The 50,532-nt window shown below is 63.1% G+C and carries 47 protein-coding genes; 28 read left to right on the forward strand and 19 right to left on the reverse strand.

Going from position 1 to position 50,532, the window contains the following annotated elements:
• Positions 1–411: 411 nt before the first annotated feature.
• Entirely contained in the window at positions 412–3,438 is a 3,027-nt protein-coding gene (uvrA, locus tag KBY83_RS10530; protein ID WP_255019505.1) for an excinuclease ABC subunit UvrA, read from the reverse strand.
• Between the two features lie 73 nt (positions 3,439–3,511).
• The gene (gene recN, locus KBY83_RS10535; RefSeq protein WP_255019532.1) at positions 3,512–5,200 is read right to left on the reverse strand and encodes a DNA repair protein RecN; all 1,689 of its coding nucleotides are present in this window, start codon (positions 5,198–5,200) and stop codon (positions 3,512–3,514) included.
• Between the two features lie 108 nt (positions 5,201–5,308).
• Between recN and KBY83_RS10540 the strand changes: the two genes are divergently transcribed.
• From KBY83_RS10540 to purF, 7 genes are all read left to right on the forward strand, one after another.
• Entirely contained in the window at positions 5,309–7,183 is a 1,875-nt protein-coding gene (locus tag KBY83_RS10540; RefSeq protein WP_255019506.1) for an AarF/ABC1/UbiB kinase family protein, read from the forward strand.
• 31 nt (positions 7,184–7,214) lie between these two features.
• Positions 7,215–7,820 (forward strand): alpha/beta hydrolase, encoded by a 606-nt coding sequence (locus KBY83_RS10545; RefSeq protein WP_255019507.1) that lies wholly within the window; start codon positions 7,215–7,217, stop codon positions 7,818–7,820.
• Between the two features lie 85 nt (positions 7,821–7,905).
• The gene (gene thrC / locus KBY83_RS10550; RefSeq protein ID WP_106632543.1) at positions 7,906–8,964 is read left to right on the forward strand and encodes a threonine synthase; all 1,059 of its coding nucleotides are present in this window, start codon (positions 7,906–7,908) and stop codon (positions 8,962–8,964) included.
• 425 nt (positions 8,965–9,389) lie between these two features.
• Positions 9,390–10,535 carry a DNA polymerase III subunit beta gene (dnaN, locus tag KBY83_RS10555; RefSeq protein WP_255019508.1) on the forward strand — a complete coding sequence of 382 codons (1,146 nt, stop codon included), beginning with the start codon at positions 9,390–9,392 and terminating at the stop codon, positions 10,533–10,535.
• A 2-nt stretch (positions 10,536–10,537) separates the two neighbouring features.
• Positions 10,538–11,248 (forward strand): RNA methyltransferase, encoded by a 711-nt coding sequence (locus tag KBY83_RS10560; protein ID WP_254960591.1) that lies wholly within the window; start codon positions 10,538–10,540, stop codon positions 11,246–11,248.
• Between the two features lie 72 nt (positions 11,249–11,320).
• Positions 11,321–13,675, forward strand: a complete 2,355-nt coding sequence (gene purL, locus KBY83_RS10565; RefSeq protein WP_255019509.1) for a phosphoribosylformylglycinamidine synthase subunit PurL — start codon at positions 11,321–11,323, stop codon at positions 13,673–13,675.
• Between the two features lie 36 nt (positions 13,676–13,711).
• On the forward strand, positions 13,712–15,172 hold the full coding sequence (gene purF, locus KBY83_RS10570) for an amidophosphoribosyltransferase (protein ID WP_255019533.1): 1,461 nt from the start codon (positions 13,712–13,714) through the stop codon (positions 15,170–15,172).
• 38 nt (positions 15,173–15,210) lie between these two features.
• On the opposite strand, the gene KBY83_RS10575 is transcribed toward purF, so the two are convergent.
• From KBY83_RS10575 to queG, 3 genes are all read right to left on the reverse strand, one after another.
• Positions 15,211–17,739: a DNA topoisomerase (ATP-hydrolyzing) subunit A gene (locus tag KBY83_RS10575; RefSeq protein WP_255019510.1), complete on the reverse strand. Its 2,529-nt coding sequence runs from the start codon at positions 17,737–17,739 to the stop codon at positions 15,211–15,213.
• Between the two features lie 65 nt (positions 17,740–17,804).
• Entirely contained in the window at positions 17,805–18,713 is a 909-nt protein-coding gene (locus tag KBY83_RS10580) for a tetratricopeptide repeat protein (RefSeq protein ID WP_255019511.1), read from the reverse strand.
• A gap of 24 nt (positions 18,714–18,737) precedes the next feature.
• Positions 18,738–19,685 (reverse strand): tRNA epoxyqueuosine(34) reductase QueG, encoded by a 948-nt coding sequence (gene queG, locus KBY83_RS10585; RefSeq protein ID WP_255019512.1) that lies wholly within the window; start codon positions 19,683–19,685, stop codon positions 18,738–18,740.
• Positions 19,686–19,732: 47 nt separating this feature from the next.
• Between queG and KBY83_RS10590 the strand changes: the two genes are divergently transcribed.
• From KBY83_RS10590 to KBY83_RS10620, 7 genes are all read left to right on the forward strand, one after another.
• A complete protein-coding gene (locus KBY83_RS10590) occupies positions 19,733–20,383 on the forward strand; it encodes an HpsJ family protein (protein WP_254941699.1) in 651 nt (216 codons plus the stop codon).
• 56 nt (positions 20,384–20,439) lie between these two features.
• Complete coding sequence (locus KBY83_RS10595) at positions 20,440–21,165, forward strand: DUF502 domain-containing protein (RefSeq protein WP_106632521.1); 726 nt, start codon at positions 20,440–20,442, stop codon at positions 21,163–21,165.
• A gap of 15 nt (positions 21,166–21,180) precedes the next feature.
• Complete coding sequence (nusB, locus tag KBY83_RS10600; protein WP_106632520.1) at positions 21,181–21,819, forward strand: transcription antitermination factor NusB; 639 nt, start codon at positions 21,181–21,183, stop codon at positions 21,817–21,819.
• Positions 21,820–21,826: 7 nt separating this feature from the next.
• The gene (ftsY, locus tag KBY83_RS10605; protein ID WP_255019513.1) at positions 21,827–23,308 is read left to right on the forward strand and encodes a signal recognition particle-docking protein FtsY; all 1,482 of its coding nucleotides are present in this window, start codon (positions 21,827–21,829) and stop codon (positions 23,306–23,308) included.
• An 84-nt stretch (positions 23,309–23,392) separates the two neighbouring features.
• Positions 23,393–24,784, forward strand: coding sequence for a SpoIIE family protein phosphatase (locus KBY83_RS10610; protein ID WP_255019514.1), 1,392 nt, complete (start codon positions 23,393–23,395; stop codon positions 24,782–24,784).
• A gap of 32 nt (positions 24,785–24,816) precedes the next feature.
• Complete coding sequence (gene argH, locus KBY83_RS10615) at positions 24,817–26,211, forward strand: argininosuccinate lyase (protein ID WP_106632517.1); 1,395 nt, start codon at positions 24,817–24,819, stop codon at positions 26,209–26,211.
• Between the two features lie 90 nt (positions 26,212–26,301).
• The gene (locus KBY83_RS10620) at positions 26,302–26,895 is read left to right on the forward strand and encodes an RNA-binding protein (protein WP_255019515.1); all 594 of its coding nucleotides are present in this window, start codon (positions 26,302–26,304) and stop codon (positions 26,893–26,895) included.
• On the opposite strand, the gene dusA is transcribed toward KBY83_RS10620, so the two are convergent.
• Positions 26,892–27,938: a tRNA dihydrouridine(20/20a) synthase DusA gene (gene dusA, locus KBY83_RS10625; protein WP_241518291.1), complete on the reverse strand. Its 1,047-nt coding sequence runs from the start codon at positions 27,936–27,938 to the stop codon at positions 26,892–26,894. The two genes, KBY83_RS10620 and dusA, sit on opposite strands and share 4 nt — an antisense overlap.
• On the opposite strand from dusA, the gene KBY83_RS10630 reads away from it, so the two are divergent.
• On the forward strand, positions 27,924–29,192 hold the full coding sequence (locus tag KBY83_RS10630; protein ID WP_255019516.1) for an NAD(P)/FAD-dependent oxidoreductase: 1,269 nt from the start codon (positions 27,924–27,926) through the stop codon (positions 29,190–29,192). The genes dusA and KBY83_RS10630 overlap by 15 nt on opposite strands.
• Here the strand turns inward: KBY83_RS10630 and KBY83_RS10635 are convergent.
• From KBY83_RS10635 to KBY83_RS10645, 3 genes are read right to left on the reverse strand one after another with little or no spacing between them, the layout of a single operon-like run.
• Positions 29,180–30,439, reverse strand: coding sequence for a type II secretion system F family protein (locus KBY83_RS10635; protein ID WP_106632514.1), 1,260 nt, complete (start codon positions 30,437–30,439; stop codon positions 29,180–29,182). The two genes, KBY83_RS10630 and KBY83_RS10635, sit on opposite strands and share 13 nt — an antisense overlap.
• Positions 30,440–30,463: 24 nt before the next feature.
• A complete protein-coding gene (locus KBY83_RS10640) occupies positions 30,464–31,543 on the reverse strand; it encodes a type IV pilus twitching motility protein PilT (RefSeq protein WP_255019517.1) in 1,080 nt (359 codons plus the stop codon).
• A gap of 7 nt (positions 31,544–31,550) precedes the next feature.
• The gene (locus KBY83_RS10645; RefSeq protein ID WP_255019518.1) at positions 31,551–33,380 is read right to left on the reverse strand and encodes a GspE/PulE family protein; all 1,830 of its coding nucleotides are present in this window, start codon (positions 33,378–33,380) and stop codon (positions 31,551–31,553) included.
• 88 nt (positions 33,381–33,468) lie between these two features.
• Here KBY83_RS10645 and grpE point away from each other — a divergent pair, with 88 nt between their 5' ends.
• Genes grpE through rsgA form a run of 4 tightly spaced genes read left to right on the forward strand, consistent with a single transcriptional unit; the run spans position 33,469 to position 36,602 of the window.
• On the forward strand, positions 33,469–34,143 hold the full coding sequence (gene grpE, locus KBY83_RS10650) for a nucleotide exchange factor GrpE (protein ID WP_254941689.1): 675 nt from the start codon (positions 33,469–33,471) through the stop codon (positions 34,141–34,143).
• Positions 34,143–35,258, forward strand: a complete 1,116-nt coding sequence (gene dnaJ, locus KBY83_RS10655) for a molecular chaperone DnaJ (RefSeq protein ID WP_255019519.1) — start codon at positions 34,143–34,145, stop codon at positions 35,256–35,258. The genes grpE and dnaJ overlap by 1 nt, the downstream gene beginning before the upstream one ends.
• A complete protein-coding gene (locus KBY83_RS10660; RefSeq protein ID WP_254998673.1) occupies positions 35,255–35,515 on the forward strand; it encodes a sulfurtransferase TusA family protein in 261 nt (86 codons plus the stop codon). Before dnaJ ends, KBY83_RS10660 begins: the two co-directional genes overlap by 4 nt.
• Complete coding sequence (gene rsgA / locus KBY83_RS10665; RefSeq protein ID WP_255019520.1) at positions 35,505–36,602, forward strand: ribosome small subunit-dependent GTPase A; 1,098 nt, start codon at positions 35,505–35,507, stop codon at positions 36,600–36,602. Before KBY83_RS10660 ends, rsgA begins: the two co-directional genes overlap by 11 nt.
• Here the strand turns inward: rsgA and KBY83_RS10670 are convergent.
• Genes KBY83_RS10670 through murC form a run of 3 tightly spaced genes read right to left on the reverse strand, consistent with a single transcriptional unit; the run spans position 36,577 to position 39,331 of the window.
• Positions 36,577–36,918, reverse strand: coding sequence for a YbaB/EbfC family nucleoid-associated protein (locus tag KBY83_RS10670; protein WP_254960571.1), 342 nt, complete (start codon positions 36,916–36,918; stop codon positions 36,577–36,579). The two genes, rsgA and KBY83_RS10670, sit on opposite strands and share 26 nt — an antisense overlap.
• A 35-nt stretch (positions 36,919–36,953) precedes the next feature.
• Positions 36,954–37,865, reverse strand: a complete 912-nt coding sequence (murB, locus tag KBY83_RS10675; RefSeq protein ID WP_255019521.1) for a UDP-N-acetylmuramate dehydrogenase — start codon at positions 37,863–37,865, stop codon at positions 36,954–36,956.
• Between the two features lie 5 nt (positions 37,866–37,870).
• Positions 37,871–39,331 (reverse strand): UDP-N-acetylmuramate--L-alanine ligase, encoded by a 1,461-nt coding sequence (gene murC, locus KBY83_RS10680; protein ID WP_255019534.1) that lies wholly within the window; start codon positions 39,329–39,331, stop codon positions 37,871–37,873.
• Between the two features lie 191 nt (positions 39,332–39,522).
• Here murC and gap point away from each other — a divergent pair, with 191 nt between their 5' ends.
• Complete coding sequence (gene gap / locus KBY83_RS10685; RefSeq protein WP_254935297.1) at positions 39,523–40,545, forward strand: type I glyceraldehyde-3-phosphate dehydrogenase; 1,023 nt, start codon at positions 39,523–39,525, stop codon at positions 40,543–40,545.
• Positions 40,546–40,610: 65 nt separating this feature from the next.
• On the opposite strand, the gene KBY83_RS10690 is transcribed toward gap, so the two are convergent.
• A complete protein-coding gene (locus KBY83_RS10690; protein WP_255019522.1) occupies positions 40,611–41,714 on the reverse strand; it encodes a peptidylprolyl isomerase in 1,104 nt (367 codons plus the stop codon).
• 114 nt (positions 41,715–41,828) lie between these two features.
• Here KBY83_RS10690 and efp point away from each other — a divergent pair, with 114 nt between their 5' ends.
• Positions 41,829–42,389 carry an elongation factor P gene (efp, locus tag KBY83_RS10695; protein ID WP_254960568.1) on the forward strand — a complete coding sequence of 187 codons (561 nt, stop codon included), beginning with the start codon at positions 41,829–41,831 and terminating at the stop codon, positions 42,387–42,389.
• A 5-nt stretch (positions 42,390–42,394) separates the two neighbouring features.
• Positions 42,395–42,874 carry an acetyl-CoA carboxylase biotin carboxyl carrier protein gene (gene accB, locus KBY83_RS10700; protein WP_255019523.1) on the forward strand — a complete coding sequence of 160 codons (480 nt, stop codon included), beginning with the start codon at positions 42,395–42,397 and terminating at the stop codon, positions 42,872–42,874.
• A gap of 4 nt (positions 42,875–42,878) precedes the next feature.
• Here accB and pdxA read toward each other — a convergent pair whose 3' ends face one another.
• Both pdxA and KBY83_RS10710 read right to left on the reverse strand, forming a co-directional pair.
• Positions 42,879–43,904: a 4-hydroxythreonine-4-phosphate dehydrogenase PdxA gene (pdxA, locus tag KBY83_RS10705; protein WP_255019535.1), complete on the reverse strand. Its 1,026-nt coding sequence runs from the start codon at positions 43,902–43,904 to the stop codon at positions 42,879–42,881.
• 108 nt (positions 43,905–44,012) lie between these two features.
• On the reverse strand, positions 44,013–44,939 hold the full coding sequence (locus KBY83_RS10710; RefSeq protein ID WP_255019524.1) for an SDR family oxidoreductase: 927 nt from the start codon (positions 44,937–44,939) through the stop codon (positions 44,013–44,015).
• 138 nt (positions 44,940–45,077) lie between these two features.
• Here KBY83_RS10710 and KBY83_RS10715 point away from each other — a divergent pair, with 138 nt between their 5' ends.
• Positions 45,078–45,290, forward strand: a complete 213-nt coding sequence (locus KBY83_RS10715) for a hypothetical protein (protein ID WP_106632499.1) — start codon at positions 45,078–45,080, stop codon at positions 45,288–45,290.
• Here the strand turns inward: KBY83_RS10715 and KBY83_RS10720 are convergent.
• A complete protein-coding gene (locus tag KBY83_RS10720; protein WP_106632498.1) occupies positions 45,236–45,658 on the reverse strand; it encodes an HNH endonuclease in 423 nt (140 codons plus the stop codon). The two genes, KBY83_RS10715 and KBY83_RS10720, sit on opposite strands and share 55 nt — an antisense overlap.
• Before the next feature lie 74 nt (positions 45,659–45,732).
• Between KBY83_RS10720 and KBY83_RS10725 the strand changes: the two genes are divergently transcribed.
• Entirely contained in the window at positions 45,733–47,322 is a 1,590-nt protein-coding gene (locus KBY83_RS10725; RefSeq protein ID WP_255019525.1) for a DEAD/DEAH box helicase, read from the forward strand.
• 6 nt (positions 47,323–47,328) lie between these two features.
• Here the strand turns inward: KBY83_RS10725 and KBY83_RS10730 are convergent, their stop codons facing one another.
• Both KBY83_RS10730 and KBY83_RS10735 read right to left on the reverse strand, forming a co-directional pair.
• On the reverse strand, positions 47,329–47,709 hold the full coding sequence (locus KBY83_RS10730; RefSeq protein ID WP_255019526.1) for a hypothetical protein: 381 nt from the start codon (positions 47,707–47,709) through the stop codon (positions 47,329–47,331).
• Positions 47,710–47,767: 58 nt separating this feature from the next.
• Positions 47,768–48,205, reverse strand: a complete 438-nt coding sequence (locus KBY83_RS10735) for a DUF6554 family protein (protein WP_255019527.1) — start codon at positions 48,203–48,205, stop codon at positions 47,768–47,770.
• A gap of 138 nt (positions 48,206–48,343) precedes the next feature.
• Here KBY83_RS10735 and KBY83_RS10740 point away from each other — a divergent pair, with 138 nt between their 5' ends.
• From KBY83_RS10740 to KBY83_RS10755, 4 genes are all read left to right on the forward strand, one after another.
• Positions 48,344–48,613, forward strand: a complete 270-nt coding sequence (locus KBY83_RS10740; protein WP_255019528.1) for a hypothetical protein — start codon at positions 48,344–48,346, stop codon at positions 48,611–48,613.
• A 503-nt stretch (positions 48,614–49,116) separates the two neighbouring features.
• Positions 49,117–49,311: a hypothetical protein gene (locus KBY83_RS10745; RefSeq protein ID WP_254935286.1), complete on the forward strand. Its 195-nt coding sequence runs from the start codon at positions 49,117–49,119 to the stop codon at positions 49,309–49,311.
• A 411-nt stretch (positions 49,312–49,722) separates the two neighbouring features.
• Complete coding sequence (locus tag KBY83_RS10750; protein WP_255019529.1) at positions 49,723–49,935, forward strand: type II toxin-antitoxin system HicB family antitoxin; 213 nt, start codon at positions 49,723–49,725, stop codon at positions 49,933–49,935.
• A gap of 3 nt (positions 49,936–49,938) precedes the next feature.
• A complete protein-coding gene (locus KBY83_RS10755) occupies positions 49,939–50,163 on the forward strand; it encodes a type II toxin-antitoxin system HicA family toxin (protein ID WP_255019530.1) in 225 nt (74 codons plus the stop codon).
• On the opposite strand, the gene KBY83_RS10760 is transcribed toward KBY83_RS10755, so the two are convergent.
• Positions 50,150–50,323 carry a hypothetical protein gene (locus KBY83_RS10760; protein ID WP_255019531.1) on the reverse strand — a complete coding sequence of 58 codons (174 nt, stop codon included), beginning with the start codon at positions 50,321–50,323 and terminating at the stop codon, positions 50,150–50,152. The genes KBY83_RS10755 and KBY83_RS10760 overlap by 14 nt on opposite strands.
• Positions 50,324–50,532 lie beyond the last annotated feature (209 nt).

The raw sequence follows: 50,532 nt of genomic DNA on the forward strand, positions 1-50,532 counted from the left end.
CTGCTTCCGCTTCAACCGGCGTTTCTCAATGGTTGCGATGACGGAACGGATCGCCAATGCAGTCTGCTGCTGCACGCCTTGCACGGAGCGCGATCTCAGGCTTGCGGAGGCTTATGGGTAATCACGAGACCCCAAGCAACCTGCCAGTAGTCCCCAACACAGGACTGCGACAGGACTCCTACCCCCAGAACCCCAAGTCCTCCAAGCAACCTGCTGCATTCTGCTGCGATTCACCGAATCTTAAGCCTCTAAAGCCCATAAGACCCCAGCAGAACTACAACAACCCCCTCCAACTGCCTCCAACTGCCTCCTTCTCCCCTTCCAACAGCAAGCCACCACCCAAGCCACTCCCAGTCCTTCCCCTTCCCCTACCCCTCCAACACAACCCTCACACCACCCTCAAACCGCCACTCAACCTGCCACCACCTCTGGCGGATGCTGCTCCAGTACCTGCTTGAGGTATCTGCCCGTATGACTGGTGGGATGCTCTGCCACCGTTTCAGGGGTACCCACCACCACGATCTCGCCGCCCTTGTCGCCACCTTCTGGACCCAAATCAATAATCCAGTCGGCACAGCGGATCACATCGAGGTTGTGTTCGATCACCAGGATCGAGTTGCCCTTGTCGACAAGGCGCTGCATCACATCCATCAACTTGTGCACATCAAAGAAGCTGAGGCCGGTGGTGGGTTCGTCGATCAGATAGAGGGTTTTGCCGGTGGCCCGTTTAGAGAGCTCGGTGGCCAGCTTCACGCGCTGGGCCTCACCGCCTGAGAGGGTGGGCGCCGGCTGGCCCAGTTTCACGTAGCCCAGGCCCACATCCACCAAGGTGCGCAATCGGTCGGCAGCCTGCGGGATAGCTGAAAACACATCGGCGGCCTGCTCCACCGTCATCTCCAGCACATCAGCAATCGTGTGACCCTTGTAGGTCACCTGCAACGTTTCGCGGTTGTAGCGGGCACCCTTACATACATCGCACTGCACATATACGTCCGGCAGGAAGTTCATCTCGATCACGTTGACGCCCTGACCACTGCAGGCCTCACAGCGGCCACCCTTCACATTGAAACTGAACTGACCCACCTGATAGCCGCGAGCCTTGGCCTCCACCGTGGCCGCAAACACCTGACGGATCGGATCAAAAGCGCCCGTATAGGTGGCGGGGTTGGAGCGGGGCGTACGACCAATCGGTGATTGGTCGATCACGATCACCTTGTCGATCGCCTTGATACCACGCAGCTCACCTAAGCCAGGTGGAAATGGCACCTTCAGGCCCAGCTGGTGCTCCAGGGCCGGATGCAGCAGCTCATTCACCAGGGTGCTCTTGCCACTGCCACTCACCCCGGTGACGCACACCAGCCGCCCCAGTGGAATCTCCACATCGAAGCCGGCCAGGTTGTTGCGCTCGCAGTCCACCATCGTGAGCCGGCGGCTACCGGTACTGCGCCGCTCAGCTGGAGTTGGAATCGAGCGGCGGCCACTGAGGTAGGCCCCGGTAAGGGAATCCTCTGCGGCCAGTAGATCCTCAAAGCTGCCCTCCGCCACAATGTGGCCGCCGTGCACCCCCGCCCCCGGGCCAATATCCACCACGTAGTCGGCAGCACGAATCGTGTCTTCGTCGTGCTCCACCACGATCAAGGTGTTGCCTAGATCCCGCAACTTCAGCAGGGTATTAAGCAGCCGGTCGTTATCACGCTGGTGCAAACCGATGCTGGGCTCATCCAGCACGTAGAGCACTCCGGTGAGGCCCGCGCCGATCTGGGTCGCCAACCGAATCCGCTGGGCTTCGCCACCGCTGAGGGTCATGGCGGGCCGATCCAGGCTCAGATAGTCGAGCCCCACATCCAGCAGAAACTTCAGGCGCAGCCTGATCTCCCGCAACACCAGATCACCGATCTGGATCTGGCGTGGACTGAGCAAAGGATCAGCACCCTCGCTCTCGCCCACCCCCATCAGCGATTCAATCCGGCGCAGGGTTTCGCCCACGCTCACCGCCGTGAGTTCGTGGATGGCATAGGGGCCCACCCGCACCGCCAGCGCTTCCGGCCGTAATCGCAGGCCGTGGCAGGTGGCGCAGGGCACCAGCTCGAGAAACTTCTCCAGCTTTTGGCGCACCGATTCGCCGCTGGCGTCACGCAATTGGCGCTCCAAGATCGGCAAGATGCCCTCAAACGGACGCTCGTAGCCGGCGCTCTTGCGATAGCGGCTGTCGGCCTGAATGCTGATCGGCTCCTGGCTGCCATGCAGCAGCACCTCCTGCTGCTCAGCGCTGAGCTGATTCCAAGGCGTCTTGATCTCAAACTTGTAGGCCTCCCCAACCGAATAAAGCAGGGAGAAGTAATAGGAATTGTCCTTATCAGCCCAAGGCGCAATCGCCGCATAAACGGGCAGGGAGGGATCGGGCAACACCCGCTCGGCGGTGAACTTGCGCAGGTGGCCGATGCCGTGGCAGTCGGGGCAGGCGCCGTAGGGGCTGTTGAAGGAGAACAGCCGAGGCGACAGCTCTTCCATCACGGCGCCGTGCACCGGGCAGGCGAAATTTTCCGAATAGAGCCGCTCCCGCTCCACCCCATCGGGCAGCTCCTCATCGGCCTTGGGAACCACCTCCACCAGCGCCAGACCATCGCCCCTTTTAAGAGCGGTGCGCAGCGAATCGGTGAGCCGTTCCTGCACCCCTTCCCTCGCCACCAGCCGGTCCACCACCACCTCAATGTTGTGGGCGTGGTTTTTATCTAGCTCGATGTTGTCGGCGAGCTCGCGCACTTCGCCATTGATGCGCACCCGCGCAAAGCCCTCGGCCACCAGACCGCCCAGCAGCTTGACGTGGCTACCTTTCTTGCCGCGCACCACCGGCGCCAATAGTTGGTAGCGGGTGCCCTCGGGCAAAGCCAGGATCTGATCCACCATCTCGTCGATGGTCTGGGGCCGAATCGAGCGATCGCACTGGGGACAATGGGGTTCCCCAGCCCGGCCGAACAGCAGGCGCAAATAATCCTGGATCTCCGTCACCGTGCCAACGGTGGAGCGGGGATTGTGGCTGGTGGATTTCTGATCGATCGAAATGGCCGGTGAGAGCCCCTCGATCGCATCCACATCGGGCTTATCCACCTGGCCCAGAAACTGGCGCGCATAGGCCGACAGGCTCTCGACGTAGCGGCGCTGGCCCTCGGCAAAGATCGTGTCAAAAGCCAACGAGCTCTTACCGCTGCCGCTCACACCGGTGAACACCACCAGGCGATTGCGCGGGATGGTGAGGTCTACGTTTTTGAGATTGTGCTGACGGGCGCCCCGCACCCGGATCACATCCTCAAAAGAGCCGCCGCTGAGCACACGGCTCGGGTCAAGGGCCTTTTCGTGAACGGTCTGGGCGAGGGTTCTGCTAGCGGCTGCACCGTTGGTGGCAGAGCTAGAGGCAGCAGAGCTCTTGGCGCGGGGCATCCAGACGGCTCATGAACGAGCAAGTCTACGGATGCTCCCCTTGCCCTGGGCACATACCAGTGCTGTAGGGGTTCTAGTGACCGTGTTGATCCAGCAGGCTGGCGGCATAGCTGCGGGCCTCACCCGAATCGCCACCCGCCAGTTCGGCCAGCTCCGCCTGACGGTCCTGGGTGTCCCGCAGCTGGGACACCCGCGTATGGGTGACACCCTCCAACACCTGCTTGGAGACGCGGAAGTGGTGGTCTGCCGCCGCGGCCACCAGGGGTTGGTGGGTGACGCAAAACACCTGGCGCTGCTTAGCCAGGCGGGCCAGCAGCTCGGCCATGGCGCCGCTCACCCGGCCACTCACGCCCGTGTCGATCTCATCGAAAAGCAGGGTGACGTGCTGGTCTGCCGCCGCCAGACAGGTTTTCAGAGCCAGCAGAAAGCGCGACATCTCACCGCCTGAAGCCACCTCAGCCAGGGGCGCCAGGGGCACACCCGGGTTGGCGGAAAACTGAAACTGCACCGCATCGGCTCCCTCCTCCCCCGCTGGCGCCGGTGCAATCGCCACCGCGAAGCGCACATTGGCCAATCCCATCGGCCGCAGCGCCTGCATCAGTTGCTGCTCCAGGGCAGCGGCGGCCTGGCGGCGGGCGGCGCTGAGAGAGGCATTGGCCTGATCGCGAAGCTGGCGGGCTCGCTGCTCCGCCTGCTCCAGGGCCTCCAGGGAAGCTTCGCCACCGCCGGGGGCCAGTTGCTGGCGCAGGCGATCGCGCAGGGAGATCAAGCCAGCCAATTCCTGGCCATGGCGCCGCTCCAGGGCCTTAAGCTGGGCCATGCGCTCCTGCAGCGCTGCCAAGCTTTCTGGGTCACTATCAAGACCAGATCCGTAGCGATCCAGATCGCGGGCCAGATCCTGCAAAGCCGCCAAACCATCGCTACAGCAACTGCGCAGCTCACTGACGCCGCCATCTAAGGCCTCCATCTGCAGCAGCTCCTGTTCGCAGGCGGCCAGGTGATCCAGCACCGATGGCGCCTGCTCTGCCCCCTCCAGCAAGCGGCCCAGCAAAACCATCACCCCCTCCTGCAGCCGCACCCCATGGGCGAGGCGGTTTTCCTCGTTTTGAAGCTGCTGACGCTCCTGGGGATCTTGCAGCTGGGCCGCCTCCAGGTCGGCCAGCAGTTGCTCCTGGGCCGCGCGCTGCTGCTGCAGCTGGTCCCAGTCGCTGCAGGCCTGCTCCAACGCCGCCGCCGCCTGTTTCCACTGGCGCCAGGCCGCCGCCACCGGCGCCAGCAAAAGCGGAAGGCCTTCGCCACCAAAGCGATCCAGCCAGCGGCGCTGCTGACCGGGCCGCGCCAGCTGCTGGGTTTGGCCCTGAACGGTGAGATCGAGCAGCAAGGGCCGCAACTCCTGGATCTGGGCCCGGCTCACCACCACGCCATTAAGCCGATTGCGGCTGCTGAGGCGCTCTTCTGTGAGGCGCCACTCGCGCGATAGCAGCAGTTCGCCCTCCTCAACCTCCAGCTCCTGCTGCTGCAACCAGGCCTGCAAAGGGGGCGAAAGGCTGAAGCTGGCCTCGATCGTGCCGCGCTCAGCGCCGCGCCGCAGCAGCCGGGCGCCGGCGCTGCCCTGGGCCCCACCCAAAAGGGCATCGAGGGCATCAAGCAGGATCGATTTACCTGCTCCCGTCTCACCGGTCAGCACCGTGAAGCCCTCGCTGAAGCTGAGCTCCAGCCGCTCGATCAGGGCGATGTTGCTGAGGCGCAGTCCCGTGAGCACGTCGGCCTCCGCTAACCGGACTGGGGTACCGGCCAGACCGTAGCGGCAGTGGGATTCGTTTAGAAGGGGTTTGGTGCGCCTTAGCGGTGCTTTGCCCGCCCAACTCCCATGGATCCCGACAACAACCAAGCCGAGTTGGGTGATTTTCTGGAGGCCGCTGGCCTGCTGAGCTACGACCCGGCCGCCATCACCCGGATTTACACCGGCCACCCGCAACGGCTATTCCGGCGCCTGTGGCAAACCCTGGTGCCAATCGGGCTCTACCTACTTGGGGTGGGCTTCGACTGGCTCACCGGGCGGCTCAAGGCGACGGAGGTAGCCAGGTCCCGCGCCAAGGAGGCAGCGGATCTAGTGGCTTCGCTCGGCCCCGCTTTCATCAAAGCCGGCCAGGCCCTATCCACCCGGCCCGACATCGTGCCGCCGCTGCTGCTGGAGGAACTTGCCCAGCTGCAAGACCAGCTGCCGGGCTTCGACTCCGCCCTGGCGATGGCCTGCATCGAAGAGGACCTGGGCGCTGCAGTACTCGACATCTACGAGCAACTCGACACCGATCCGATCTCGGCCGCTTCGCTGGGCCAGGTGCACAAGGGCGTGCTCAAGGGGGGTCAGGCGGTGGCCGTAAAGGTGCAGCGCCCGGGCCTGCGGGAGCAAATCACGCTCGACCTTTACATCGTGCGCAACATCGCTTCCTGGCTTAACCAAAACGTCGGCCTAATCCGCTCCGACCTGGTGGCCCTGATCGATGAACTGGGCAAGCGGGTGTTTGAGGAGATGGACTACTTCAACGAAGCCGCCAACGCCGAGCGCTTCGCCGAATTACACGCCCACAATCCCCGTATCACCGTTCCCCGCATCTACCACCAAGCCACTAGCCGCCGGGTGCTCACGATGGAATGGATGGAGGGGGTGAAGCTCACCAATCTCGAAGCGGTGCGCGGCATCGGTGTAGACCCCGACGACATGGTGAACGTCGGTGTTAACTGCAGCCTGCAGCAATTACTGGAGCACGGCTTTTTCCACGCCGACCCCCACCCCGGCAACCTGTTGGCGATGGCGGATGGCCGGCTCGCCTACCTCGACTTCGGCATGATGAGCGAGGTGAGCCGCGAATCGCGCACCGGCCTGATTCAGGCGGTTGTGCACCTGGTAAATCGCAGTTTCGGCAAGCTGAGTAAGGATTTCGTCAGCCTGGGCTTCCTGGCCGAAGACGTAAATCTCGAGCCGATAGTGCCGGCTTTTGAAAAGGTGTTCGGTCAAGCGATCGAGCAGGGAGTCAGCCGCATGGATTTCAAAGCGGTCACAGATGACCTTTCCGGCGTGATGTATCGCTTCCCCTTCCAGGTGCCGCCCTACTACGCCCTAATCATCCGCTCGCTGGTGACCCTGGAGGGAATCGCCCTCAGCGTTGATCCCGAGTTCAAGATCCTTGGCGCCGCCTACCCCTACTTCGCCCGGCGGCTGATGGAAGACCCCGATCCCACCCTGCGCCAGAGCCTCAAAGAGATGCTCTTCGACGGCGACATCTTCCGCTGGCAACGGCTCGACAACCTGATCGCTAGCGCCTCCCAAGGAGCCCAGCTCGATCTCGAAGGGCTGCTCGATCAGGTGCTGAGCTTTCTTTTCTCAGCCAACGGCGGGCTGCTACGCCAACAGCTGGTAGACGCCATGGTCGGCCGCATGGACGCCATGGCCTGGCAAACCACCCTGCGCATCGGCAAGCGCCTGCCAGAGCGGTTCCAACCTCCAGGTTTGCGCCGTCACCGGCTAAGCGAGGCAGGTGAACCGCTGCTCGACCTCGAGCCAGTGCGCCAGTTGATGGGCATACTCAAAGCCCTGCCCGGCTTCGAACCCCAGATGCTGCTGCGCCGCCTGCCACGCCTTGTGGGAGAACCGGAACTACGCCAGATGGGAGTTCAACTAGCCAAGGGTCTGGCCGAGCGCAGCATGGTTCGCCTGGTGCGAGATGTGCTCGTCGCCGCCTGAATTTGAAAGCAATCGCCGTAGGCTTATCGCCATGCAAATAGCGTCGTTAGGCCGTAAGCGTCAGGCCCTTGTTGCCATCGCCCTGGGCCTGAGCCTGGTCGTTCCCTGGCCTGCAGTCAGCCTGCAGCCAGCTAATGCTGCTGAAAACCTGGTGTTTGTGAGCGGTGCCTTTCGCCGCTCCATCGCCGTTGCAGACCTGGAGCATCTGGCTAAGACCGGCCAAGCCCGAGGCCTGCTAGCCGATGTTTTGAGCTTCAGCCGCCAAAATCCCCAGGAAATCGCCAAGCTGCTGAATCAGTCGGTGAGCCTGCCTGTAAGCCTGGTGAGCAGGCTGCTCAACACCCGAATCGGCGAGGCAATCCTGCAGCGCCTGACTGTAATCGTGTTTCCGCTCAAGGCATCCCAGGCCGGGATTCCAGCCATGCGCTCCGCCATGGTGCTGGGGGTCGTTGAAGGCAACGGTTCGATATCTGCAATTTCTTTCTTGCGCGCTTATCCCGCCCAGCAGATGGAAGTGAGCATCCCCGCCTTGATGAACCTGATCAGCAAAACCAGCTCGATCACCGAGCTGGTGCGCTTCTTCTCCGAATCACCGCTGGATGGGTTGCGCGTCGCCGCGCCAGCTGCTGCGCCGTAGATTCACTGAAGTCACTGTCCAAATTGTGTCCTTGCTCCGTTCTCTGCAGCGTTTGAGCAAGGGCCCCTTTGCTGCCCGTCCCACCATGCAGGACTGGCCTGGACTGATCGAGGCCTATCGGCGCTGGCTACCAGTTTCAGAGCGCACACCCGTAATCACCCTGCGGGAGGGTTCCACACCTCTGATCCCAGCCCCGGTGATCGCCGAGCGAATCGGCCGCGGCGTCAAGGTCTATCTCAAATACGACGGCCTCAACCCCACCGGCTCCTTTAAAGACCGGGGCATGACCATGGCGATTTCCAAAGCCAAGGAAGCCGGTTCTGAAGCAGTGATCTGCGCCAGCACGGGCAACACCTCGGCCGCCGCGGCCGCCTACGCCCGCCGCGGCGGCATGCGGGCCTTCGTGCTGATCCCAGATGGCTATGTGGCCCAGGGAAAACTGGCCCAAGCCCTGCTCTACGGCGCCGAGGTGATCGCCATCCAGGGCAACTTCGACAAAGCCCTGGCGATCGTGCAGGAAGTTGCCAACAAATACCCGGTCACCCTGGTGAATTCGGTGAACCCCTACCGATTGCAGGGGCAAAAAACCGCCGCCTTCGAGGTGGTGGATGCCCTTGGTGAAGCGCCGGACTGGCTGTGCATCCCGGTTGGCAACGCCGGCAACATCAGCGCTTACTGGATGGGATTCAACGAGTACCTAAAAGAGGGCCATTGCCGCAAGCTGCCCCGAATGATGGGCTTTCAAGCAGCTGGTTCTGCTCCTTTGGTCCTGGGCCACACGGTTGAGCAGCCAGACACCATCGCCACGGCGATCCGCATCGGCAACCCGGTGAATCGCGAAAAAGCCCTAAACGTGCGCAGCGAAAGCGGTGGCAACTTCATGGCCGTCACCGACGCTGAAATCATCGATGCCTACAAGCTGCTGGGCAGCGGCGAGGGGGTGTTCTGCGAGCCAGCTAGTGCCGCCTCGGTCGCAGGCCTGCTCAAGCACCACCAGGAGGTGCCCCAGGGAGCCACGGTGGTTTGTGTGCTCACCGGCAACGGCCTCAAGGATCCAACTACCGCCATCGAAAACAATGACGCCCGTTTCCATACCGGTCTGGAGGCGGACACCGCCAAGGTGGCCGAAGTGATGGGTTTTTAAGCAAGCCCAGACCTAACCCAAGCCCGGGCCTAGCCAAAACCTTCAACCAATCAGCAAAGCGTCTGCTGAACAGCTGGGGAAAAGGCACTAGAAACCGCGGAGAAGCTCTCGGCTTGGCCAAGCTCCCCAACGCCAATGTTTTCCACACCTGCTGGAAACGGCGGAAAAGCTGATTTTTACCCCAGCTGGCCCAGGCAAAACCCCAGGGCTGATCATGATAAAACCCAGCTGCAGCTGAGAGTTTTTCGGTTTTCCCCGGTTTCCTCAACCCCTACTAAGACGGTTTTAATTTCTTTCTTTAACTTGATCAATCAAATCCTTAGGAGAGCGGAGCAAGACGGATCACCGGCGTTGCGGAATCAGCCGCCCTGTGGAAGCGTGGGGTCACCCTTGATCAAGCCGTCAGGCTCCCCAGCACAAACGCCATGAAGCTGGTCTGCTCCCAGTCTGAACTCAGCTCCAGCCTGCAGCTGGTCAGCCGGGCCGTGGCCAGTCGCCCCACCCATCCGGTGCTGGCCAACGTGCTGCTCACCGCTGATGCGGGCACGGGTCGACTCAGCCTCACCGGTTTTGACCTCAGCCTGGGTATTCAGACGAGCATCAGCGCCAGCGTTGAGACCAGCGGCGCCATCACCCTGCCCGCCCGGTTGTTTGGCGAAATTGTTTCGCGCCTCTCGAGTGATAGCCCGATCACGCTGAATTGCGCTGAAGGTTCCGAGCAGGTGGAGCTCACCAGCCTTTCGGGCAGCTACCAGATGCGGGGCATGCCTGCCGATGATTTTCCTGACCTGCCCCTAGTGCAGAGCGGTACACCGATTCGTCTGGAAGCGGAAGCCCTGGTTAAGGGTCTGCGCGCCACCCTTTTTGCCAGCAGTGGCGACGAAGCCAAGCAACTGCTCACTGGTGTGCACCTGGGCCTTGATCCGGCCGGGCTGGAATGTGCGGCAACCGATGGCCATCGCCTGGCCGTGCTCCGGCTTGCCCATGCGACCGCCTCTGGGCAAAACGAAGCCGAGGAGCCTTTTGCCGTCACCGTGCCAGCTCGCTCGTTGCGGGAGCTGGAGCGTCTGCTCTCAGGACGTCAATCTGAAGAGCCCTTGAGCCTGTTTTGTGATCGCGGCCAGGTGGTGTTCCTTTGGGCCGACCAGGTGCTCACCAGCCGCAGCCTTGATGGCACCTACCCCAACTACCGCCAGCTGATTCCAGAGAGCTTCACTCGCACGATCAATCTCGAGCGCCGCGCTCTGGTGTCGGCTCTTGAGCGAGTGGCTGTGCTTGCTGACCAGCACAACAATGTCGTCAAGCTCAGTGCCGAGCCCGCCACCGGTCAAATATTGATTCAGGCCGATGCCCAGGACGTGGGCAGTGGTTCTGAAGGACTCGCTGCCACCATCGATGGTGAAGCGATTCAGATTGCCTTCAACGTCCGCTACTTGCTCGATGGTCTCAAGGCCATGGCCTGTGATCGGGTGCTGTTGCAGTGCAACGCCCCCACCACGCCGGCGATTTTGACTCCTGCGGAAGGGGATCAATTCACCTACTTGGTGATGCCCGTTCAGATCCGCAGCTGACGGTGGCTCCCCTTCCGGAGCAGGTGCTGCTTAGTGAGTTACTGCGCCGGCATGTTCGATGCGATCAGGGGCTCGATCACGGTGCGGGCGTGCAGGTGTGGATGCATCCCCCTGTGCATCGGGTGCTGGGTTGGGTTTCAAAACCGTCGGCTTTTGGCAATCGCCGGGAGGTCTGGCGTCTCAACCAGCTGCGAGGCATTTCTGAGCTGGAAGCACTTGTGCAGGGTGAACCAGCTGAAACAGAGCTTGGTGTGTTGGAGAAGCTGCCGACTTTGATCGATGCGGCTGTGCTGGATCGCCGCCAGCAACCGATCGGCACCTTGGCTGATGCCGCCATCGAGTTGCGTAGTGGCCGTATTCGCCATTATTTGGTGAGTCGCAGTGATCCACGCCTGCCGGGCAGTAGCCGTTGGCGATTGAGCTTGGATCGCCTGCTGGATCAGCAGCCCGGCCAGGTGCTCACCGCGCTGGAGAGCATCGACGACCTGCCCCTAGCCCGGGCAAGTGTGCGGCAAGAGTTTTTGCGTCGTTCAAGGCGGTGGCGCGATCAGGTGCAAGAGGCGGGCAACCGATTTGAGGAGAGGCTGGAGGGCTGGCTTGAGGAGCCGCCTTGGCAGGAGCCGGAGGGGTTAGATCAGCCCTACGAAACCGATGCCCCCCCTCGCCGCCGCCGTTCTGGACCGCCTGCTGATGATGAAGATCCCTGGATTTGAACCTCGCTTAGACCAGTTCCAGTTGCTGTGAGGCCCGCTCGGCGAGACTGGAGTGATCTTGCCCAGCTGCACGTGGTTGCCGCCTCTTTCGAAGCACCGGCCTATTCGGTTCTCGATGCCCTCAAGAAGGAGAACCTCAGCCAGGCCGACTACGACGAGATCTGCCGTCGCCTCGGCCGCGCTCCCAACCGCGCTGAGTTGGGCATGTTTGGGGTGATGTGGTCGGAGCACTGCTGCTACCGCAACTCGCGGCCGCTGCTGCAGGGCTTCCCGACCACCGGCCCGCGCATCCTGGTGGGCCCTGGCGAGAATGCAGGCGTGGTGGATCTGGGTGAAGGCCAGCGCCTGGCCTTCAAGATCGAGAGCCACAACCACCCCTCGGCCGTGGAGCCGTTCCAGGGTGCGGCCACCGGCGTTGGCGGCATCCTGCGCGACATCTTCACCATGGGCGCCCGGCCGATCGCCCTGCTCAATGCCCTGCGCTTCGGTCCCTTGGAGGACGAGCGCAACGTGGGTCTGATGGAGGGCGTGGTGGCCGGCATCGCCCACTACGGCAACTGCGTGGGCGTGCCCACCGTGGGTGGGGAGGTGGCGTTTGACCCCAGCTACTCCGGCAACCCCTTGGTGAACGCCATGGCCTTGGGGCTGATGGAAACCGAGGAGATCGTCTGCTCCGGTGCTGAAGGAGTTGGTTACCCCGTGGTCTATGTGGGCAGCACCACCGGCCGCGACGGCATGGGCGGCGCCAGCTTTGCCTCCGCCGAGCTCACCGAGGCCTCCCTGGATGATCGCCCCGCCGTGCAGGTTGGCGATCCCTTCCTTGAGAAGGGACTGATCGAGGCCTGCCTGGAGGCCTTCCAGAGCGGTGATGTGGTGGCGGCTCAAGATATGGGCGCCGCCGGCCTCACCTGCAGCTGCTCGGAGATGGCTGCCAAGGGCGGCCTTGGCATTGAGCTGGATCTCGACCGCGTGCCCGCCCGTGAGGCCGGCATGACCGCCTATGAGTTTTTGCTGAGCGAATCCCAGGAGCGGATGTTGTTTGTGGTCAAGCCCGGCACGGAGCAGGCGCTGATGGCGCGCTTTACGCGCTGGGGGCTGCAGGCAGCAGTGGTGGGCCGGGTGCTGGAAGACAACATCGTGCGGGTGCTGCAGCACGGCCAGGTGGCGGCCGAGGTGCCCGCCAGCGCCCTGGCGGACGACACGCCGATCAACCACCACACATTGCTGAGCGAGCCGCCTGCTGAGATCCAGGCCCACTGGCGCTGGAGCGAGACCCAGTTACCAGCTGAGTTGCCTTTCAGCTGGGATGGGGCCCTGCTGGCCCTGCTTGATGACCCCACCATCGCCTCCAAGCGCTGGGTATACCGCCAGTACGACCACCAGGTGCAGGCCAACACCGTGGTGCCCCCCGGCGGCGCCGATGCGGCCGTGGTGCGGCTGCGACCCCAGCAGGGCGAGGGCGCCATGGCGGCGGCCAGCCGTGGCGTGGCGGCGGTGGTGGACTGCCCCAACCGCTGGGTATCCCTCGATCCCGAGCGCGGCGCCATGGCGGCGGTGGCCGAGGCGGCCCGCAACCTCAGCTGTGTCGGCGCCGAGCCCTTGGCGATCACCGACAACCTCAATTTCCCCTCGCCGGAAACCCCCACCGGCTACTGGCAGCTGGCGATGGCCTGCCGCGGCCTTTCGGCTGCTTGCAGCGCCCTGGATACCCCTGTCACCGGCGGCAACGTCTCCCTCTACAACGAGACCCGCCTGCCCGATGGCCTCATGCAGCCGATCCACCCCACCCCCGTGGTGGGCATGGTCGGCCTGGTGCACACCCTTGAGCACGTGCGCGGCCAGGCCTGGCGCCAGGCCGGCGACGCCATCTGGCTGCTGGGGGTGCCTTTGGAAACAGGTGAGGCTCCCGCCGATCCCCGCTTGAGCCTGGCCGGCAGCAGCTATCTGGAGCGGCTGCATGGAGCCGTCACGGGGCGCCCGCCTGAGATTGATTTGGTTCTGGAGCGTTCGGTTCAGGGCTTCCTGCGCCAAGCGATTGCCCAGGGCTTGGTGGCCTCCGCCCACGACCTCAGCGATGGCGGCCTGGCGGTGGCTGCGGCCGAGTGCTGCATCGCCACCATGGCATTAATACCCCTGGGGGCTGAGCTGGAGATCACGGCCAGCAGCGCCCGACTGGATCGGCTGCTGTTTGCCGAGGGTGGTGCCCGCATCCTGGTGAGCGTGCCCGCCGATCAGGATGCCGCATGGCAGCAGGCTCTGGCGTTGGCTGCAGTGCCGGCAGAGCGGCTTGGCGCGGTTACAGCTGCTGCCAGCCTGGTAATTCGCCAAGCAGGCCAACCTTTGCTTGAGCAGAGCCTGGCGGCATTGGAGGCCTGCTACGAGCAGGCCATCCCGCGGCGAATGGGCGAGGGCGCTCGTGCAGAATGAAATTTCACCGTGATTGTTGATGGGCCTGTGCTGGTGATGCGTCCGGACAAGCCCGAGGAAGCCTGCGGCGTCTATGCCGTGCTGGCGCCGGGGCAACCGGTGGCCAACCTCACCTACTTCGGTCTATACGCCCTGCAGCATCGGGGCCAGGAATCAGCCGGTATCGCCGTGTTTGATGCAGAGCGCAAGGTGCGCCTGCACAAGGACATGGGCCTGGTTAGCCAGGTGTTTGATCAGGCCGTGCTGGAGCGCCTCACTGGCGATCTAGCTATCGGCCACAACCGCTATTCCACCACCGGCAGCAGCAAGGTTTGCAACGCCCAGCCGGTGGTGCTCAACACCCGCATTGGTCCTTTCGCCCTTGCCCATAACGGCAATTTGGTCAACGCAGCCGAGCTCCGCCACGACCTGGCGTCCATTGCCAGTGAGCTCACCTCCACCACCGACTCCGAACTGATCGCTTTTGCGATTCAGCAGGCCGTGAACCGGGGCCTGGATTGGGATGGGGCGATTAGGGTCGCTGCCGAGTGCTGCCGCGGTGCCTTCAGCCTGGTGATCGGCACCCCTGATGGCCTTTTCGCTCTCCGGGATGGCCATGGCATCCGGCCTTTGGTGTTTGGTCATATTGGTGAAACGCAGCAAGCCCAGTGGGTGGTGAGCAGTGAGTCGTGCGGGCTAGACATCATTGGAGCCGCCTTTGATGGCGATGTGGAGCCCGGCGAGATCATCCATTTCCGTCCAGGCCAAGCCGAACCAAGCCGCAGCCGTTGGTGCGAGCAGCCCACCAAGCTGTGCGTCTTCGAGATGATCTATTTCGCCCGGCCAGATAGCCGCTTTTTCGGCGAATCCCTCTACAGCTACAGGGTGCGAATTGGCGAGGCCCTGGCCCGTGAAACACCGGTAGAAGCCGACATAGTCATCGGCGTTCCCGATTCCGGTATTCCGGCGGCGATTGGCTACTCCCAGCTCAGCGGTATCCCGTTTGCTGACGGCCTGATCAAGAACCGCTATGTGGGCCGCACCTTCATCCAGCCCACCCAGGCGATGCGGGAGGCCGGCATCAGGGTGAAGCTCAACCCCCTGCCAGATGTGCTCGCCGGCAAGCGCGTTGTGGTCATCGACGATTCAATCGTGCGGGGCACCACCAGTCGCAAGTTGGTGCAAGCCCTGCGGGATGCCGGCGCCACCGAGGTGCATATGCGAATTAGTTCGCCGCCAGTCACCCATCCCTGCTTCTACGGCATCGATACCGATACCCAGGACCAGTTGATTGCTGCTCGTCTCACCCTGGAAGAAATCGCCGCCCACCTTGGCGTCGATTCACTCGCTTACCTGAGCAAGCAGGGCATGGTGGATGCGGCCCATGCCAATTCCGCCCACTTCTGCACCGCCTGCTTTGACGGTGCCTATCCCATCGAAATGGACGAGCAGGTGAGCTCCAGCAAGCTGATGCTTGAGCCGGCTGGCATCGCTGCCAAGGTGCTGCAAGAGCTCTAAGGGCTGCTTGGTTCCCTTGGCAGTTAATTGATTGGCAGTTAGTTGATAAGAGGAATCAGTTCTTGAATTTGCTGTCCTTGGGGCAGCTTCAGGTTGATTCCAGTGCCGCTGGTGTCTTCGCCCTCCAGCTCGTTTAGGTCGATGCGGCAGCTCCAGCCCTTATCAGTCAGTAGTCCCAGCACGGCGCTTCCAACTGCAGTACCGGTTGGGCTTTGCAGGTCGACCAGGTAATCGCCCCGCTCCTGCAGCCGCAGGCCGATCTGCCCCATGTCGCCTCGCTGACAGGGCCGCAGGCTCGACACCAGCAGCCGCTTCAGTTGCCCACTGGCGGTGGCCAGCACCACTGTGCTTTGGTTTGCGCCGGTGGTTTCCGCTTCCGCTGCAGTAAGGCAGGCGGCACCCACCAGCTGCTCACCTGGCAACAGGCGCATTAGTAGGGGGCCTTGGGCAGCGCGCCCCATCAGGGGCAGCTGGGTTTCGTCCAGGCTTAGCCGCAGCACGCGGCCAGTGCTGGTAGCCACTATCAAGGTGTCTCCTTCCTGGCCGGCCACCACCCGCTGCAGGGTCACGCCCTCCTTGAGCTTGAGCACGGTGGTGGCCCGGCCAGACAGTTCCTGAAACTCCTCAATTGGCAGACGTTTGAAACGCCCGTCGCTGCTTAGGAGTCCCAGGCTGCCTTGGCGGGGTAGGGGAAGCACCTGCACTACCGCTTCGCCCTCGATGCTGTCGGGTAGGAAGCGCTCCAGCTTCCCCGGCTGCTGGCCGGCGAATTCCCAGCGCAGTAAGGCCACCCGGCCACTACCCGTGAAGGCCAGCAGCAGCGGTTGCTCGGCGATCGGCAGGATCAGCCGGGCTGGTGCCGGATGCTCTCCAAGTTGGATGGGTTCATCTAGGTGCAGGCGCCCCAGCATCTGGGCGCTGAGGATTTTCACGGCTCCATCGGCCTGGATCAGTAGCCGGCTTTCGGGGGCCAGGGCGCCAAAGGCTTGCTGGCGCTGTAGTTCGGCGTTGGGGCGGATGGCTGCAGCTCGCTGGGCCACCAGGGCATCGCCGCCCTCCACCAGCCGGGTGCGCCGGGGCGTGGCAAAGCGCTTGCGCAGGGCTTTGAGTTCGGCCACCAGGGTGTCGAGCAGCACGGTGCGGTCGTCCAGCAGGTGGCGCAGCCGCTCGCGTTCCACGGCCAATTCTGCAGCTTCCTTGCGCAGGCTTTCCTGTTCAAGGCCCGTGAGGCGCCGCAGTGGCATCGACAACACCGCATCGGCCTGACGCTCGCTCAGCTCGAGTTGCACCTGCAGGGCCGCCCGGGCACTGGCGGCATCGGGGGCCGCGGTGATCAGGGCGATCACCTGCTGCAGGGCATAGAGCGCCTTTAGTAGGCCCTCCACCACCTCCAGGCGGTCTTCGCAGCGCTTGAGGGCGTGGCGGGTGCGGCGGATCAGGGTCAGTTCCCGGTAGTCCAGGAATTCCTGCAGCAGGCGCCGCAGGTTCAGCTGCACCGGCTGGCCGTTTACCAGGGCCAGCATGATGGCGCCGAAGTTGCTTTGCAGGGCGGTACGGCGCTGCAGGTCGGCCAGCACGGTTTCGGCGTTGGCGTCGCGGCGGAGTTCAACTACCACCCGCATGCCTTCACGGTCGCTTTCGTCGCGGATATCGGCGATGCCGCCGATCTTGCCGTCGTTTACCTGCTCAGCCAGTTTCTCGATCCAGCCGGCTTTGCTGAGCTGGTATGGCAGCTCGGTGATCACCACGGCGCCGCGGCGATGGCGTCCCTTTCCGGGCTGTACCTCCTCGATGTGGGCGACGCCCCGCATCGGGATGCTGCCGCGGCCCACGAGGTAGGTATCGCGGACCCCTTGCCCCACCAGCACCTCGCCGCCGGTGGGAAAGTCCGGGCCGGGCACTAGCTCCAGCAGCTTTTCATCGCTTAGCTCCGGTTTGCGCACCAAGGCGATCAGGGCATCCACCACCTCGCCCAGGTTGTGGGGCGGGATGTTGGTGGCCATGCCCACGGCGATACCGGTGCAGCCATTTAGCAGCAGGAAGGGCAGCTGGGCTGGCAGCACCGTCGGCTCCTGCTGGGAGCCATCGAAGTTGGCCGCGAAGTCAACGGTGTCGGCGCCGATTTCATCCAGCAGCGCTTCGTTGGCGATCGGAGCCAGGCGGGTTTCGGTGTAGCGCATCGCCGCCGGGGGGTCGTCGTCCACGGAGCCGAAGTTGCCGTGGCCATCCAGCAGGGGATGGCGGCTGGCGAAGGTTTGCACCTGGCGCACCAGGGCGTCGTAGACGGCCTGATCACCATGGGGGTGGTATTTGCCGAGTACGTCGCCGACGACCCGGGCGCATTTCCGGTAGGGGCGATCCGGGGTGAGCCCCAGCTCGTGCATCGCAAACAGGATGCGGCGCTGCACTGGCTTGAGGCCGTCGCGTGCATCCGGCAGGGCCCTGCCAACGATCACGCTCATGGCGTATTCGAGGTAGGACCGCTGCATCTCTAGGTGCAGCGCAATCGGTTCGATGCGGGCGTCGTTGCCCGGTCCGATGGATTCGCCTGATCGCTCCTCGGCCATCCGGTGTTGGGGTCTGGGGCAGCAAGCTGGGGCTCAGCCTACAGATGATGTCCAGGGCTCCCCATCTACTCCTCGTCGCTGCTTTCGCCCTCCGGGCTGGCATTGGCAAGGGCCCGATCCACCACGGGTTTGAGTTCGGCCAGCTTGAAGAGTTCGGCGGTGGTGCTGCGCAGTTTCGGTCCCCAGAGCTGGTCCTTCTGGTGGCTGTCGAGCACGTAGTTGGGTTCGGTGTCGAGGGCCTTGCCAACCAATTCGACAGCTTCGCTGCGATTTTCCGGACCGTTGGCAAACAGACTGGCGGCCAGGGCCAGGGTTGGTTCAGCCGCATCTGGCTTGATCTTCAACACCTCGCGCCAGCGGCTGATGGCCGCCTTTTTATTGCCCTGCTCGAACAACACCAGCCCCTGGTTGTTGAGGGCTTCCCAGAAGCCTTTGCGCAGGGAAGAGGCCCGCTCAAAGGCAGCCAAGGCTTGGCCGCTCTGGCCTAGCAGGATGCGGGCGTTGCCCAGGTCGAAATAGGCGCCGGCGTTGCGCTTATCCAGTTTCAGGCCCTGTTCCAACAGGCCGATGGCCTCATTGGGTTTGCCGGCCCGTAGGGCTAGGGAACCCTCGGCAAACCAGATCCCAGGGTTGCTTGGATCGAGTTTCTTGGCCTTGGCCAGTGATATACCGGCCTGTTCCAGCTGGTTGCTGCGCAGCTGGGCCTCAGCCAGCAACACCCAGCCGCGGGGATCTTCTGGCAGCAGCTGCACCGTCAGGGCAGCCAGCCTGGCGGCGTCCCTGGCTTGACCAAGTCGCAGCAGCCGGGCCGCCGCCTGGGCGATGCCCAGACCGGCAGCTTCGAGTTCCTGCCGTTGGGGCACGTACACGTAGGGCACCAACGCCCGGGCGGGCAGCCCAGCTGTCAGCAGCAGCCCGAGGGCAGCGGGCAGCAGGGCAGTTCTGAAGTCAGGGCGCGACCAGCGCGGAGCCATTACGGGGAGACGGGTTTGGCCAGCCTAGGCAGTGCCGCGCCGGCTGGCCCGCAGGTTGCGCCGCCACATCCAGGGTTTGAGTCGGCGCAGGGCCGAGGCTCGCAGCTTGGTATCCCAGTCGGCGTCGCTCCACCCCAGGGCTTCCTCGGCCTGCAGGTTCAGCAGCCAGGGCCGGGGCTGTAGATCCGCATCTTCACTGCTTTGCAGCGGCTGTTGATTCCAGGGACACACGTCCTGGCAGATGTCGCAGCCGGCGACCCAGCCCTCCAATTTGCTGGTGATCGCTTGCGGCAGTTCGGGATCGCGGTTTTCGATGGTGTGAAAGGCCAGGCAGCGGCGGCTGTCCACCACGAAGGGCTCGGTGATGGCGCCGGTGGGACAGGCCGGCAGGCAGCGGCTGCAGCTGCCGCAAAGGGTTGTGGCGGCAGCATCGGCAGGCAGCTCCAAGGTGGTGAGCAGGTGGCCCAGCAGTAGCCAGGAGCCACGCTCGCGATTGATCAGGTTGCCGTTTTTGCCAATCCAGCCCAGGCCGGCCTGCTCGGCCCAGGCCTTATCCATCAGCGGTGCACTGTCGACGCAGGCCCGCCAACCCACCCCAGGCACCTGCTGCTCCAACCAGCGACCCAGCTGGCGCAGGCGGCCATCGATCACCCGGTGGTAGTCCCGTCCCCAGCCGTAGCGGGCCACCTTGAGCGCCCCCGGTGCCCGATCGGCCTCCACGTAGTAGTTGAGGCCCACCGCCAGCAGGCTGCGCACCCCGGGCAGTAGCTGCTCCACTGCGCGCCGGCGCGGGTCGGCCATCCAGGCCATGTCGGCTTGATAGCCCGCTGCAAGCCAGCGCTCCAGGGCCGCCGTGCGCAGCTCCAGGCGCTTTCCGGCTGGCACGGCGGCGAGGCCCACCGGGTCAAACCCAAGCTGCTGGGCTTGCTGTTTTAGACGGAGTGCAAGGTCGTGGTGGGCGTGCAGCGTCATCGACCGTACAGTTGCGCCGTTGTCTAAATCTGCCGCGAGACCCTTCTGTGAGCACTGCTTCCTTCGGCCGCCTAGGCCACCTGTTGCGTTGGCTCGGCCTCACCTTGGTCGTGTTGCTTGCCCTGCAGTTGCTGGTGCTCCTGGGCTCTTGGAACTGGGCTGAAGAGGGATATCGCCAGCTGCTGATGGATCGACTGGTTAGCCAGTCGCCGATGGCTTTAGTTGGGTTGGTGTTGATGCTATTCGGCAGTCGCCTCGACCATCCCGCCGCTGGCCGCACCCCGCTGCGCTGGCTTGTGGCTGTAGTGAGCATCCTGCTGGCCCTTGCCTTGGTCGTGGCGGTGCCGGTTTCAATCAGCGGCGACCGCAGCCTCTCCGAACAGGCAGATCAGCAGCTGGCTGCGCGCAAGGGTCAACTGGCTATGGCCCGCGCCCAAATGGACAATCCTCAGGTCATCGACCAATTGATTGCCCAGGCGGCCCAGGCCGGTCAGATCCCCGCTGATGCCACTCCGGAGCAGCAGCAGGCGGCTGCTAAGAGTTTCATGCAGCGCCAGTTGCAGCAGGCTGAAGATCAGCTTCAGCAGCAACAGCGCGCTCGTGATCTCACGGTCAACCAGCGTCGCTACGGCGGCACCGGCACAGCAGTGGTACTGGCTATCGGCTTCGTGCTTTTGGCCTTAGTGGCCCTGCTGTGAGGCCGGCTGGCTAAGTTGAAAGCAGATTGCTGCAGGCCGGATCTCCGGATTGTCATTTGGTTCAATCCAGCCCCAGATCGGATCAGCCCCTAGGGGATCGGCTTCAATCCGATCTCAAGAACGATTTGATCGCTGGTTTGCTGGTGGTGATTCCACTGGCAACCACGATCTGGTTGGGCACCACGGTGAGCCGTTTCGTGCTGGCGTTTCTCACTTCTATCCCTAAGCAGTTCAATCCCTTCAATACCCTCAATCCGGTGTTGCAGGAGCTGATCAACCTGGGCGTTGGTCTACTGGTGCCCCTGCTCGGCATCCTGTTGATCGGCCTGATGGCCCGCAACATTGTTGGTCGCTGGCTGCTTGAGTTTGGCGAGGGGACTCTGCTGCGCATCCCCCTAGCTGGCTCGGTTTACAAAACCCTCAAGCAGCTGCTGGAAACTTTCCTCCAGGGCAACTCCAGCAAGTTTCGTCGGGTCGTGCTGGTGGAGTATCCCCGCGAGGGTCTCTACGCCCTGGGCTTTGTGACTGGCGCGATCGGCTCTGCCCTGCAGGCAGGCTTCACTGAGCCCATGCTGAGTGTGTTCATTCCCACTGCGCCGAATCCAACCACCGGCTGGTACACCGTTGTGCCAGAGGGTTCTGTTAAGGATCTCGAGATCTCGGTGGAGGATGCTTTCCGCACAATCATTTCCGCCGGCATCGTCAACCCCGACGAACGCTCCACCCCCAATCGCAGCTTCTCCAGCCTGCTGGCCCAGCTGCGCACCCCCCAACTTTCCTGAGGCAGAACCCACCTGATGCAGAGCCGCACCCTCTCCCGTGAACTGGCCCTGCTGATGCTTGGTCAGACCAGTGATCGCGGCTCGTCTGCCCCGGCCTTGCCAACTGGCATGGAGGGCCTGTTGCAGCAGGTGCTCGCCACCCTCAGCCAGGACGTGCGTGAGTCCCTGGATCGCTCCGCCGAAGACTTGCAGGCCGCCCAGCAGCAACTGCTTGATAGCGAGTTGCAGGAGCAGGGTGAGCAGCAGTTGCCCCGGGTGCGCCAGCACCTCAACGCCGGCCTGGTCGCGGCTGAACAGGCCCTTAACCGCCTTTCTGCAAGCCTGGAGTTGCCCCGGCTGCTGATGCTGGCCGACCAAGAAGAGGTGCGCCTAGGTGCCATCGCCCGGGTCGAGGCCGTGCTGCGCGACCGTCAGGCGATCGATGAGCGGCTGGATCGGGTGATGGAGGGATGGCGTCTTACTCGCCTGCCCCGCATCGATCGGGACATCCTGCGGCTGGCAGCCGTAGACCTCGAGAGCTTCCGCACCCCCCCTGCTGTGGCCTGTAACGAAGCTGTGGAGTTAGCCAATCGCTATAGCGATGAGCAGGGCCGCCGCATGATCAACGGGGTGCTGCGGCGCTTTACGGCAGCTCGTTCCGCGGCGGAGGCCTGAGCAAGCCATGGTTTACGACTGGTTTAATCGCACCGGCCCATCTCCAGCTGACCCATCAGCAACCCCGCCGCCAGCTTCTGAACAGGTTTCGGATCAGGGTCCAGAACAGGCTCAAGAACAGCCTGTTGAGGTTTCCTCCGATCCCAACGCTGAGGCGCTGGAATGGGCCCGCCAGGCCTACGCCCGCCTCAAGGCCCAGCAGGAGGAGCAAAAGCGGCGGCAGCTTGAGCCCGAATCTGCCCCTGAGCCCCCTCTTCCAGATTCTGTACAGCCTGTACTGATCAATACCCAGCAGAGCGAACAGGGTCTTGAGCAGGATCCTCAGCAGGTTGCCCAACCGGCTACTCCAGTGGCCGCGCCCCTTTCCATGCTGGAGCAGGCAGCGGCCCAGCGGGCCGAACGCCAACAGGCGATCACGGCGCCAGAGGCTCCCGCCCTTGAAGCCCCTGCAGCGCCCGAACTAGCTGAGCCCAGCTTGGGCGCTTTCGACGCCACCTTCACCTGGTCGGCTGAGGTACTCGCGGCCCAGGGCAAGCGGGTTGATCAGGTTTCGCTTGAGGAGATCGACTGGCTCACTCGTTTGCGCCAGGGCCTCGAGAAAACCCGCCAGGGCTTGGTCACCCAGCTGCTCGACAACCTGGGTGATGACCCGCTCACGCCAGAGGTGGTTGATGGTCTGGAAACCACCCTGCTGCGGGCAGACGTTGGGGTGGAGGCCACCGACCGGGCCCTTGGCGCCCTGCGCCAGCGGCTAAATCAGGAGGTGGTGGATCCCGCCGAGGGCCTGCGCTTCCTTAAGGAGCAGCTGCGCGCCATCCTCGACCAACCGATCGAGGCCAGTGGCCAGCCCCTGCTAGCCCCCCGCCGCGAGCAGCTCAACGTATGGCTGTTGGTGGGGGTAAACGGCGTGGGCAAGACGACCACGCTCGGCAAGCTGGCCAACTTGGCGGTGCGCAGTGGTTACAGCTGCTTGATTGCTGCTGCTGATACTTTCCGGGCCGCGGCGGTGCAGCAGGTGCAGGTGTGGGGTGAGCGCAGCAAGGTGCCGGTGATCTCCAATCCCAGCGCCAATGCCGATCCAGCGGCAGTCGTCTACGACGCCATCGGTGCTGCCCAGGCCAAGGGCACTGAGCTGGTGCTGGTGGATACGGCTGGCCGCCTGCAGACCAAGCACAACTTGATGGAGGAGCTCAGCAAGGTGCGCAGGATTGTCGACAAGCTGGCGCCGGAGGCGGTGGTGGAGTCGCTTTTGGTGCTGGACGCCAGCCAGGGTCAGAACGGTTTGCGTCAGGCCATGGCTTTTGCCAAGGCCGCCGGACTAACGGGCGTGGTGCTCACCAAGCTCGATGGCAGCGCCCGTGGTGGTGTGGCCCTGGCCGTCGCCTCTGAAGCCAGGCTGCCAATCCGTTTCATTGGCGCTGGTGAGGGTATTCGCGACCTGCGCCCCTTTAACAGCTTTGAGTTTGTTGAGGCCTTGCTGGCTCGCTGAGGTCCTGCTTGCCTTGGCCGGTAGGGCATTTGCCCGCTTCGCCGCTATCTTGCGAAACCGCTGCGGCCGCACCGTGCCCAATCGGTGAGCAACAAGCCGCCCCCCCATCCGGTTTCTCCCCAGGGTCCGGCCCTCTTGTCGGCTGCAGCCTCGCTGCGGCAACTGCTCGACAGCCTCAGCCGGGAGCAGCGGCGCAACCAGGAGCTGCTGGCTTCCTTGGCTTTTGCCCTGCGCAGTTTCACTAATCTGGGTCGCTTTCTGGAGCTGGTGCCGCTGGTGGCGGCCCGGCTGGTGGAAGCCGAGGGGGCAGTGCTGGTGGTATTTCACGAGGATGGCCGCCTCTGGCGCGAGTATCTGCAGGCCACGCCTGCCGAGCCCTGCGCCGAGCTGGTGCGCCAGCTGGCGGCGTTGGTGGATGGGGATTTGGCAGCTCTCAGCGGTGATGCGGCTGTGGCGGCCTTGCTTGATCAGCGGGTGGGCCGGTTGCTGGGCGAAGCCCAGGTGGTTGCTACATCGGTGGTTTCCCGCAGCCTCCAGCGAGGCCGCCTATACATCTTCAGCAATCGGCAGGGCTTTGCCTGGAGCGAGGTGCATCGCCGCCACCTGCAGCTGGTGGCCGACCTTGCCGCCGTGGCTCTGGAAAACGAGGCCCTGCTCCAGACCATGCGGCGCCACGAGCGGCTCGATCGCCAGCTCAGCATCGGTGCTGAAATCCAGGCCCAGCTGCTGCCGGACCGCTGTCCGGTGATCGATGGCGTTGAGCTGGCCGCCCGCTGCCGCCCCGCCTTCCAGGTGGGTGGTGACTATTACGACTTCATCCCCACCCGCCCCCAGCTGCTGGGCCGCCGCCGCGAACAGGCCCGCTGGGCGCTGGTGATGGGCGATGTGATGGGCAAGGGCGTGCCGGCAAGTCTGCTGATGACCATGCTGCGCGGCATGTTGCGGGCCGAGGTGCTGAGCGGCCACTCCCCCGAGCGCATCCTTCACGACCTCAACCAGCTGGCCCAGGAAGACCTGGCCCAGTCGCACCGGTTTGTGACCCTCTTTTATTCCGATTACGACCCCCGCACCCACCTGCTGCGCTACGCCAATGCGGCCCACAATCCGCCGTTGATCTGGCGGCGCCAGCGCAACCAGGTGGAGCGCCTTGATGCCCCAGGTCTGCTGATTGGTTTGCAGAGCGAAGCCGATTACGGCCTTGAGCAGATCGTGCTGGATCCAGGCGATGTGCTGCTCTATTACACAGATGGGGTGACTGAGGCCACCGGCTTCAGCGGCGAGCGCTTCGACGAGGAGCGGTTGGTGCTTCAGCTGCAGGCGGCCTGCCGCTCCGGCATCGGCGCTCAGGGGATTCTCGACCAGCTGTTTGCCCGGCTCGATCGCTTCGTGGGGGCAGACCGGCAGCTCGACGATGACGCTTCGATGGTGGTGCTCAAGGTGAAGGAGGAGCTGATGCTGCCCTCCCTGCCAAGCTGATTACCTGCCTAGCGCCGCCCGCCGAGCCCCGAATGGCTGTTGATTCCACCGCGTCTACCTGGAGCCAGCGTTTCGAGCAGGGCCTGCATCCGGCGATCGAGCGCTTCAACGCTTCGATCGGTTTTGACATCACCCTGCTGCAGCAAGACCTGGACGGCTCCATCGCCCATGCCCGCATGTTGGGTAGTTGCGCTGTGATCAGCGAGAGCGAGGCGGCCCAGTTGATCGAGGGCCTGGAGAATGTGAGAGCTGAGGCAGCCAGGGGCGAGTTCAACCCCGGCCTGGAGGCTGAAGATGTGCACTTCGCCGTTGAGCGGCGTCTGATTGAGTTACTCGGCCCCCTGGGCAAGAAACTGCACACCGGCCGCAGTCGCAACGACCAGGTGGGCACCGACCTGCGTCTGTGGCTACGCGGCCAAATTGATGCCATTGACGGTGGCTTGCTGCGCTTTGAGCGGGCCCTGCTGGCTCAGGCTGAGCTGCACAGCACGGTCTTAATCCCCGGCTACACCCACCTGCAGCGGGCTCAGCCGGTGTGTCTGGCCCACCACCTACTGGCTTACATCGAGATGGCTGAGCGGGACCGGGCCCGCTTGGCAGATGTGCGCGGCCGGGTGAATATCTGTCCCCTGGGGGCCGCGGCCCTGGCGGGCACGCCGGTGCCCATCGATCGGCGCCAGACCGCCGCCGAGTTGGGCTTTGACACCATCTACGCCAATAGTCTCGATGCGGTCAGTGATCGGGACTTTGCGGTTGAGTTCATGGCTGCCGCCAGCTTGGTGCTGGTGCACCTAAGCCGGCTCAGTGAGGAGGTGATTCTCTGGGCCAGCGAAGAGTTTGGCTTTATCGGCCTCACCGACCGCTGTGCGACTGGCAGCAGCTTGATGCCCCAGAAAAAGAACCCTGATGTGCCCGAGCTGGTGCGGGGTAAGAGCGGCCGGGTGTTTGGCCACCTGATGGGCTTGCTCACCATGATCAAGGGGCTGCCCCTTGCGTACAACAAGGACTTCCAGGAAGACAAGGAGGCCCTGTTTGACGGGGTGCGTACCTGCCTCGATTGCCTGGAGGCGATGGCGATTCTGTTTGAAGAGGGGCTCGAGTTTCGGCCCCAGCGCCTGGAGGCGGCAGTGGCGGCGGATTTCTCCAACGCTACCGATGTGGCCGACTACCTGGTGGCTAAGGGGGTGCCCTTCCGCGAGGCTTATCAGTTGGTGGGCGGCCTGGTGAAGGGCTGCCTGGCTGAGGGAATCCTGCTGCGCGACCTGCCCCTGGGGCGCTGGCAGCAGCTGCACCCTGCCTTTGAAGCCGACATTTATAAGGCCATTACTCCCCAGCAGGTGGTGGCGGCCCGGCGCAGCGAGGGGGGCACGGGCTTTGACCAGGTTGAGCAGCAGTTGCAGCAAATTCGGATGCGACTTGCCTCCTGAGAGCAGCCAGCTTTCGTTAGTCGTCTTAGGGTGGATCGGTTAGTGGCCCATTGGCCCACATGCATCGGTCCCGCGGCCGATCTTCAGTTCGTGAGTATTTTTGTCGGCAACCTTCCCTTCCGCGCTGAGCAGGAAGACGTGGCGGAATTGTTTGCACCCTTCGGTGAGGTGTCTAGCTGTTCCCTACCCCTTGAACGGGATACCGGGCGCAAGCGCGGTTTCGCCTTTGTTGAGATGGGCGATGAAGCAGCAGAGGCAAAGGCCGTTGAGGCATTGCAGGGTGCTGAGCTGATGGGTCGTCCCCTGCGCATCAACAAAGCCGAGCCCCGCACCGGCGGCGGCGGCGGCGGAGCTGGTGGTGGTGGCCCGCGCCGGGGTGGTTATGGCGGCGGTGGCGGCGGTTACGGAGGAGGCGGTGGTGGCGGCTACGCAGGTGGCGGTGGCGGTGGCTACAACCGCGGCAGTGGTGGTGGAGCAGGCGGTGGTGGTGGTTACGCAGGTGGCGGCGGCGGTTATGAGGGTGGCGGCGATCGGGGATCTGGTGCCCGCGGCTGGGAAGATCGGAGCTATGGCGCTGGCAATCCTGCTGGTGGCGACAGCTTCGACGCTGGGCGCACCCGCCGCCGCCGCAGTGGCGGTGGCGATAGCGGTGGTGGCGACTTCTACGGTGGTGCCGAGGGCTAGTAGCCCCGCTCTGCCAGGGATAGGGCCGCGGCTGCCAGAACGCCAGCATCTGCGTCCCTTGCCCCTGCTTTTTCGGTGAGTTGCTGGCGCCAGCGTTTGGCGCCGCCTACCCCCTCCACCACATGTACTAGGTGGCGGGCGATGGGCCACAGCCGCCCGCCCCGACTGCGCCATTGCTCGGCGTAGGCAACCAAACCCCCCACCACGCTGGAGGCTGTGGCCAGCGGCTGGCTGTCGTCGGCGTAGATCTGCTGGTCCACCTGCCTCCACTGGAGGGGATGGGCATAAGCAGCCCGACCCACCATGGCCCCGTCCACCAATTCGAGCTGCTGCACGCAGTCGTCCAGGCTTTCCAGACCGCCGTTTAATTCGATGCTCAGTTGCGGTCGATCGCGCTTGAGGGCGTGCACCACGTCGTAGCGCAAGGGCGGGATCGTGCGGTTCTGTTTGGGATCGAGCCCCTCCAGCCACGCTTTGCGCGCGTGTACTGCAAATCGCTGGGCCCCCGCTGCCGCCACCGCATCCACGAAGGCCAGCAACTCGGCGTATGAGTCGCGCTCATCAATGCCAATGCGGTGTTTCACCGTTACCGGCAAGGGGCAGGCGGCGGCCATGGCGGCAACGCAGCGGGCCACCTGGTCAGGATCGGCCATCAGACAGGCCCCAAAGCGGCCTTTTTGCACCTTCTCGCTGGGGCAGCCCACATTCAGGTTGATTTCGTCGTAGCCCCAATCAGCCGCCAGGGCAGCGGCCTCAGCTAGCAAGCCAGGATCGTCGCCGCCCACTTGCAGGGCTAGGGGTTTTTCGATCGGATCGAATCCCAGTAGGCGCTCCAGCCGCCCCCCCGGTGCGCTGGCATCAGGTGCTTGCCTGGCGTGGTGCAGGGCCTGGGCTACCACCATTTCGGTGTAAAGCAGGCTGCGCCTGCTGATCTGCCGCATCAGCACCCGGAAGTGCCGATCCGTGTAGTCCATCATCGGGGCCACACTGAAGCGATAACTGGCTGGATCGATCTGGCCCATCTCCCCATGCTGCCAATTCATGCTGCCGTTGTCGTGGCCGGTGGCGGTGCCGCCGGCTTCATGGCCGCCATCTGTGCTGCTGAGGCCGGCCTTGGCGATATCGCCCTGCTGGAAGCCACCAACGAGCCGTTAAACAAGGTGTTGATCAGTGGCGGTGGGCGCTGCAATGTCACCCATGCCTGCTGGGATCCTCGGGCGTTGGTGGGGCACTATCCCCGGGGCGGCCAGGCCCTGCGGGGTCCCTTTTCCCGCTTTGCTCCCGGCGATGCCGTCGCCTGGTTTGCTGACCATGGCCTCGAGCTGGTGGAGGAGCCGGACGGCCGCCTGTTTCCCCGCTCAAATCGTGCCGAATCGGTGGCAGCCACCTTGCGCCGAGCGGCCCTCCAGGCCGGGGTGCAGCTGCACACAGGGGTGAGCCTGCAGCGGGCCGCGGCGGCTGCTGCCGGTGGTTTTGACCTGCTGGTGCGGGGCGGCGGAGCGATCAGAGCCGATCGGTTGGTGCTTGCCACCGGCAGCCATCCAAGCGGCCGCCAGCTGGCGGCGGCCCTAGGCCATGGGCTGGTGGCGCCTGTGCCCTCCCTATTCACTTTGGCCCTGGCTGGCGATCCCCTGCTGGAGCTGGCCGGAGTGGTGATGGATCCGGTGGAGCTGGCTTTGCACCTGCCCCAGGAGCCCCAGGCCGCTCGGGCTGGCCAGCCTTTTCGCCAGCGGGGCCCGGTGCTGATTACCCATTGGGGTCTGTCCGGTCCAGCCACCCTGCGGCTCACCGCTTTTGCTGCCCGCGCCCTCAAGGCCAGTGGCTATCGGGGTGAGCTGCGCCTTGATTGGAGTGGCGGCCTTTCCCAGCAGGATCTTGAGGGCTTGTTTGTCGAGGCCAAGCGAGACCAGGCAAAGCGGCAACTAGCCAACTGGCGCCCCTGGCCCGCCCTCAGCCGGCGCCTATGGCTGGCCCTGTTGCAGCGCCATGGCCTAGACCCTCAGCAGCGCTGGGCTGACCTTGCTAAGCGGCACCAGCAGCTGTTGGTATCGGCCTTGCGTGATACCCGGCTGGCCATTACCGGGCGGGGCCCCTTCGGCGAAGAATTCGTGACGGCAGGTGGCGTTCCTCTAGGTGAGGTGAACCTGGCGACGATGGAGAGTCGCCAGCAGCCTGGTCTTTATTTGGTGGGTGAACTTTTGGATGTGGACGGGGTGACTGGGGGGTTCAACTTCCAGCACTGCTGGAGCAGCGGCTGGCTGGCCGGCCAGGCTTTGGCTGAGAGTTATTTGATCTGATCAAACACCGAGAACATCGGTAGATACATAGCCAGCAGGATTGACGCCACAATGCCGCCGACAAGCACGATCATGGCGGGCTCCAGCATGGAGGTGAGTGCCTTGACGGTGGCTTCCACTTCGTCTTCATAAAAGTCAGCCACCTTGGAGAGCATGGCGTCCATTTCGCCTGTTTCCTCGCCGATGGAGAGCATGCTTATAGACATATCAGGAAATACGTTCATGCGTCCAAGCGCCACACTTAACGGAATTCCCTGCAACACGTCTTGGCGGCTATTGCTAATTGCATCTGAGATAATGGAATTATTTGTGATTTCCCTGACTATGTCAAGTGACATCAAAATGGGCACCCCCGCTCGCGTTAGGGAGCTAAAGGTCCGGCAGAACTGGGCCGTTGCTGTTTTTTGAATCAATTCGCCAAACAGGGGGAGCTTGAGCACAAGGGCATCTACTCGCCGCCGGCCTATCGGTGTGGCATAAAACTTACCAAATAGAAATATCCCGGCAATAAGTCCTAATACCAGATACAGAGAAAAGGTTGAGCGCAGTAGGCTACTTAGGTCCACCATCATCTGGGTGAACCAGGGGAGTTCGGCGCCTAGGCCATCAAAAATACCCGCAAAAGTGGGAATGATGAAGATTGTCATTCCTAGAAAGACTGAGATGGCGATGAACAACACAGCCACCGGATAGCCCATGGCCCCTTTGATCTGGTTTTGCAACTTGGCGTTGTCCTCAAGCAGTTTGGCCAGTCTCTTTAGGGATTCATCCAGCACACCGCCGGCTTCCCCCGCCTCCACCATGGCGATGCTGAGCTTGTCAAATACTTTGGGCCAGCGCCGCAGGGCTTCGCCTAGGGAGATCCCCTGGTTTACCTCCAGGCTGATCGATTGTAGGGCCCGTTTAAACAGGGGCATCTTTTGTTGAGATGCCATTAGGTCGATGCTGCGCACAATTGGTACGCCAGCATTGACAAGGGCCGACATCTTGCTGGCAAATACAGCTTTATCTTTGATGCCAGGTTTCGCCTCTAGCAGTTCATTGAGTTTTGAGAATTTGAGTTTTTCACTTAGTTGGGCTGCGGCACTAGATCCCGTCGCCGTGGTTTTCGGCTTGGCCTTGATTTCGGTGGCTCGGATGCCTCGCAGCCTCAGGCTGCGCTTGGCCTGGGCCGGATCGGTCGCCTCGATATCCACAAGCACTGACTTGCCTTGAGGATTGACGTAGGTGGCAACGAAGGCAGGCATGGCTTAGGAGTTCCTAGTGGTGAATCAGCCCAGTTGGTTGACTAAACGTTTGAGCTCTTCAGGTCTTGAGGTTTTCAAAAGGGCTTCATCCATCGTGACCTGGTTGCTGAGTACCAGATCCCCAAGGGCTTTTTCCAGCGTTTGCATGGATAGTTGACCGCCTGTCTGAATCGCAGAGTAAAGCTGTGCGGTTTTACCTTCCCGGATCAGGTTTGCGGTGGCTGGTGTATTGATCATGATCTCCTGGGCCATGACACGACCAGATTGGCCGGGGCTTGGATTGTGCCGCTTGCAAAGGGTCTGGGCAAAAACGGCCACAAGGCTGCTGCTTAGCTGCACCCGAATCTGGGTCTGCTGGGTGGGGGGAAAAACATCCACCATGCGGTCCACGGTCTGGGCGGCCGAACTGGTGTGCAGGGTGCCAAATACCAGGTGACCGGTCTCTGCTGCCGTAATTGCTAACTGGATGGTGTCTAGGTCTCGGAGCTCACCCACCAGGATTACGTCGGGATCTTCCCGAAGGGCGGCCTTTAGGGCATTGGCAAAACTGCGGGTGTCATCGTTTAGCTGGCGCTGATGGATGACACTTTTTACTGGTCTGTATGTGAATTCAATCGGGTCTTCAATGGTCAATATATGTTCTGCCCGGGTTTGGTTTATGTGCTCGAGCATCGCCGCCAAGGTTGTGGTTTTGCCGGAGCCGGTGGGGCCTGTTACGAGAATCAGCCCTTTGGGCATGTGGCTCATTTCCTCCACAATCGGTGGTAGCCCCAGGCTTTCCAGGGTGGGCACGCTGTTGCCAAGGGCTCTCAGGCAGGCGGCGTAGGTACCCCTTTGGCGGTAAACATTGACCCTGAAGCGGGCGATCCCTTTAAGGCCATAGGCGCAATCTAATTCCCAGGTTTGCTCTAGCTGCTTGCGCTGGGCATTGTTTAGCATGGAGAAGATTAGTTTATTGCAGCTTTCTTCGTTTAGGGAATCATCGTGTATGGGTCTCAGTTGACCGTTGAACCTTCCATAGGGAGGTATGCCTGCACTGATATGGAGATCACTGCCGCCATCCTTGACAAGCTGAGTCATCAAGTCTTCAATCATCACGGCCATAGGACGTTCAGCGGCTGGTTAAACAGTAGGGACATTCGAGCCAGTCGTCATGGAGCCCGGCGCCGCAGTTGCTGCAGGTGAGGGTGCTCAGTGATTTGGAGCGGCGTTCTGATTCGAGGCCTGAATCAGTGAGCAGCATCCGTTCGACCTCGGCCAGGGTTGTGTGACCTTCGCGCACTAGCTGCAGCCCGTAGCCCAAAAGGGTTTTCATGCCGTTTTCAAGCGCCATTCGCCGCAGCACATCTGTGGGTTGCCTCTTGGCGACAGCTGCTGCCAAGGTATCCGTCATCCGTAGGATTTCGTAGACACCGATTCTTCCTTTGTAGCCGGCACCGTTGCAAGCAGGGCAGCAGCCTTGCTGGTTGCGGTTCTGGGTGTTGGCCTTGAAGAAGGTCACCGTGGTTTCGTGGCTACTCAACAGACCAAAACGGGCCAGTTCTTCCGGATTGGGGGTGTAACTAATTCGGCAAGCCGAACACACCCGACGCAGCAGCCGCTGGGACACGATGCCCAGCAGTGATGCGCTCACCATGAAGGGCTCCACACCCATTTCATCGAGGCGAGCGATGGCGCTGGCTGCGTCGTTGCAGTGCAGGGTGGTCATCACTAGGTGGCCAGTAAGTGCGGCCTCGATCGCCGTTTTGGCCGTCTCCAAGTCGCGAGTTTCCCCCACCAGCAAAACGTCAGGGTCCTGTCGCATAAAGGCACGTAGAGCCATACTGAAATCGAGCCCCTTCTCTCGATTTACTTGGGTTTGGGTGATGCCATGCAGGGTGTATTCGATCGGGTCTTCAACCGTGGAAATGTTGATGCCTGGATCGTTGCGCTCAGCCAGTAGGGCGTAGAGGGTGGTTGACTTGCCCGAGCCGGTCGGGCCCGTGACCAGAATCATTCCGTAGGGTTTAGATCCCAGCTCTCGCAGGGTTCTTCTCGCATCCGCATCGGTGATTAGGGTCTCCAGGCCGAGCTGGGTGGCGCCGCTGTCAAGTAGGCGCAAACATATTTTTTCACCATTGCGGCTGGGTAAAGTGCTTACCCGAAAATCCATTTTGCGGCCGCGGAACATGCGCCTGATTCGGCCTTCTTGAGGCAATCGCCGCTCGGCGATGTCTAGCTCCGCCATGATTTTGATGCGTGATGTGACGGCTGGTGTCAGGCTCTTTGGCAGGTCCTCGAAGTGCTTCTGCAGCACACCGTCGAGGCGAAAGCGAATTTCCAGGGTGTTTTCCTGGGGTTCCACGTGAATATCACTGGCACCAGAGGTGAGGGCCTCGATCAGGATTCTGTCCACCAAGCTGATGATTGGTGACGCATTGGCACTGCTGCTGGCAGCAGCAGCAGTCCCCTCCAGATCTTCGACATCGGCAACCTCCTGCAGCTGCCCTTCGGAGGTGCCAGGGATTCCTAGGTCTTTGGTTAGGGAGCGGGGGGGGTTAAAGCTTGCAGGTGGTCGCGGTTGGGCTGGCTTGGAGGCTGCGGGAGCCGGAGTTGGTGCTTTTGCCGTGAGCGCAGCTGTGAGATTTGTCGCCAACGCCAACTTCAGCTCCGCGTTGAAGCCGGCACGTTGCAATTCCTCACTTAAATTCTGGCGCTGCTGGGCCCCCCAGTTGCTAGGTACGGCAACTACCAATCTTCCTTTGTCATCTTGAAGGGGCAAGGCGCCCAGTTCGCGCCAGCGGGCTTCTGGCAGCCCTTTGCCCCTAAAAAGTAAGTCTTGACCAAGGGTCTGCAACTCGGTTGCTTGCAGCACCGGTTCACCAACCAGTAGCTCCACCTCCAGACGCTGCTGCTCTTCGCTGCTGGCTTCAGGGACGGGGCGGGAAGGGGTGAGGGTCATGGAGCCAGAAGGTGCGGGCTTCCGCCGCTTGTGGGAGGTAGGCCCGGCGCTTCAACATGTCTAGAACCAAAGTCCGACCTTGTCAGCCATGAGCGGTGACACCTCGATGAGCGGTGACAGCAACCTGGGAGCTGGGGCCCCCCAGGCCGCTGATCCCAGCGAGATTCCGGCTACTCCGGAGATGGAGGCTGGACAGGAGGCCGGCTCTCACCAGATTTCTGATCAGGGTTCCGATCTGGCTGGCCAGCTGGCGGCACTCAAGGCAGAGCATGAGGCCCTCAACGGCCAATACATGCGTCTGGCTGCCGACTTCGACAACTTCCGCAAGCGCCAGAGCCGCGACAGCGAAGACCTGCGCCTCCAGATCACCTGCTCCACCTTGGGTGAGATTTTGCCGGTGGTCGATAACTTCGACCGGGCAAGGCAGCAGCTGAATCCCCAGCATGAGGAAGCCCAGGCGCTGCATCGCAGCTATCAGGGCCTGTACAAGCAGCTAGTGGATGTGTTCAAGCAGCTGGGGGTTTCACCGATGCGGGTAGAGGGTGAACCCTTCGATCCCAGCTTGCATGAGGCGGTCCTGCGTGAACCCAGCGAGGCCCACGCCGAAGATGTGGTGATCGAGGAGTTGCAGCGCGGCTACCACTTAAACGGTCGGGTGCTGCGCCACGCCCTGGTCAAGGTGTCGATGGGGCCTGGTTCCGGCGCCGTCCCCGCTGGCCCCCAAGCAGCTGAGAATGGCCAGGCTGAGGAGCAGGACGGCTGATGGCCGACTACTACGACCTGCTCGGCACTGCCCGCGACGCCGATCCAGACACCTTGAAGCGGGCCTACCGGCGGATGGCCCGTCAGTACCACCCGGATGTCAACAAAGATCCTGGGGCTGAAGACAAATTCAAGGAGATCGGCCGGGCCTATGAGGTGCTCAGCGACCCCCAGACCCGCGCCCGTTACGACCAGTTTGGTGAGGCGGGCCTAGGCGGCGGCGGCGCCCCTGATATGGGCGACATGGGCGGCTTTGCCGACCTGTTTGAGACCTTCTTCAGTGGCTTTGGGGGGGCGGGTGCTGGAGCAGGTCCGCGGCGACGTGGTCCCCGTCAAGGCGATGACCTGCGCCTCGACCTCACCATCAACTTCCAAGAGGCGGTGTTTGGTATCGAGAAGGAGGTGCAGATTCGCCATCTCGAGACCTGCAGCACCTGCCAGGGATCCGGTGCCAAGGCGGGCAGTGGACCCACAAGCTGCGGCACCTGTGGCGGCGCCGGCCAGGTGCGTCGGGCCACCCGCACCCCATTCGGCAGTTTTACCCAGGTGGCGGCTTGTCCTACCTGTGAGGGCAGCGGCCAGGTGATTGCCGACCCTTGCGGCGCCTGCGGTGGCCAAGGTCTGCAGCAGGTGCGTAAAAAGCTGCGGATCAACATCCCAGCTGGGGTTGATTCCGGCACACGGCTGCGGGTGGCAAATGAGGGCAATGCCGGCCAGCGGGGTGGTCCCGCCGGCGATCTCTATGTGTTCCTGAGCGTTCAATCGGCTGCTGGCTTGCGCCGCGATGGCATCAACATCCATTCGGAGGTGACGCTCAATTACCTCCAGGCCATTTTGGGCGACACCATCGAGGTAGTCACGGTGGACGGCCAGGAGTCGTTGGAGATTCCAGCCGGTACCCAGCCCGGAGCGATGCTCACCCTGCAGAGCAAGGGGGTGCCCAAGCTGGGCAATCCGGTGGCCCGAGGCAACCACCTGGTCAGCATCAAGGTGCAGCTGCCCACCAAGCTCAATGCTGAGGAGCGGGAGTTGCTGGAGCAGCTGGCCGGCCACCACACCAACAAGGGCCACAAGCATCCCCATAAAAGCGGCTTGTTTGGGGGCCTCTTCGGTTGAGCGCCAGTTGGGCAGACGGCAAACCAGATGCCCAGCTCGATCTGCGTGGCATCGCTTGTCCGCTCAACTTCATTCGCACCAAGCTGGCCCTGGAGCGTTTGGTTCCTGGCCAGATCCTGCAGGTGGACCTAGATAGGGGAGAGCCCCAGCAGCAGGTGACCCAGGGGCTGGAGAGCGCAGGTCATGGGGTTACCTGCTGCGATCACCCGGAGCAACAAGGGGCCGTGCGGCTGCAGGTTCGCTGTCATGGGGGTTGAGTCTGGGCCATTGCGCCTAATTGGGCAGGTGGTGGCCCTGCTGGCCAATTACTGCTGGGTGGAACTGGATCAGCTAGGGCCCACTGGCCTGAGTCGACTTTTGTGCACCCGGCGCACCCGCCTTGGCAAAAGCGGCCAAACCATCGCCGTGGGGGATCGCGTCTGGGTGGATGGCATCGACTGGCCCGCTGGCCGGGCGGCTGTGGCGGCCCTGGAGCCGCGTCAGAGCCTGCTTGAGCGGCCCGCCGTGGCCAATGTGGCCCTCGTGGTGGTGGTGGTGTCGCTGGCGGAGCCAGAGCTGGATCTGCTCCAGCTCACACGCTTTTTGTTGACGGCTGAGGCGACGGGGCGGCCGGTGCAGTTGGTTTTCTCCAAGGCGGATCTGGTTTCGCTTGGCGAGGTGGCTAGTTGGTGCCAGCGAGCTGCTGCCTGGGGTTACGACGCCCTGGCGGTATCTACCAGTAGTGGCGAGGGCATGGAGCCTTTGCTGCAGCGGCTGGCCCAGCCAGGTATCGCCGTGCTTTGTGGACCTTCTGGGGTGGGGAAGAGCAGCGTGCTCAACCGTCTTTGCCCCGAGCTCGGCCTGCGGGTGGCGGCGGTGTCAGGGCGGCTGCAGCGGGGCCGCCACACCACCCGCCATGTGGAGCTTTTCCCCTTGGCGCCCGGAGCCCTGCTGGCCGACACTCCTGGATTCAACAGGCCGCGGCTGCCCGCCGATCCCGTTGCCCTAGGCCCCCTGTTTCCGGAGATTCGGCAACGACTGGGCTTGGGCTGCTGCCGCTTCAGCAATTGCCTGCACCAGGGCGATCCCGGCTGTGCCGTTGGCTCCGACTGGGAGCGTTACCCCCTTTATGCCCAGTGCCTGAGCGATCTGCTGCTGGATGGCGAGCGAACGGGCCGGCTTGCGTACTCCCCTGACGGGTCGGGTCTGCGGCGCCGCGGTCAGGGTCTTGAGCCCCGCCTGGCGCCCGGATTGCGGCAGCTCTCCCGGCGTCGCCAGCGTCAGCAGCTGCTGGATGGGGAAGAGGATGGCCAGGCTGGCACTGGAAAAGTGACGGATTTCAGCCGCCCAGACCTGGCAGATTGAGATTTAGGCCACCGGTGAGTTCTTCCATGCGGCCTTTCATCGTGCCGGTGGACAGCTCGTAGGCGGCTTGCAACGCTTCCAGCACGGCGGCCTCGCTGGCGGCAGCCCCTTCGGCGATCAGTTCTGGGGCCAGTTGCACTCGCAGCGGTTGCTGGTTGCCCGTGAGCCAGATGCTGGCCCGGCCGTCGGCGCTGCGGCCCTCCAGTTCCATTGCATCAAGTTCTTCCTGGAGCTTTTGGGCGTTTTGCTGCAGCTCCTGGGCCTTCTTGAAGGCCTCGGTGAGCTGACCGAAGTTGGGGAGTCCGAAGCCAGCCATGCCCTAGAAGTTGCTCGGCTCAGGCTAAGGGGCAGCTAGTGCACCGGGCCGAAGCCCAGCCGCTTTACCTCAGGGTGGAGGGTCAGGCCGTGGCTGGCCAGCACCCGGCGTTGCACTTCTGCGATTAGGGCATCGATGTCGCTGGCGCTGGCCTGGCCAATATTGACTATGAAATTGGCGTGGATTGGCGAGACTTGGGCATCACCGATCTGCAATCCCTTCAGGCCTAGCGCTTCGATCAGCTGCCCTGCTTTTTGTGGTTCTGGGTTGCGAAAAACACTGCCGCAGCTGGGTTGTTGGTAGGGCTGGGTGCTGGTGCGGCTGTGCAGATTTGCGCTGGTGCGCGAGGTGATGGCTGCGGGGTCGTGGCCGGCCTCCAGCTGGAAGGTGGCTGTCAGCACGATCCAGCTCTCCGCCTGGAGGCGGCTGTGGCGATAGGCGAAGTCCAGTTCCCGGGCTTCCAGCTCGAAGGGCGTTGCGGGATTGGCCGGGTCCAGCACCCGCACCGAGTGCAACCATTCGGCCGTGCAGCCGCCCTGAGCGCCCGCATTCATCACCACCGCGCCCCCTACGGTGCCTGGGATGCCCACGGCCCACTCCAGCCCGCTCAGGCCAAGCCGGGCTGCTTTGCGGGCCAGGGTGGGGATCGGTTCTCCGGCTTCCGCTTCCACCAGGCCGCTGGCGGCGTCGAGCCGGCTCCCCTGCAGCCGCCTGTTGCAGATGGTGAGGCCGGGCAGGCCGCTATCGGCGATCAGCAGGTTGGAGCCTGCGCCGATGCAGCGCAAGGACAGGCCCTGGGCCCGGGCCCAGGCCGCCAGAGAAATCAGCTCTTCGCGTTCTCCAGGCTCGGCAAACCACTCCGCTGGACCTCCCACCTTCCAGGTGGTGAAGGACTGAAGTCCTACCCCTTGGCGTAGGGCCGGGTGGCAGCTGGGGGCCGCAATCATCAGGCTCAGGCCGCCAGGGGGGTTGCAGAGGCAGCTATGGCGCTGTCAACTGCTTGCTGGCGCTGCTCGAGGCGTTCCCAGAGGCTGTTGACGTCTCCAGCACCCATGGCGATCACCAGATCACCCTCTTGACTCTTGGCGGCCACCTGGGCGGCGAGCTCGTCGAGAGTGTTGGCTACCGCCACCGGCAGGTTGGGTGCCAGCTGCCGCACCACCTCGGCCATGGCGGCGCTGGAGATGCCTGGAATCGGCGCTTCACCAGCGGCGTAGAGGGGCGCGATCAGCACGGAATCGGCTGCCGAGAGGGCCGCTGCAAAGCCCTCCAGAAACTGGGCTGTGCGGCTGTAGCGATGGGGCTGAAACACTGCCACTAAACGCCTTGGCGCCACGGGCAGGGTGCTGCGGCCGCTGTCCACCATCAGCCTGGCCATGGCCAGGGTTGCGGCCACCTCGCTGGGGTGGTGGGCGTAGTCGTCGACCACCAGTCGGCCCTGCCACAAACCGCGGAAATCAAAGCGCCGTCCTGGGGCCTGGAGGGCGGCTACCGCCTCGCCCAGCTCGGCAAATGAAACCCCCTCCAGCCGGCAGGCGGCCATGGCTGCAACCGCGTTGCTGAGGTTGTGACGACCGGGCAGGGGCAGTTCAAAGCGCCCCACCAGCTCACCGTCTTCAAAGAAGTCGGCAACGGTGCCGTCACCCCTTTGCTCTTGGGCAATCGCTGCAAAGGAGACGTCTGCGGCGCTTTCGATCGACCACCAATGACTGGCTTTGAACCGCTCGCGCAGCACCGGGTCGTCGTGGTTTGCCAGGAGCCTTGATGTGTTGCCGGCGAACCTTTGCAGGGTGGTGATCAGGGCTTCGAGGTCGGGGTAATGGTCCGTGTGGTCGAGTTCGACGTTGGTGAGCACGCCGAGGGATGAGCGGAACTTCACCAAGGAGCCGTCCGATTCATCCGCCTCCGCCACCAGCAGCCTGCCTTCGCCATGGCGACCGTTGCTGCCAAAGGCGGGCACGATGCCGCCAATCACTGCGGTGGGGTCGTTTTGGGTGGCAGCCAGCAGGGTGGCGATCAGGGTGCTGGTAGTGGTTTTGCCATGGCTCCCGGCTACGGCGATGGAGTCCTGGCTATTGATCAAGGCGGCCAGCACGTCGGAGCGGTGGCAGATCGCCAGACCCATGCGACGGGCTTCCACTAGCTCCGGGTTGGTCTCTGGCACCGCGGAGCTGATCACTATTTGAGGTGAGACCGAGGTGCCGCTGCGGATAGCAGCAACCGTGGCGGCGTTCTGCTCCAAAAACACCCGCACCCCCAGCCGCCGCAAGCGGTCGAGCACGGCGTTGTCCCGGGGGTCGGAGCCACTTACCGCGTAGCCCCGTTCCGCCAGGATCCCTGCCAGGGCAGACATGCCGATGCCGCCAACGCCAATGAAGTGGAGTGGCTGGTGACGATCGAGCAGGGGCGCCAAACGCAACTCCAAATCAGGGTTCAGGTGAGCACAAAATTAAGCTGACAACAGCCCGAAAACCTTTACGAGTTGCTGCGCGTTTGCGCATGTTCCTCGGCGTGCGCCCTTCCTGCAAGAGGGGAGAGCGGATCAATTTCTGTATGATCGGCAGCCAAAACCACCTTCGCTAGCGGCTTTTGCCGCAATCGGCCATGACTTTGCGCGTTGCGATCAATGGATTTGGCCGGATTGGTCGCAACTTCACCCGCTGCTGGCTGAGCCGTGGGGCCAACACTGGCATCGAACTAGTGGGCATCAATGGCTCTGGTGACACCAACACCATGGCCCACCTGCTCAAGTACGACTCCATGCTCGGCCCCCTGCGGGGCGTGGAAGTCACCACCACCGAGGACACGATCGTCCTCAACGGCAAGACGATCAAAACCTTCTACGACCGCAATCCCGCCAACCTTCCCTGGAAGGAATGGGGTGTCGATCTGGTGATCGAATCCACCGGAGTGTTCAACGATGATGTGGGTGCCAGCAAGCACTTTGAAGCTGGTGCCAAAAAGGTAATTCTCACGGCACCTGGCAAGGGCGCGAAGGTTGGCACTTTTGTGGTGGGAGTTAACGCCGATCAGTACCGCCACGAAGATTGGGACATTCTCAGCAACGCCAGCTGCACCACCAATTGCATGGCTCCTGTGGTGAAGGTGCTGGATCAAGCATTCGGCATCGTCAAGGGCACGATGACGACCACCCACAGCTACACCGGTGACCAGCGAATCTTGGATGCGGCCCACCGCGACCTGCGCCGTGCCAGAGCCGCTGCGGTAAACATTGTTCCCACTAGCACCGGCGCTGCCCAGGCTGTGGCGTTGGTCTATCCGCCGATGAAGGGCAAGCTCAGCGGCATCGCTATGCGAGTGCCCACACCGAATGTCTCGGTGGTTGACATGGTGCTTGATATCAGTCGCGACACCACCAAGGAAGAGGTGAATGCCTTGCTCAAGGCCTCATCTGAGAATGCCATGAAGGGCATCATCAAGTATTGCGATCTACCTTTGGTTTCCAGCGATCATGCCGGCACCGACGAATCGACGATCATTGATTCGGAGCTCACCCTGGTGATGGGTGGCAACATGCTGAAGGTTATCGCTTGGTATGACAACGAGTGGGGCTACAGCCAGCGCGTTGTTGATCTGGCTGAGATTGTTGCTAAGCAATGGAAGTGAGCTGAGTTAAGCATCAAAATATTAGCCGCCCTCAAGGGCGGCTTTTTAATGTTGGGATCAGAAACTCAGCTGTGAGGTTGGAGATTTTCGGATCCTGATAGCACTCGTGCTTTGACGATGCCGTCGTCAGCCGTGAGTTCTTCGAGAACATCAAAGCCATCCAGCACATAACCGAAAGCGGCATAGCGGCCGTCGATCAGGTTTAGGCCGGCAGGGGTCAGTTCAGGTTCGAACAGGAAGAGGAAGAACTGGGAGGAGCCGTCGTCTAGCACTTCATCGGAGTGGGCCCAGCCCAGGGTGCCCTTGGTGGAGAAGGGTAGTTCTGGTGCGGCCTTGAACATGCCGAGGTCTTCGAAGGTTTGGTTGTAGAAGGGCTCGCTCTGGCCTGGCACCTTGATCTCTAGCGGCACCTTGCGCTCCGTTTTGGTTTTCGGGTCGATGTATCCATCATTTGGGCCTTCCGGATCGCCGGTTTGCAGCACGTAAAAATCTTCGGCTCGAATGAAGGGCAGTCCGTCGTAGAAGCCGCGTTGCACCAGATCGACAAAGGCGCCGGCGGTGAGGGGCGCGTTGTAACCGTCTACAACCGCAGTTAGGTCGCCTTTAGTGGTGGTGAGCTGCACGGTTGCCCGGCCCAGCAGCCTGGGCAAATCGGCAAATTCAGCCGGAATTTGATATGGGAACGGCCCCACCAGCAGGTCTTCGGCTTTGCCGATGCTGTTGAGGGCCTCACGGCGGGCTGCCAGGAAGGGGTCGCGCTCCTGGCCTTCGGCGGCGGCGGCGAGCACTTGCAGTTGCTCTCCCACCTGGTCCAGCAGAGTTGCGGCCTCGGTTTTCGCTGGGGCAACGAAGCCTTCGAGCATGGCTGCCTTGCGGCTGCCCAGTAAGGAAATGCAACGCCGCACGGAGCTTGCTAGGGCTGGCCAGCGCTTAGCGCGCAGGTCGTCGCTGGTGGCCTCGAGGCGATGCTGAAGCTCCTGCAGGTCGGGGGCCTTGATTGGCAAGGCATTGCGCAGCAGCGCTGCAGGGTCGGTCACGGCGTTGCCCTGGGGCAGGGCAGCCCAGGCGGTGGGGGCAGCGAGCAGCACAACCAGCATCAAGCTGGCTACGCCAGCAAACCAGCGCGCCCACGTTGAGCGATTCGCCCAGCTGGATTGGCCCCGTGCCATGGCAACACCCTGTCGTTGAGCGGACTTTGGCACAACTTCAGGGCCTCCGGAATGGCCCCGCAGAGGCCCGTTCCGGTAGCCAGCCTTACAATCCCCCAGATCTGAACCGCCGGAATGATCTCCAGCAACGACTTTCGAACCGGTACCTCAATCGAGCTGGATGGCCAGGTCTGGAGGGTCGTTGAGTTTTTGCACGTCAAGCCCGGCAAGGGATCGGCGTTCGTGCGCACCAAGCTCAAGGCGGTGCAGAGCGGCAACGTCGTGGAGAAGACCTTTCGGGCAGGTGAGATGCTGCCCCAAGCCATTCTCGAAAAGAGCACCCTCCAGCACACCTACATGGAGGGTGACGACTTCGTGTTCATGGATATGGGCAGCTACGAGGAAACCCGGCTGACGGCCAAACAGATTGGTGACAGCCGCAAGTACCTCAAGGAGGGCATGGAGGTCAACGTGGTGGCCTGGAACGGCAAACCCTTGGAGGTGGAACTACCCAACTCGGTGGTGCTGGCTATCACCCAGACCGATCCGGGCGTCAAGGGCGATACGGCCACGGGCGGCACCAAGCCTGCGATCGTTGAAACGGGAGCCCAGGTGATGGTGCCCCTGTTCCTGTCGATCGGCGAGAAAATCAAGATAGATACTCGTACCGACAGCTATTTGGGCAGGGAGAACTGATCGCCATGCAGCTCAACCACGACCAGCTTCAGCATCTTCTCGCCCTGCTTGGCGAGAGCGACATCCAGGAGTTGAAGCTCGAAGGAGACGACTTCCGCTTGGAGGTGCGTCGCAACCTTCCCAGTGCAGCTCCTACAACTGTTTTCCAGGCCAGTGCCGCTCCGGCCCAGGTGCTGCAGGCAGCGGCCCCCCTGCCCGTTGCCCCCTCGGCTCCACCGCCACCGGCTGCTGCCAGCCGCAGCGACCTGCTTGAGGTCACAGCACCGATGGTCGCCACCTTCTATCGAGCTGCAGCTCCCGGCGAAGCCCCCTTTGTGGAAGTGGGTGCCCGCATCAAAGTCGGCCAGACCGTCTGCATTCTTGAGGCGATGAAGCTGATGAATGAGCTGGAGTCAGAGGTGGGCGGTGAGGTGGTTGAAATCCTGGTGGAAAACGGCACCCCCGTGGAATTCGGTCAGGTGTTGATGCGGGTGCGGCCGGCCTGAGCGGCTAGCCCAGATCCCTTGCCGTAATCAGGGCAGCCGCCATGCTGTCGGCCCTGGCTAGGCCTTGGCCAGCGATCGCGAAGCCTGTGCCGTGATCTGGTGAGGTGCGCATAAACGGCAACCCCAAGGTGGTGTTAACTGCGGCATCAAAGGCCAGCAATTTCACCGGGATTAGTCCCTGGTCGTGGTATAGCGCCAGGTAGCCATCGGGGCCTGGTCTGGGGCCCGGCCAGGCGGCGGCCGCGCTTAGCCAGCAGGTGTCCGGCGGCAATGGGCCTTCGAGCTGCACCTCTGGATGCTGCCGGCGCCAGGCCTCCAGGGCTGCTTCCAACCAGGTGCTCTCCTCCTGCCCCAGGCGCCCCGCCTCGCCGGCATGGGGATTGAGTCCTGCCACCACTAGGTGGGGGGCTGGGTTGAAGCGCTGGCAGAAGGCCAGGAGCTTATCCAGCTTGCGTTGCACCAAGGCTCCATTGAGATGTTGGGGTACGGCGGCCAGGGGAATGTGGGTGGTGGCCAGCAGGGTGTTGAGGCGCCAGTGGCCCGCGGGTGCTATCGCGGTAAACAGCATCGAGGCTTCGGGGCTGCCGCTGAGTTCCGCCAGCCGCTCGGTTTGGCCTGGGTAGGGGTGGCCGGCAGCGTGCCAGCTGGCCTTGGCGATTGGCGCTGTCACCAGGGCCCGGCAGCGGCCGCTTTGCACCAGCTCGACGGCGGCGGTGAGCCAGTTGAAGCTTGCTGCTCCGCAGGCCGGGGTGCTGCGTCCTGGCTGGCAGCTCTCCACTAAGGGCAGATCGAGAATCTCCAGTTCTGCCGGATCCCGCAGCGGTTCGCTGCTGCTGGGCTTGAGCAGTTGGTAGCTGGTTTCCAGCCAGCGGCGGCAACCCACCAGCAGGGGCTGCTGTGAGCGCCATTCCGCCCTGGCAAGGGCCTTGAGAGTTACCTCAGCGCCTATGCAGGCAGGATCCCCTAGGGCAATGGCAAGCCGGGCTGGGGTGGGGTTGGATGGGGCTTGGCCGCTTGTGGTGGAGCCCATGCTGCGCTGGTTGTTGCTGGGGGGTCTGTTGCTGGGTCTGGGCACGGGGCTCAGCAAGGGCTGGATCGAGTTGCGTTGGGGGCGCTTGATGGCTGATCTGGGCCTGCCCTATGTGGTTGATCCCGGGGATCTGCGGGACTGCCCGCCACCTAGCTCCTCCGCTAAGCAGGCCCGGTAGCCCTCCCGGTAGTTGGGATAGCGCAGCTTGTAGCCCAGCTGTTGGGTCAGCAGCTGGTTGCTGACCCGCCGGTTTTCGCTCCAGAAGCTGCGGGCCATGGGGCTCATGCTGCCGGCGACCTCGGCGTAGTGCTCCATTGGTGGCAGTTTGTGCCCCAGTAGGTGGGCCGCATAGCCCAGGGTCTCGCTGGAGGGGCAGGGGCAGTTGTCGGTCACATTGACCACGGTCGGGCGCTCCTGCTGCGGCCGGGCCAGGCAGTGCAGCAGGCAACCGACGATGTCGTCGACGTGTACTCGGCAAAAGATCTGGCCAGGCTTGTGGATGAGACGGCTTTGCCCCGCTTGCAGGGCCGCAAATGGCGAGCGGTTGGGTCCGTAGATGGCTGGCAGCCGGAAAATCTGCACGGGTAGTCCTGTGGCTAGCCACGCCTGCTCCGCCGCAACCCGGGCCTGGCTGCGGCCGGCTCGGGCTGGGGTTGGGGCGGTTTCGTCAACCCAGGCCCCAGAGGTGTCGCCATAGACGCCGGTGGTGGAGAGATAGCCCAGCCATTGCAGGGGCAGCTCTCGCAGGCTTGGTCCTAGTAAGCGCAGCGCCGGATCGCCCTGGCTTGGATCCGGGGGCACGCACACCACCACATCCGTGATGCCAGCCAGGGCGCCAGGGGCTGGCAGGGAGGCGCCGTCTGGAGAGCTGTTGAAGGGGAGCCATTCCAGGCCCTCGCCGCTGGAGCGTGGTTGGCGGCTGGTGAGGCGAACCGCCATGCCGCTGCGCTGGGCGGCCTGGGCAAGCCGCAGGCCCGTGAAGCCGCCGCCGATCACCAGCAGTTGGCGGGCGGGCTTGACAAGTGCCTGGATCATGAGTACACCTGTATTACCCCTGAAGTGATCGCCATGACGGTCTCAGTTTTCACGGTCCCAGTTTTCACTGTCTCAGCTTTTCCGGTCTCAGCCTTTCCTGTTGCTGGTTCTCGTGCTGCAAGCTCCATTGCGCCAGGCTTGCGGGCTGCTCTTGAGTTCCCGGCACCAATCTCTAAGACGCCGGTCTCCTCAAGGCAGCGGTCCCGCTCCAGTGGTCATGAGATCACCGTGCCGGCGGTGTTGGCGGGGGTGCTGCTGCTGCTGGCTTTGGTGGTTGCCCCCGAGGGACCCCAGGTTCAGGAGGCCATCTGCCAGCGCCACAACGGCGCCGAGGCCTGCCGGGTCTGGTGAGGTTCCACCAGTTCTTCCAATTGGCCGGGATGTACCCACTGCAGCAGCCGCATTGCTAAACGCAGGTCTCCATCAGTCCAGGCACGAATCGCCATGGAGCGGCGGGGGTCGTAAAAGGGCTGTCGCCGGTACCAGGCAAAGGCATCCGCATCTCCCTTGTCGCCATTACAGGCCAGACAGGCGGGCACGCAGTTCTCGGTGACACTTAGCCCGCCCCGGCTCTGGGGGTGCACGTGGTCGATTGATTCCGAGCGCTCACCGCAATAAATGCAGTGTTGGTCGGTGATGAGATGAAGGGATTGGCGCCAGCGTCTGACGCGCAATTTGGGACAGAGATCCTCAAGGAACACCCCATCCCTGGCCTGCATCAGCGCGACTCGGTTGAGCAAAGTTTGCCCCCACCACCTGGGGTGTCAATGTGTCGACGATTGCACTTCCGCGGATGCGCTGTCTGCTGCGGCTGGGGGCGACGGGTTTGATTGAGGTAGTTAGCCCCTACGACGCGGTCACCCAGGCCCAGTTGCGGGCGATCCGCCCCCGGGGGAGTTGGTCGGGTCGGCAGCGTTGCTGGTCATTTCCCCTAGAAGCTGCCGCCGCCTTGCAGCAAGCCCTGGCAGGCCGGTTTCCTGTGCAGCCCGAGCTGGCCCAGTGGCTCGCCTGGCTGGAGCAGCCCCTGCCCCCCCTGCCGCCCCATCGGCAGTTGGTGGCGTCGGCAGATTTGGAGCAGCCCTTGCTGGATGGCCGCCTCCTGTTTGCCCATCAGCGGGCCGCGGTGCGCTGGCTACTGGCCCGCCGCGGTGCCGTGCTCGCGGATGCCATGGGGTTGGGTAAGACGCTCACAGCCCTGATGGCGGCTCGGGCCATGGTGCGCCAAGCCGATTGCCGCATCTTGGTGATTGCCCCGGTTGGTCTGCACGACCATTGGCAGGGTGAGGCGGCCAGCCTTGGCCTGCATCTGGAGCTGCACAGCTGGGCCCGGTTGCCCGACGCCTTGCCGCCCGCCGGCACCGTGCTGATCGCCGATGAGGCCCACTTCGCCCAAAACGGCCATACCCGCCGCAGCCAGGGGCTGCTGCGCCTGGCCCGCCACCCCCGGCTGCGAGCCATCTGGCTACTGACCGGCACGCCGATGAAAAACGGCCGCCCAGCCCAGTTATTTCCCCTGCTGGCGGCGATCGGCCACCCCCTCGCCCGCGACCAACGGGCCTTTGAGGAACTCTTCTGCCAGGGCCATTGGCGCGAGCAGGGCGGACGGCGCCTCTGGCAGGCGAATGGGGCCAGCCATCTGGAAGACCTGCAGCGGCTGGTGCGGCCCCTGGTGCTGCATCGCCGTAAGCAGGATTGCCTCGACCTGCCCCCCAAGCTGCGCCAGCTGTGGCCAGTTGAGCTGGACGAGCCTTCGGCCCGCGGCTTTCAGCACCGCCTGCAGCTCAAGGTAGACGACTATCGCCGTCGGGCTGCCCTCGGTGAGGTGCGCCGCGATGCCGAGCTGCTGGCAGTGCTCACGGCCCTGCGCCAGATCGGCTCCGATTACAAACTCCCAGCCACCCGGGCCTTGGTGGCTCCGTTGCTGGCCAAGGGCGAGGCGGTGGTTGTGTTTACGGCCTTCGTGGCTACGGCTGAGATGTTGCACCGCAGTTTTGAAGACAGTTGTGTTCTCACCGGCGCCCTGCCGCCGGCCCAGCGCCAGGCTGAGGTTGATGCGTTTCAGCGCGGTGAGCATTCCCTGCTGATCGCTACCTATGGCACCGGGGGCTTGGGCTTCACCCTGCACCGGGCGCGGCATGTGGTGCTAGTTGAGCGCCCCTGGACCCCAGGGGATGCGGAACAGGCAGAAGATCGCTGTCACCGCATCGGTATGGGGGCCTGCCTGACCAGCCATTGGCTGCAGCTGGGCGTTGCCGACCAGTTGGTGGACGGCTTACTGGCCAGTAAGGCCGAGCGCATCGCCGTGTTGTTGCAGCGGCGCTCCCAGCTGCTGGAGCGCCGCAGTTTGCCGGCCATGATGAGAGACCTGATGGGTCGCTGGTGAGGCTGCTCAGCGTTGGGGGCGGTCTTGGTTTGCGCCCATGGCTTTGCCACCGCCTTCCCTGCAGAGCTGTTGACGCAGGTTCAGATCGGTGCGCAGTTGGGGATCCAGGCTGGCTGGTGGTTTAGAGCGGGCAAGGGCTGCAGCCCGGTTGATATCAGCGCAGGCTGCTGCCTCGTTGCCCGCCAGGCTGTGTAGCAGGTAGCGATCGTTGAGAGGGCTTGGGTTGGTTGGAAATGCCGCCACTACGGCGTCGCAGCGGCCGATCTGTTCCGTTAGCTGGTCGAGCTGCACGGTTTGCAGGCAGTCGTCGCTGCGTACCTGGCGCTGGGGTAAGGGCTCTTCAGCGCATCCACCGGCAAGCAGCAGCAGCCCTGCCAGGGCGGCCAAGCTGCCCCCTGCTCGGCAGCTGCTTCGGCATCCGGCTCGGCATAAATATTGGCGAGCCCTATTGACCCAGCCGCTCACTGCGGGAGGTGCCACTAGGCGCTGGGCTGGTGCTGGCTTCTGGCTTGGCTTCGGGTTTTGCGAACAGGTCACCTAGGTAGCGGCCGCAGTCGGGAAACACGCTGGGGTTCTGCACCACAGCTTCTGTGATCATCACCGCGGCGTGTTCCGGGGAGGTCTTGAACAGTTTGTCGTTTTGGCGTTTGATCACCGCGTAGGCGGCATCCCAGCTCACCTGGTGGCTGTTGCCGCTGCTGCGCATAAAGCAATAGATCTGAGCCCCCTTGCCCCCTGAGCCGGCGTTGGCGGCGGCGGTATTGGCCTCAGCTGTCTGGGCCTGGCCGGGTAGGGCGAGGCCGAATCCAGCAGCGCTGCCAACCAGGACCAGCAGGGCACGGCGTAGCCCGGGAATCTGCCGCAAAGTCATCTTTAGTGCCATGGCCTGGGGCGTCAACGGGGATACCGGGGTCCAACGTATCGATCACTTTGGCCTAAGTCGAGTCTGGGGCAGGGAAGAGCTCTGGCCTTGGCTGGTGCTGGTTTGTGTGTTGTGATCGGCTCCCATGCTCTGATTGCCATGGCTTACGAGTCGGTTTCCTTCCGCATCAGCCGTAATGCTGAAGATTTGGCCCAAACCGTGCACGCCCTCTCCCAGCGGCTGGTGAGGCTGGAGCAGCGTTTGGAAGCCACGGAGCTGCAACTTGATCGCCAGGGAGAGCATGATCCCCAGGAGATCACCAGTCTCGACAACGTTGAACGACTGCTGGTCGACTGTCGCGCCTTGCTCGATCTCACCGACCAAAACGAGCTCACCGACCAAAACGATGAAATGGCGGCAGCGGCCTGATCCCCGGGGCTGGTCAGCGGTGTCAGAATGGGGAGAAAGTAGTTATGGCATACCCCACTCCCTCCCAAAACGGTTCCACCAATCGCTGCTCGCAAGCCTCGGGCTTAGCCCCGTCAGTTACCAACCAGGCTCCTTCCGGCCGCAGCGGCTACCCACCTACCTCAGGAGAGGGGGAGCATCAGTTGGAGAAGCTGGAGTTTGCACTTGCAGTGGCCCTCACCCGGGGTGATGAACAGAGATCCCAGTCTTTGCGTGATCAAATTGCCGCGTTGGGTGGCAATCGGGAAGAGCCAGGAACATGAAGCGCGGGGGGCCTGGGTGAGCTAGGTGATGTTTTCACTGGGTATGTTCAGCCTGGCGTATGATCAAAAGGAATGCTTTGATCTTGCAAGGGATATATCAACCCTTTCCAGGATGGCTAAAGCCGATTTTGCATGGGCCATTCCCGTTCAGATACCGTTGAGATGACTGCCATTTTTACTAGTCCTGCGCGTACTTCTTCGTTGGCCGCACCCTCGGCTGACGCGCGCGAACAATTCCTTGTTTCGATTCGGGCCGATGAGGCTCGGGCGCGCCTTGCTGCTGAGCAAGGAGATTTGCCCCAAGCCGCACGCTTCATCATTGCGGCTTTGGATGGCGAGCGCCGGATGGCGGCCACCGGCCCTCAGGTTTTGCAGCTGATCAAGCCTCGGGGCTGAATCAGGCTAATTCCGCTGGTCTAATTCGCTAATTCGTCTGCTGGGCCAATTAGTCTCTTGCCCAATCTGATGACCTGAGAATAAAGCGGGTGACCGGACTCGAACCGGCGACGTTCAGCTTGGGAAGCTTCTCGGTTGATTAGCCGAACCGCATGCGCCACCGAGAGTCTCATATGGCTTCAGGCTTGGATGTGAGAAGGTCTGTGAGAAGGTTTTGGTTTGGGTATCTCACTCCTTTGGTGATCGACTTGGCACCCCGCCGTTGAAGGCTTTACGCGACTTTCGCAGGGCGGAGTAGAAATTCATCCGCAGCTAGAGTCCCTGCTGCCCTCTGAGGGCTTGGGGGCTCCGGCCCCTTTTTTCTCAGGCCTGGGCTGTGCGCAGCAGAATGGGAAGTCGGAGTTCACCACCATGCACACGTTTTCAGCAGTAATTGAGCGCTGCTCTGAGACGGGGCTCCTGGTGGGCTATGTCCCAGGCTTCCCGGGGGCTCACAGCCAGGGCGAGACCCTTGATGAGTTGCAGGCCAATCTTAAGGAGGTGATCTCCATGCTTTTGGAGGACGGCGAACCGGCTCTGGAGAGCGATTTCGTTGGTCTCCAGCAAATCTCCGTGCCGGCTTGAACGGTGGGGTCAACTCCTGTTCTCAAGCCATCGGAGGTGGCAGACATTCTCAGAAAGCTGGGTTTTGAGGTGGTTCGTCAGCGCGGCTCCCACCAGCAGTTCCGTGATGCCAAGGGCCGCTGCACGACGGTCCCCGCCCACAAAGGGCGCGATATCGCACCGCCGCTCTTGCGCCAGATCGCTAGGGACATCGGCATGCCTGTGGAGGAGTTCCTCAGCTACCGCTGAGTGCCTCCTCGGCATTAAGACCTGGGTCGCCGTCTGCCAGGAAGCTCTCCAGCCGTTCTTCAAGGGGCAAGGTCAGCAGGTCATTCACCACAAGCCTTGCCGGCAGGACTGGGGGCTGGGAGTTTTCAACTGTACCGGGGGCATTTGGGCGATTCGCCACCAGGCCAGCGCACACCCACCGCATCCCTCGGCCATTCCTCGCGCCGCGTAAAGGATTGGGCCATGCGCCCTCCGGTGGGGTGGCAGGGCTGATTCAAAGTCTGGCACAGGCGAGCTTGCCTGGGCTGCCAGCATGAGTTGAGGTCGGCGGAATTGCCTCCTCCCTGTGCCCGAAAGCCATTCAGCCGCAACAGATCTCGATCTTATCGG

It is taken from the genome of Cyanobium sp. WKJ7-Wakatipu (assembly GCF_024345355.1).
GTDB classification, from domain to species: domain Bacteria; phylum Cyanobacteriota; class Cyanobacteriia; order PCC-6307; family Cyanobiaceae; genus Cyanobium_A; species Cyanobium_A usitatum.

Bases quoted from the DNA above. Each gene is read 5' to 3' on its own strand.
- uvrA (WP_255019505.1), bottom strand. From the start codon at position 3,438: ATGCCCCGCGCCAAGAGCTCTGCTGCCTCTAGCTCTGCCACCAACGGT.
- KBY83_RS10540 (WP_255019506.1), top strand. From the start codon at position 5,309: ATGGATCCCGACAACAACCAAGCCGAGTTGGGTGATTTTCTGGAGGCC.
- KBY83_RS10545 (WP_255019507.1), top strand. From the start codon at position 7,215: ATGCAAATAGCGTCGTTAGGCCGTAAGCGTCAGGCCCTTGTTGCCATC.
- thrC (WP_106632543.1), top strand. From the start codon at position 7,906: ATGCAGGACTGGCCTGGACTGATCGAGGCCTATCGGCGCTGGCTACCA.
- dnaN (WP_255019508.1), top strand. From the start codon at position 9,390: ATGAAGCTGGTCTGCTCCCAGTCTGAACTCAGCTCCAGCCTGCAGCTG.
- purF (WP_255019533.1), top strand. From the start codon at position 13,712: ATGCGTCCGGACAAGCCCGAGGAAGCCTGCGGCGTCTATGCCGTGCTG.
- KBY83_RS10575 (WP_255019510.1), bottom strand. From the start codon at position 17,739: ATGGCCGAGGAGCGATCAGGCGAATCCATCGGACCGGGCAACGACGCC.
- KBY83_RS10580 (WP_255019511.1), bottom strand. From the start codon at position 18,713: ATGGCTCCGCGCTGGTCGCGCCCTGACTTCAGAACTGCCCTGCTGCCC.
- queG (WP_255019512.1), bottom strand. From the start codon at position 19,685: ATGACGCTGCACGCCCACCACGACCTTGCACTCCGTCTAAAACAGCAA.
- nusB (WP_106632520.1), top strand. From the start codon at position 21,181: ATGCAGAGCCGCACCCTCTCCCGTGAACTGGCCCTGCTGATGCTTGGT.
- ftsY (WP_255019513.1), top strand. From the start codon at position 21,827: ATGGTTTACGACTGGTTTAATCGCACCGGCCCATCTCCAGCTGACCCA.
- argH (WP_106632517.1), top strand. From the start codon at position 24,817: ATGGCTGTTGATTCCACCGCGTCTACCTGGAGCCAGCGTTTCGAGCAG.
- KBY83_RS10630 (WP_255019516.1), top strand. From the start codon at position 27,924: ATGCTGCCAATTCATGCTGCCGTTGTCGTGGCCGGTGGCGGTGCCGCC.
- dusA (WP_241518291.1), bottom strand. From the start codon at position 27,938: ATGAATTGGCAGCATGGGGAGATGGGCCAGATCGATCCAGCCAGTTAT.
- KBY83_RS10635 (WP_106632514.1), bottom strand. From the start codon at position 30,439: ATGCCTGCCTTCGTTGCCACCTACGTCAATCCTCAAGGCAAGTCAGTG.
- KBY83_RS10640 (WP_255019517.1), bottom strand. From the start codon at position 31,543: ATGGCCGTGATGATTGAAGACTTGATGACTCAGCTTGTCAAGGATGGC.
- KBY83_RS10645 (WP_255019518.1), bottom strand. From the start codon at position 33,380: ATGACCCTCACCCCTTCCCGCCCCGTCCCTGAAGCCAGCAGCGAAGAG.
- grpE (WP_254941689.1), top strand. From the start codon at position 33,469: ATGAGCGGTGACACCTCGATGAGCGGTGACAGCAACCTGGGAGCTGGG.
- dnaJ (WP_255019519.1), top strand. From the start codon at position 34,143: ATGGCCGACTACTACGACCTGCTCGGCACTGCCCGCGACGCCGATCCA.
- rsgA (WP_255019520.1), top strand. From the start codon at position 35,505: ATGGGGGTTGAGTCTGGGCCATTGCGCCTAATTGGGCAGGTGGTGGCC.
- KBY83_RS10670 (WP_254960571.1), bottom strand. From the start codon at position 36,918: ATGGCTGGCTTCGGACTCCCCAACTTCGGTCAGCTCACCGAGGCCTTC.
- murB (WP_255019521.1), bottom strand. From the start codon at position 37,865: ATGATTGCGGCCCCCAGCTGCCACCCGGCCCTACGCCAAGGGGTAGGA.
- gap (WP_254935297.1), top strand. From the start codon at position 39,523: ATGACTTTGCGCGTTGCGATCAATGGATTTGGCCGGATTGGTCGCAAC.
- KBY83_RS10690 (WP_255019522.1), bottom strand. From the start codon at position 41,714: ATGGCACGGGGCCAATCCAGCTGGGCGAATCGCTCAACGTGGGCGCGC.
- efp (WP_254960568.1), top strand. From the start codon at position 41,829: ATGATCTCCAGCAACGACTTTCGAACCGGTACCTCAATCGAGCTGGAT.
- accB (WP_255019523.1), top strand. From the start codon at position 42,395: ATGCAGCTCAACCACGACCAGCTTCAGCATCTTCTCGCCCTGCTTGGC.
- pdxA (WP_255019535.1), bottom strand. From the start codon at position 43,904: ATGGGCTCCACCACAAGCGGCCAAGCCCCATCCAACCCCACCCCAGCC.
- KBY83_RS10710 (WP_255019524.1), bottom strand. From the start codon at position 44,939: ATGATCCAGGCACTTGTCAAGCCCGCCCGCCAACTGCTGGTGATCGGC.
- KBY83_RS10720 (WP_106632498.1), bottom strand. From the start codon at position 45,658: ATGCAGGCCAGGGATGGGGTGTTCCTTGAGGATCTCTGTCCCAAATTG.
- KBY83_RS10725 (WP_255019525.1), top strand. From the start codon at position 45,733: ATGCGCTGTCTGCTGCGGCTGGGGGCGACGGGTTTGATTGAGGTAGTT.
- KBY83_RS10735 (WP_255019527.1), bottom strand. From the start codon at position 48,205: ATGGCACTAAAGATGACTTTGCGGCAGATTCCCGGGCTACGCCGTGCC.
- KBY83_RS10740 (WP_255019528.1), top strand. From the start codon at position 48,344: ATGGCTTACGAGTCGGTTTCCTTCCGCATCAGCCGTAATGCTGAAGAT.
- KBY83_RS10750 (WP_255019529.1), top strand. From the start codon at position 49,723: ATGCACACGTTTTCAGCAGTAATTGAGCGCTGCTCTGAGACGGGGCTC.